The sequence below is a fragment of the Hyphobacterium sp. genome (assembly GCF_043584775.1).
In the GTDB taxonomy this organism is placed as follows: Bacteria; Pseudomonadota; Alphaproteobacteria; order Caulobacterales; family Maricaulaceae; genus Hyphobacterium.
Genome location: NZ_CP121327.1, coordinates 2,106,283 through 2,160,874, shown reverse-complemented (window position 1 = coordinate 2,160,874; position 54,592 = coordinate 2,106,283). Strand labels below are relative to the sequence as shown.

At 61.1% G+C, this 54,592-nt stretch carries 62 protein-coding genes (2 of these 62 running past the window's edge); 34 read left to right on the top strand and 28 right to left on the bottom strand.

Going from position 1 to position 54,592, the window contains the following annotated elements:
* From P0D52_RS10845 to P0D52_RS10835, 3 genes are all read right to left on the bottom strand, one after another.
* Positions 1-462: the 5' portion of an HNH endonuclease gene (locus tag P0D52_RS10845; protein WP_394692672.1), read on the bottom strand. The gene continues 159 nt to the left of window position 1, outside the view; the window shows 462 of its 621 coding nt (coding positions 1-462); the start codon lies at positions 460-462; its stop codon lies off the left edge, out of view.
* Between the two features lie 6 nt (positions 463-468).
* Positions 469-1,470 (bottom strand): cobaltochelatase subunit CobS, encoded by a 1,002-nt coding sequence (gene cobS / locus P0D52_RS10840; RefSeq protein ID WP_394692671.1) that lies wholly within the window; start codon positions 1,468-1,470, stop codon positions 469-471.
* Positions 1,471-1,581: 111 nt separating this feature from the next.
* Positions 1,582-2,199 carry a J domain-containing protein gene (locus P0D52_RS10835; RefSeq protein ID WP_394692670.1) on the bottom strand — a complete coding sequence of 206 codons (618 nt, stop codon included), beginning with the start codon at positions 2,197-2,199 and terminating at the stop codon, positions 1,582-1,584.
* Between the two features lie 55 nt (positions 2,200-2,254).
* Between P0D52_RS10835 and P0D52_RS10830 the strand changes: the two genes are divergently transcribed.
* On the top strand, positions 2,255-2,512 hold the full coding sequence (locus P0D52_RS10830) for a BolA family protein (protein ID WP_394692669.1): 258 nt from the start codon (positions 2,255-2,257) through the stop codon (positions 2,510-2,512).
* Between the two features lie 43 nt (positions 2,513-2,555).
* Here P0D52_RS10830 and P0D52_RS10825 read toward each other — a convergent pair whose 3' ends face one another.
* Positions 2,556-2,930, bottom strand: a complete 375-nt coding sequence (locus P0D52_RS10825) for an endonuclease domain-containing protein (protein WP_394692668.1) — start codon at positions 2,928-2,930, stop codon at positions 2,556-2,558.
* Positions 2,931-3,018: 88 nt separating this feature from the next.
* Here P0D52_RS10825 and P0D52_RS10820 point away from each other — a divergent pair, with 88 nt between their 5' ends.
* Positions 3,019-3,465 (top strand): YaiI/YqxD family protein, encoded by a 447-nt coding sequence (locus P0D52_RS10820; protein WP_394692667.1) that lies wholly within the window; start codon positions 3,019-3,021, stop codon positions 3,463-3,465.
* On the opposite strand, the gene P0D52_RS10815 is transcribed toward P0D52_RS10820, so the two are convergent.
* From P0D52_RS10815 to P0D52_RS10805, 3 genes are read right to left on the bottom strand one after another with little or no spacing between them, the layout of a single operon-like run.
* Positions 3,462-4,733 carry an HlyC/CorC family transporter gene (locus P0D52_RS10815; protein WP_394692666.1) on the bottom strand — a complete coding sequence of 424 codons (1,272 nt, stop codon included), beginning with the start codon at positions 4,731-4,733 and terminating at the stop codon, positions 3,462-3,464. The two genes, P0D52_RS10820 and P0D52_RS10815, sit on opposite strands and share 4 nt — an antisense overlap.
* A complete protein-coding gene (gene aroB / locus P0D52_RS10810) occupies positions 4,730-5,809 on the bottom strand; it encodes a 3-dehydroquinate synthase (protein WP_394692665.1) in 1,080 nt (359 codons plus the stop codon). Before aroB ends, P0D52_RS10815 begins: the two co-directional genes overlap by 4 nt.
* Positions 5,802-6,368 carry a shikimate kinase gene (locus P0D52_RS10805; protein WP_394692664.1) on the bottom strand — a complete coding sequence of 189 codons (567 nt, stop codon included), beginning with the start codon at positions 6,366-6,368 and terminating at the stop codon, positions 5,802-5,804. The genes aroB and P0D52_RS10805 overlap by 8 nt, the downstream gene beginning before the upstream one ends.
* Before the next feature lie 81 nt (positions 6,369-6,449).
* On the opposite strand from P0D52_RS10805, the gene P0D52_RS10800 reads away from it, so the two are divergent.
* From P0D52_RS10800 to P0D52_RS10785, 4 genes are all read left to right on the top strand, one after another.
* Positions 6,450-6,590: a hypothetical protein gene (locus P0D52_RS10800; protein WP_394692663.1), complete on the top strand. Its 141-nt coding sequence runs from the start codon at positions 6,450-6,452 to the stop codon at positions 6,588-6,590.
* The gene (locus tag P0D52_RS10795; protein ID WP_394692662.1) at positions 6,565-8,172 is read left to right on the top strand and encodes a hypothetical protein; all 1,608 of its coding nucleotides are present in this window, start codon (positions 6,565-6,567) and stop codon (positions 8,170-8,172) included. The genes P0D52_RS10800 and P0D52_RS10795 overlap by 26 nt, the downstream gene beginning before the upstream one ends.
* On the top strand, positions 8,169-9,095 hold the full coding sequence (gene xerD, locus P0D52_RS10790) for a site-specific tyrosine recombinase XerD (protein ID WP_394692661.1): 927 nt from the start codon (positions 8,169-8,171) through the stop codon (positions 9,093-9,095). Before P0D52_RS10795 ends, xerD begins: the two co-directional genes overlap by 4 nt.
* A 90-nt stretch (positions 9,096-9,185) precedes the next feature.
* On the top strand, positions 9,186-10,169 hold the full coding sequence (locus P0D52_RS10785; protein ID WP_394692660.1) for an acetyl-CoA carboxylase carboxyltransferase subunit alpha: 984 nt from the start codon (positions 9,186-9,188) through the stop codon (positions 10,167-10,169).
* Here P0D52_RS10785 and P0D52_RS10780 read toward each other — a convergent pair.
* Genes P0D52_RS10780 through secA form a run of 3 tightly spaced genes read right to left on the bottom strand, consistent with a single transcriptional unit; the run spans position 10,166 to position 13,942 of the window.
* A complete protein-coding gene (locus P0D52_RS10780) occupies positions 10,166-10,735 on the bottom strand; it encodes a hypothetical protein (RefSeq protein ID WP_394692659.1) in 570 nt (189 codons plus the stop codon). The two genes, P0D52_RS10785 and P0D52_RS10780, sit on opposite strands and share 4 nt — an antisense overlap.
* The gene (locus P0D52_RS10775) at positions 10,732-11,163 is read right to left on the bottom strand and encodes a GNAT family N-acetyltransferase (RefSeq protein WP_394692658.1); all 432 of its coding nucleotides are present in this window, start codon (positions 11,161-11,163) and stop codon (positions 10,732-10,734) included. Before P0D52_RS10775 ends, P0D52_RS10780 begins: the two co-directional genes overlap by 4 nt.
* Before the next feature lie 25 nt (positions 11,164-11,188).
* Positions 11,189-13,942 (bottom strand): preprotein translocase subunit SecA, encoded by a 2,754-nt coding sequence (gene secA, locus P0D52_RS10770; protein ID WP_394692657.1) that lies wholly within the window; start codon positions 13,940-13,942, stop codon positions 11,189-11,191.
* Between the two features lie 121 nt (positions 13,943-14,063).
* Here secA and P0D52_RS10765 point away from each other — a divergent pair, with 121 nt between their 5' ends.
* The 3 genes from P0D52_RS10765 to P0D52_RS10755 are packed head-to-tail and all read left to right on the top strand — an operon-like array spanning position 14,064 to position 15,637.
* Complete coding sequence (locus P0D52_RS10765; RefSeq protein ID WP_394694789.1) at positions 14,064-15,041, top strand: peptidylprolyl isomerase; 978 nt, start codon at positions 14,064-14,066, stop codon at positions 15,039-15,041.
* A gap of 39 nt (positions 15,042-15,080) precedes the next feature.
* Entirely contained in the window at positions 15,081-15,491 is a 411-nt protein-coding gene (gene mutT / locus P0D52_RS10760; protein ID WP_394692656.1) for an 8-oxo-dGTP diphosphatase MutT, read from the top strand.
* Between the two features lie 11 nt (positions 15,492-15,502).
* A complete protein-coding gene (locus P0D52_RS10755; RefSeq protein WP_394692655.1) occupies positions 15,503-15,637 on the top strand; it encodes a Flp family type IVb pilin in 135 nt (44 codons plus the stop codon).
* On the opposite strand, the gene P0D52_RS10750 is transcribed toward P0D52_RS10755, so the two are convergent.
* The gene (locus P0D52_RS10750; RefSeq protein ID WP_394692654.1) at positions 15,634-16,536 is read right to left on the bottom strand and encodes a methyltransferase domain-containing protein; all 903 of its coding nucleotides are present in this window, start codon (positions 16,534-16,536) and stop codon (positions 15,634-15,636) included. The genes P0D52_RS10755 and P0D52_RS10750 overlap by 4 nt on opposite strands.
* On the opposite strand from P0D52_RS10750, the gene P0D52_RS10745 reads away from it, so the two are divergent.
* From P0D52_RS10745 to P0D52_RS10730, 4 genes are read left to right on the top strand one after another with little or no spacing between them, the layout of a single operon-like run.
* Entirely contained in the window at positions 16,527-17,300 is a 774-nt protein-coding gene (locus P0D52_RS10745) for a ComF family protein (protein ID WP_394692653.1), read from the top strand. The genes P0D52_RS10750 and P0D52_RS10745 overlap by 10 nt on opposite strands.
* A 31-nt stretch (positions 17,301-17,331) precedes the next feature.
* A complete protein-coding gene (grxC, locus tag P0D52_RS10740) occupies positions 17,332-17,589 on the top strand; it encodes a glutaredoxin 3 (RefSeq protein ID WP_394692652.1) in 258 nt (85 codons plus the stop codon).
* 4 nt (positions 17,590-17,593) lie between these two features.
* Complete coding sequence (locus P0D52_RS10735) at positions 17,594-18,409, top strand: carbon-nitrogen hydrolase family protein (RefSeq protein ID WP_394692651.1); 816 nt, start codon at positions 17,594-17,596, stop codon at positions 18,407-18,409.
* Between the two features lie 47 nt (positions 18,410-18,456).
* Positions 18,457-18,882, top strand: a complete 426-nt coding sequence (locus P0D52_RS10730; protein ID WP_394692650.1) for a DUF1178 family protein — start codon at positions 18,457-18,459, stop codon at positions 18,880-18,882.
* Here P0D52_RS10730 and ubiG read toward each other — a convergent pair.
* Complete coding sequence (gene ubiG / locus P0D52_RS10725; RefSeq protein WP_394692649.1) at positions 18,879-19,643, bottom strand: bifunctional 2-polyprenyl-6-hydroxyphenol methylase/3-demethylubiquinol 3-O-methyltransferase UbiG; 765 nt, start codon at positions 19,641-19,643, stop codon at positions 18,879-18,881. The two genes, P0D52_RS10730 and ubiG, sit on opposite strands and share 4 nt — an antisense overlap.
* A gap of 120 nt (positions 19,644-19,763) precedes the next feature.
* Here ubiG and P0D52_RS10720 point away from each other — a divergent pair, with 120 nt between their 5' ends.
* From P0D52_RS10720 to P0D52_RS10690, 7 genes are all read left to right on the top strand, one after another.
* Complete coding sequence (locus P0D52_RS10720; protein ID WP_394692648.1) at positions 19,764-20,984, top strand: aspartate kinase; 1,221 nt, start codon at positions 19,764-19,766, stop codon at positions 20,982-20,984.
* A complete protein-coding gene (gene ptsP, locus P0D52_RS10715) occupies positions 20,981-23,299 on the top strand; it encodes a phosphoenolpyruvate--protein phosphotransferase (protein ID WP_394692647.1) in 2,319 nt (772 codons plus the stop codon). The genes P0D52_RS10720 and ptsP overlap by 4 nt, the downstream gene beginning before the upstream one ends.
* Before the next feature lie 84 nt (positions 23,300-23,383).
* Complete coding sequence (locus P0D52_RS10710) at positions 23,384-24,238, top strand: RodZ domain-containing protein (protein WP_394692646.1); 855 nt, start codon at positions 23,384-23,386, stop codon at positions 24,236-24,238.
* Between the two features lie 70 nt (positions 24,239-24,308).
* Entirely contained in the window at positions 24,309-25,436 is a 1,128-nt protein-coding gene (gene ispG, locus P0D52_RS10705; protein WP_394692645.1) for a flavodoxin-dependent (E)-4-hydroxy-3-methylbut-2-enyl-diphosphate synthase, read from the top strand.
* A 45-nt stretch (positions 25,437-25,481) separates the two neighbouring features.
* Positions 25,482-26,018, top strand: coding sequence for a hypothetical protein (locus tag P0D52_RS10700; protein ID WP_394692644.1), 537 nt, complete (start codon positions 25,482-25,484; stop codon positions 26,016-26,018).
* Positions 26,015-26,353, top strand: a complete 339-nt coding sequence (locus P0D52_RS10695) for an ArsC/Spx/MgsR family protein (protein WP_394692643.1) — start codon at positions 26,015-26,017, stop codon at positions 26,351-26,353. Before P0D52_RS10700 ends, P0D52_RS10695 begins: the two co-directional genes overlap by 4 nt.
* Before the next feature lie 2 nt (positions 26,354-26,355).
* Entirely contained in the window at positions 26,356-27,441 is a 1,086-nt protein-coding gene (locus P0D52_RS10690) for a threonine aldolase family protein (RefSeq protein ID WP_394692642.1), read from the top strand.
* Here the strand turns inward: P0D52_RS10690 and P0D52_RS10685 are convergent.
* Positions 27,438-28,547 (bottom strand): hypothetical protein, encoded by a 1,110-nt coding sequence (locus P0D52_RS10685; protein ID WP_394692641.1) that lies wholly within the window; start codon positions 28,545-28,547, stop codon positions 27,438-27,440. The two genes, P0D52_RS10690 and P0D52_RS10685, sit on opposite strands and share 4 nt — an antisense overlap.
* A 210-nt stretch (positions 28,548-28,757) precedes the next feature.
* Between P0D52_RS10685 and P0D52_RS10680 the strand changes: the two genes are divergently transcribed.
* The 7 genes from P0D52_RS10680 (at position 28,758) to clpB (ending at position 36,173) form a co-directional block, all read left to right on the top strand.
* Positions 28,758-29,348 (top strand): TIGR00730 family Rossman fold protein, encoded by a 591-nt coding sequence (locus tag P0D52_RS10680; protein ID WP_394692640.1) that lies wholly within the window; start codon positions 28,758-28,760, stop codon positions 29,346-29,348.
* Positions 29,349-29,404: 56 nt separating this feature from the next.
* On the top strand, positions 29,405-29,827 hold the full coding sequence (locus P0D52_RS10675; protein WP_394692639.1) for an MAPEG family protein: 423 nt from the start codon (positions 29,405-29,407) through the stop codon (positions 29,825-29,827).
* A gap of 48 nt (positions 29,828-29,875) precedes the next feature.
* Complete coding sequence (prfA, locus tag P0D52_RS10670; RefSeq protein WP_394692638.1) at positions 29,876-30,946, top strand: peptide chain release factor 1; 1,071 nt, start codon at positions 29,876-29,878, stop codon at positions 30,944-30,946.
* Positions 30,943-31,707, top strand: coding sequence for an MOSC domain-containing protein (locus P0D52_RS10665; protein ID WP_394692637.1), 765 nt, complete (start codon positions 30,943-30,945; stop codon positions 31,705-31,707). The genes prfA and P0D52_RS10665 overlap by 4 nt, the downstream gene beginning before the upstream one ends.
* The gene (gene prmC / locus P0D52_RS10660) at positions 31,704-32,498 is read left to right on the top strand and encodes a peptide chain release factor N(5)-glutamine methyltransferase (protein WP_394692636.1); all 795 of its coding nucleotides are present in this window, start codon (positions 31,704-31,706) and stop codon (positions 32,496-32,498) included. The genes P0D52_RS10665 and prmC overlap by 4 nt, the downstream gene beginning before the upstream one ends.
* Positions 32,499-32,689: 191 nt before the next feature.
* Positions 32,690-33,385, top strand: a complete 696-nt coding sequence (locus P0D52_RS10655) for a DUF4167 domain-containing protein (protein WP_394692635.1) — start codon at positions 32,690-32,692, stop codon at positions 33,383-33,385.
* Positions 33,386-33,560: 175 nt separating this feature from the next.
* On the top strand, positions 33,561-36,173 hold the full coding sequence (clpB, locus tag P0D52_RS10650) for an ATP-dependent chaperone ClpB (protein ID WP_394692634.1): 2,613 nt from the start codon (positions 33,561-33,563) through the stop codon (positions 36,171-36,173).
* A gap of 39 nt (positions 36,174-36,212) precedes the next feature.
* On the opposite strand, the gene P0D52_RS10645 is transcribed toward clpB, so the two are convergent.
* The 3 genes from P0D52_RS10645 to P0D52_RS10635 all read right to left on the bottom strand — a co-directional run bounded on the left by P0D52_RS10645 (position 36,213) and on the right by P0D52_RS10635 (position 37,930).
* Entirely contained in the window at positions 36,213-36,662 is a 450-nt protein-coding gene (locus P0D52_RS10645; protein WP_394692633.1) for a glyoxalase superfamily protein, read from the bottom strand.
* Between the two features lie 196 nt (positions 36,663-36,858).
* The gene (locus P0D52_RS10640) at positions 36,859-37,518 is read right to left on the bottom strand and encodes a M23 family metallopeptidase (protein WP_394692632.1); all 660 of its coding nucleotides are present in this window, start codon (positions 37,516-37,518) and stop codon (positions 36,859-36,861) included.
* Positions 37,463-37,930 carry a hypothetical protein gene (locus P0D52_RS10635; protein WP_394692631.1) on the bottom strand — a complete coding sequence of 156 codons (468 nt, stop codon included), beginning with the start codon at positions 37,928-37,930 and terminating at the stop codon, positions 37,463-37,465. Before P0D52_RS10635 ends, P0D52_RS10640 begins: the two co-directional genes overlap by 56 nt.
* Before the next feature lie 192 nt (positions 37,931-38,122).
* Between P0D52_RS10635 and chpT the strand changes: the two genes are divergently transcribed.
* The 3 genes from chpT to P0D52_RS10620 all read left to right on the top strand — a co-directional run bounded on the left by chpT (position 38,123) and on the right by P0D52_RS10620 (position 40,090).
* Positions 38,123-38,797, top strand: coding sequence for a histidine phosphotransferase ChpT (gene chpT, locus P0D52_RS10630; RefSeq protein WP_394692630.1), 675 nt, complete (start codon positions 38,123-38,125; stop codon positions 38,795-38,797).
* 80 nt (positions 38,798-38,877) lie between these two features.
* On the top strand, positions 38,878-39,249 hold the full coding sequence (locus P0D52_RS10625) for a PleD family two-component system response regulator (RefSeq protein ID WP_394692629.1): 372 nt from the start codon (positions 38,878-38,880) through the stop codon (positions 39,247-39,249).
* A gap of 4 nt (positions 39,250-39,253) precedes the next feature.
* Positions 39,254-40,090 carry a CheR family methyltransferase gene (locus tag P0D52_RS10620; RefSeq protein ID WP_394692628.1) on the top strand — a complete coding sequence of 279 codons (837 nt, stop codon included), beginning with the start codon at positions 39,254-39,256 and terminating at the stop codon, positions 40,088-40,090.
* A gap of 30 nt (positions 40,091-40,120) precedes the next feature.
* On the opposite strand, the gene P0D52_RS10615 is transcribed toward P0D52_RS10620, so the two are convergent.
* Positions 40,121-40,846 (bottom strand): hypothetical protein, encoded by a 726-nt coding sequence (locus tag P0D52_RS10615; RefSeq protein WP_394692627.1) that lies wholly within the window; start codon positions 40,844-40,846, stop codon positions 40,121-40,123.
* A 113-nt stretch (positions 40,847-40,959) separates the two neighbouring features.
* Entirely contained in the window at positions 40,960-41,655 is a 696-nt protein-coding gene (gene ctrA / locus P0D52_RS10610; RefSeq protein ID WP_394692626.1) for a response regulator transcription factor, read from the bottom strand.
* A gap of 219 nt (positions 41,656-41,874) precedes the next feature.
* Between ctrA and P0D52_RS10605 the strand changes: the two genes are divergently transcribed.
* From P0D52_RS10605 to P0D52_RS10590, 4 genes are all read left to right on the top strand, one after another.
* The gene (locus tag P0D52_RS10605) at positions 41,875-43,680 is read left to right on the top strand and encodes a hypothetical protein (RefSeq protein ID WP_394692625.1); all 1,806 of its coding nucleotides are present in this window, start codon (positions 41,875-41,877) and stop codon (positions 43,678-43,680) included.
* Between the two features lie 86 nt (positions 43,681-43,766).
* Positions 43,767-44,030, top strand: coding sequence for a zf-TFIIB domain-containing protein (locus tag P0D52_RS10600; protein ID WP_394692624.1), 264 nt, complete (start codon positions 43,767-43,769; stop codon positions 44,028-44,030).
* A gap of 82 nt (positions 44,031-44,112) precedes the next feature.
* The gene (gene fliI / locus P0D52_RS10595) at positions 44,113-45,438 is read left to right on the top strand and encodes a flagellar protein export ATPase FliI (protein ID WP_394692623.1); all 1,326 of its coding nucleotides are present in this window, start codon (positions 44,113-44,115) and stop codon (positions 45,436-45,438) included.
* Positions 45,435-45,851 (top strand): flagellar FliJ family protein, encoded by a 417-nt coding sequence (locus P0D52_RS10590; protein ID WP_394692622.1) that lies wholly within the window; start codon positions 45,435-45,437, stop codon positions 45,849-45,851. The genes fliI and P0D52_RS10590 overlap by 4 nt, the downstream gene beginning before the upstream one ends.
* 6 nt (positions 45,852-45,857) lie before the next feature.
* Here P0D52_RS10590 and P0D52_RS10585 read toward each other — a convergent pair whose 3' ends face one another.
* The 10 genes from P0D52_RS10585 to fliG form a co-directional block, all read right to left on the bottom strand.
* Positions 45,858-46,313, bottom strand: a complete 456-nt coding sequence (locus tag P0D52_RS10585; protein ID WP_394692621.1) for a hypothetical protein — start codon at positions 46,311-46,313, stop codon at positions 45,858-45,860.
* A gap of 60 nt (positions 46,314-46,373) precedes the next feature.
* The gene (locus P0D52_RS10580) at positions 46,374-47,255 is read right to left on the bottom strand and encodes a hypothetical protein (protein WP_394692620.1); all 882 of its coding nucleotides are present in this window, start codon (positions 47,253-47,255) and stop codon (positions 46,374-46,376) included.
* The gene (locus P0D52_RS10575) at positions 47,255-47,575 is read right to left on the bottom strand and encodes a hypothetical protein (RefSeq protein ID WP_187166747.1); all 321 of its coding nucleotides are present in this window, start codon (positions 47,573-47,575) and stop codon (positions 47,255-47,257) included. The genes P0D52_RS10580 and P0D52_RS10575 overlap by 1 nt, the downstream gene beginning before the upstream one ends.
* Before the next feature lie 9 nt (positions 47,576-47,584).
* Entirely contained in the window at positions 47,585-48,382 is a 798-nt protein-coding gene (locus P0D52_RS10570; protein WP_394692619.1) for a cellulose synthase operon protein YhjQ/BcsQ, read from the bottom strand.
* Complete coding sequence (locus P0D52_RS10565; RefSeq protein ID WP_394692618.1) at positions 48,379-49,386, bottom strand: flagellar biosynthesis-like protein (FlhF); 1,008 nt, start codon at positions 49,384-49,386, stop codon at positions 48,379-48,381. The genes P0D52_RS10570 and P0D52_RS10565 overlap by 4 nt, the downstream gene beginning before the upstream one ends.
* 3 nt (positions 49,387-49,389) lie before the next feature.
* Positions 49,390-51,396, bottom strand: coding sequence for a flagellar biosynthesis protein FlhA (flhA, locus tag P0D52_RS10560; RefSeq protein WP_394694788.1), 2,007 nt, complete (start codon positions 51,394-51,396; stop codon positions 49,390-49,392).
* 110 nt (positions 51,397-51,506) lie between these two features.
* A complete protein-coding gene (locus P0D52_RS10555; protein WP_394692617.1) occupies positions 51,507-52,871 on the bottom strand; it encodes a sigma-54 interaction domain-containing protein in 1,365 nt (454 codons plus the stop codon).
* 38 nt (positions 52,872-52,909) lie between these two features.
* On the bottom strand, positions 52,910-53,293 hold the full coding sequence (gene fliN / locus P0D52_RS10550) for a flagellar motor switch protein FliN (protein ID WP_394692616.1): 384 nt from the start codon (positions 53,291-53,293) through the stop codon (positions 52,910-52,912).
* A gap of 11 nt (positions 53,294-53,304) precedes the next feature.
* Positions 53,305-53,973 (bottom strand): hypothetical protein, encoded by a 669-nt coding sequence (locus tag P0D52_RS10545; RefSeq protein WP_394692615.1) that lies wholly within the window; start codon positions 53,971-53,973, stop codon positions 53,305-53,307.
* Positions 53,974-53,985: 12 nt separating this feature from the next.
* A protein-coding gene (fliG, locus tag P0D52_RS10540; protein ID WP_394692614.1) for a flagellar motor switch protein FliG crosses the window boundary here: on the bottom strand, positions 53,986-54,592 show its 3' portion. Its footprint extends 428 nt past the window's final position; 607 of the gene's 1,035 nt are visible here — the last part of the coding sequence; its start codon lies beyond the right edge, outside the window — the gene reads right to left on this strand; its stop codon occupies positions 53,986-53,988.

The following is a 54,592-nucleotide window of genomic DNA, read 5'->3' as shown; positions in this document are numbered from 1 at the left end:
TGCGAGCACGGTGTTTGTCAATGCATTGGTGCCTCCGTCAAAAAGGGGAGTCACGTGATCGCGATGATAGCCGTGATCGATACCGATGCCGCAATAATAGCAACGCGACTGCTGTATCGCCAGCAATTCCAGAATTGCTGATCTCGGAGGTGGCTTCCCTGCCGTTTTCAAGCGCTCTTGCCGCTTCAACCGCCTCCGATAATCATACTCTCTCCGGCGACGATCAATTTTCCAAGCAGGCTCAACTATTTCATCAAAAACTCGCTCTGAACAAACCAAATGCCGGAAACCACCGTCTACTCCGCACGGGCATTCTGTTAAACTCTGGCTGCATTTCTGGCATTTTGCGTGCGTTGAAACAGCATCGAATAGCTCAGTTTCCCAATAGTCTTCATCACCGGCCGAGAAGCCGATATCTACCACCGTTTCGCCCGCATCATTTGCTTTGGTTAGAAACCACATCGCGGCTTACGCCGCGCTGGCGGGTTTCGCAGGCGAGGGTTTCAGCGGCGCCTCGGGCAGATCCTCGCCAAAGACCCGCTGATAGAATTCCGACACGATCGGGCGTTCCAGCTCGTCGCATTTGTTCAGGAAGGTCAGGCGGAAGGCATGGCCGACATCGCCGAAAATATCCGCATTCTCGGCCCATGTGAGCACGGTGCGCGGGCTCATCACGGTGGAGATATCGCCATTCATGAAGGCATCACGGCTCATATCCGCCACCTTCACCATATCGGCGATGGTCTTCCTGCCTTCATCGGTCGCGGCCATGTCCGGCAGGCGCGAACGGATGATCTTTTCTTCGGTTTCTGCCGGCAGATAATTCAGCGTGGCCACGATCGACCAACGGTCCATCTGGCCCTGATTGATCTGTTGGGTGCCATGATACAGCCCGGATGTATCGCCAAGGCCAATGGTATTGGTTGTAGAGAACAGGCGGAAACAGGGATGCGGGCGGATCACCTTGGTCTGGTCCAGCAGGGTGAGCGAGCCGGAGGCCTCCAGCACGCGCTGGATCACGAACATCACATCCGGACGTCCGGCGTCATATTCGTCAAAGAGCAGAGCGACAGGACGTTGCAGCGCCCACGGCAGAATGCCTTCCTGGAATTCGGTGACCTGCTTGCCATCGCGCAACACGATGGCGTCCTTGCCGACCATATCGATCCGCGAGACGTGGCTGTCGAGATTGATCCGGATCATCGGCCAATTCAGGCGCGCAGCGACCTGTTCCACATGGGTGGATTTGCCGGTGCCGTGATAGCCCTGGATCATTACCCGGCGATTGCGCGCAAAGCCCGCGAGGATGGCCCGCGTGGTGGCCGGATCGAACACATAGGCCGGGTCGACGGGCGGTGAATGCTCGTCAGCTTGCGAAAAGGCCATGACCTCGAAGCCGGGATCAAAGCCGAACAGGGCTTCGCAATCGGCGACGATATCGGGTTCATTCAGGGGAAAATTATCGCTCATGGCACTCATATATCGGGTGAATCGCGCCGGTATCCAGCACGGCTTTCATGTGGAGTGTCTGACTAGCACGCGGCTGGCGGGCGCGGAAAGACCACGCCTGCTCACAACGTGTTACGCCATTCCCGCATTTTTGAGGATCTGATAGGCGTGAATCACGCGGCCCAGCTGTTCTTCGGAAGACCGGTCGCCGCCATTCGCGTCCGGGTGAAAGCGTTTCACCATCTCCGCATAGCGCTTCTTGATGACGCTCTTGCTCTCGCTGCCATCCAGATTCAGCGTTTCAAGCGCCATGGATTGCAGCTTGCCATAGCGTTTGCGGCGCTCTTCGGGCGGCACATCGTTTTCCGGACGCTTGCCGAACAGATTGTAGGGATCGGTGAAGCCGTCCCGGAAATCCTTCGATGCCTTGCCCGCTTTCGCGCGCTTGCCGGTATTGGAGCGGAAATTCCAGGTCGGACGATGGCCATAATGCGCCGAGGCGTTGAAGGCGGCGACGGCGTCCTCGTCCATATCCTCGAAGAAATTCCAAGACTTGTTGTACTGCGCCGCATGTGTCTTGCAGAACCAGTGCACATCATTCAGATCCGCAGTGCCCTTGGGCGCACGGCAATCACCATGCGCGCGGCAGCCCGGCCATTCACACACCCGCTCTTCAGGCGCCGCCTGATCGCTTGGCGGCTTGATGCGGATGTCTTTAAAGCGCGGCTTGTAGTTAAAATCGCCTTCCATATGCCTAAGTATGGGGCGACAGGGATTAAGCGGCAACTAAGCGGAGGTGTAATTGGTGGGTGAAGTTCAGCAAACAATCGAAAAAAAACTGCGGGAAGCCTTCTCTCCGGAGGCGCTCATCGTCACCGATGAGAGCGCCCTTCATGCCGGCCATGCCGGTGCGCCGGACGGCGGGCAGAGCCATTTTCATGTCGAGATATCCGCGGCGGCTCTGGCGGGATTGTCTCGCGTGGAACGGCAACGCGCCATCAACAAGGCCCTGGCCGAGGAACTCGCCGGCCCGGTGCATGCTCTGCGCATGACGGTGCGGTGATTACCCCTCGCCCCGCTTGTGGGGAGAGGGAAGAGAAACCGGATTATGAATCCGGTTTCGAGGGTGAGGGGTTCTTTTCCAGATACCGGACAGCTGCGAGAATTGTTTCGGAGACACCTTCGATATTGGTCAGTATGTCATGGTTCCAGAATCGAACGACCCGCCAGTCGTTGGCTTCCAGCCATTCAGTACGTTTTTCATCATACGTGATTTGGTCGGCATGTTGCCCGCCATCTGCTTCGATGATGAGTTTCAGTTCAAGACACGCAAAATCCGCGATAAACGGGCCAATCGGGAATTGCCGTTTGAATTTGTATCCGGCCAGCCGGCGGGCGCGCAGAAGGTACCAAAGCTTGCTCTCTGCATCGGTCTGCTCGCGCCTGAGTTTACGGGCTCTATCGCGGTTCGGATGTCGCACCCCCTCACCCTACCCTCTCCCCCTGAAGGGGGCGAGGGGAAATTCGTGCGGCGCTTGAATCCTCAGCAGGACGCAATAAGAAAACGCCATGACCCTTTATATTGATGCCGATGCCTGTCCGGTGAAGGACGAAGCGATTCGCGTCGCCGAGCGTCACGAGACCGAGGTGAAACTCGTCTGTGATGGCGGCCTGCGCCGCCCGCAAAGCCAATGGGCGGAGCTGGTGATCGTGCCGGAAGGCGCGGACGCGGCGGATGACTGGATCGCGGAGCGGATCGGTCCGGGCGATATCTGCGTGACCAGCGACATTCCCTTGGCCGACCGCTGCCTGAAGGCGGGCGGGCTCGCCATTGATCACAAGGGCAAGGCCTTTGATGCCGACAATATCGGGTCCGTTCTGGCAACGCGAAATCTGATGACGGATCTGCGTTCCGCGGGCGCAATGGAGGGCGGGGGCGGCCGGCCCTATACCCCGCGCGACCGCTCCGCTTTCCTCAACGGGCTCGAAATCCTGTTTCAGAAGCTGAAGCGCTAGGCTTCTTCCGGCAATTCCTGGACCCGCATCAGAACGATCTGATTACGCACGCGTTCGATAATCTCGAAACGCGCGCCATGAAAGCTGAAGACCTGTCCCGGTTCTGGAATGGTCTGGCTTTCATGAATGACAAGCCCGGCCATGGTGACCGCTTCCTCATCCGGCAAATCCCAGTCCAGAGCGCGGTTGACGTCACGAATGGGCGTATGCCCGTCGACCATCCAGACGCCCTCGGATTCCATGCGCACACCATCGACGACAATGTCGTGCTCGTCCTCGATCTCGCCGACAATCTCCTCGAGGATGTCCTCCAGCGTCACCAGCCCCATAAGCGCGCCATACTCATCGACGACCAAGGCAAAGTGCTCGCGCTTTTCGCGGAAGGCGTTGAGCTGATCGAGCAGTTCGGTTGTTTCCGGCACAAACCAGGGCTCGCGCATGACCTTGTCGAGGGCGATGGCGGTGGCGTCCCCACCCGCATTGAGCAGGGCGCGCGCCAGATCCCGCGCATGCAGAACGCCGACGATATTCTCGGCATCGTCTTCATAAAGCGGCAGGCGCGTATGCGGACTGTTCAGCGCCGCGGCGACAATCTCCTCGACCGGCAGTTTGGCGTCGATCATGGTGATATTCTTGCGGTGGACCATGACATCATCGACGGTCAGCTCGCGCAGATCGAGCACGCCGCCGAGCATGTCGCGGTCATCCTTGACCACGCCGCCTTCCTGGTGGTGCAGATCGATATGGCCGCGCAACTCATCGTGCGAGGACAGGACCGGGCCTTCCACGCGCGCGCCCATCATGCGCAAGGCAAAGCGGACAATCGCCTGAACTGTGCCCACGATCGGCGCAAAAATGCGCACGAAGAGCAGGATGGGCAACGAAACCGCTTGCGCAAACCGGTCCGGGTTGGACAGGGCATAGGTCTTGGGCAGCACTTCCGCGAAAATCAGCACCAATGCCGTCATCACCAGCGTCGCATAGACGACGCCGTGCTCGCCAAAGAGCTCCAGAAAGACCGCTGTGGCCATGGCGGAGGCCAGAATATTGACGAGGTTATTGCCCAGCAGAATGCCGCCAATCAGCCGCTCCCGGTCTTCGGTCAGCAAGGTCACCCGGCGGGCTGCGTGTTGGCCCTCCTTTTCCAGCTGCAGCATCCGCGCCCGCGACACGGCGGTGAGGGACGTCTCCGAGCCCGAGAAAAAAGCGGACATCAGGAGCAGGAGCACAATTCCGCCAAGCGAAATCAGGATCCATGTCTCGGTCATTGTATCTGGTCTTTCAGAAAGTTGAGGAGATCGGCCGGATCGGCCTGATCGTGGATAAAGGCATTGCCAATGCCGCGCGCAAGGACAAGGCGGATGGCGCCGCCGGAATTCTTCTTATCATGACGCATGCGGTCCAGCATAGACTCCGCTGAAAAGGGCGCGCCGGGCAGGGCGGACAGCCGTGTTTCCAGGCCTGTGCGCTGCAGATGGCCGCGGACCCGCTTTGCATCCGCTGCCGGACAAAAGCCCAGCCGCACCGAATAGTCGAAGGCCAGCCCCAGACCCGCTGCGACCGCTTCACCATGCAAAAGCGCGCCTCCGGCCTCGCTTTCCAGCGCATGCCCGAATGTATGGCCGAGATTGAGCAGCGCCCGCTGTCCGGCTTCGCGCTCGTCGGCGGCCACGATTTTCGCCTTGAAAGCGATGGCGGTCGTGAGGTGCGCTTGAAGATCATCCATGCCGGTTGAGTTTTCCAGCCGCGCGAAAAAGTCGGCATCGCCTATCAGCGCTGCCTTGATGATCTCCGCCAGGCCCGCCCGCATCTGCCGCTCGGGCAGGGTCGGCAGAAAAGCGAGATCGGCAATCACAAGGCTGGGCTGGTGAAACACACCAACCAGATTCTTGCCTTGCGGCATGTTGATCGCTGTTTTGCCGCCGACCGATGAATCCGCCATGGCCAGCAGGGTTGTCGGGATCTGGATGACATCCATGCCGCGTTTGTAGAGCGCTGCGGCCAGCCCGGCGAGATCGCCGGTCACACCCCCGCCAATCGCCAGAATGGCATCACCGCGCTCCAGCCCCTGATCCAGCATTTGGCCCAGAACGGATTCAAGCCGTGCAAAGGATTTGGCACTTTCGCCAACCGGAATTTCAATCGCCTCGCCGGCCAGAGAAAGCCCTTCTACCGCCGCGCTGATTCTCGCAGCATGAAGCTGCGCCACTTGCGCATCCACCAGAACGGCAAAGCGGCGTCCGGGGCGAAAGACCTGGTGGAGCCGCGCTGTTTCCAGCGCGCCTTCGCCGACGATCACATCATAGCTGCGCCCGCCCAGATCAATGCCAATGGTCTCAGTCATTTACGGCCTTCGCCTCGAAGCCGTAATCAACCAGAGCCTCCAGAATGCGATTGACGGCGGTCGCATGCGGTCCGGTATCGCCCTGGATCTGGAGATTGGCCTCGGAATAGGCCGCTTCGCGTTTCGCCATCAGATCAGCCATCACCGCGCGCGGGTCTTCGGTCTGCAGGAGCGGCCGCGTATCCCGGCGCGACACTCGTTCCATCAGCGTATCCAGATCGGCCTTCAGCCAGACGGAGATCGCCTTCTCGCGCACCAGCCGGCGCGTCTCGTCATTCACGAAAGCGCCGCCCCCCAGGGCAATCACCGCCTGCGGTTCCTCCAGCAGCCGGGCAATGACGCGCCGTTCACCATCGCGAAAAGCGGTTTCACCGAAATCCGAGAAGATTTCCGCGACCGGGCGGTCTGCGGCCTTTTCGATTTCCTCATCGGCGTCGACGAATGGCAGATTCAGCGCTGCCGCGAGGCGTCGCCCGACCGTGGTCTTGCCCGCACCCATCAGCCCGACCAGCACGATCGAACGTTCAGAGGGCGGCAGTTCAGCAGAATCTTCACTCATTCGAACATCATATAGCCGTCAGCCTTGGTCTGGAAATTGCCGCATTCACCCGTAATGTGACGATAAGCACTGGAGCATGCAATGCGTAACACACTGATTGCCCTGATTGTCGGCGTCGTCGTTCTGGTTGGAGGGTTATTTGTCCTCGCCATGATTGGCGGCGGTCTGGAGCCGCAAACCGAAGAGGTCCGCGTTGATGTCACCGACCAATTGTCTCGCTAGTCTCGCCCTTCTTTTGACGGCGGGCAGCCCCGCTATTCATGCCCAGCAGGATATCGAGGTCCGGCAACTGGGCGCGCTCGATCCGCTGGAAGTCGGGGTCGCGCAAAATGGCCTTGGCGATAATCTCTGGGCAGGCTCGACCGTGCAGACCGCGCTCAATGCGCTGGAAGCCCTGCCGTCGGCCAGCAGCGAGGGATATTCATCGCCTTCCCGGGCCAATCTTGTTGCGCTGGCACTCCTTTCCGGCGGCACCCCGCCGCAAGGCGGTCGCGGCAATGAGGCGCTAGCGACACTCCGCGCAGACCGCCTGCTCGCAGCCTCCGGCGCCGAAGCCGTTTATAGCCTGCTGGAGCGGACGCCCGGCCTTGATCGCGCGCCGAACCTGGCCCGCTTGCATGCCGAGACCGCTTTTGCGCTGGCCGCAGGCGATTCCGGTTGCCGCACAACCAATGGCCTGATTACCGGCCGCGACCAGCCCTACTGGCTGCGGGCGCGCGCCTTTTGTCATGCGCTCAATGGCGAGGACGCCGCAGCGGAATTGTCTGCCGATCTGGCACGCGCCAGCGAGCCGGACGCGAATTATGACGGCCTGCTCTATGCCATCACCATCGGCAGCTGGACGGTGGACAGCGTCTCGGCCGATACGGGCCTCGATTGGGCGCTCGCTGCCGTCTCCCCCGCAGAAGGCCGCCCCGTTGTCGATCTGGCCGGTGCGCCGCAATGGCTCGTCGATGTCGCCGAGGCCAATTCGAGCCGCCCCGAGCTGGAAGTTGAACCCGCCCTCGCGCTCGAAGGCCTTTCCATGCAGGAAGGCGTGGCGCGCGAAGAACGCCTCGATCAGCTCATCCGCCAGGATTATGACCGGCTTGTCGCCGCTCAGGCGCTGGGCATTGCGCTTCAGGAAGCGGACCGGGACAATGATTTCATGCGGGTCGCGCGCCGCTATGGCCGCGAGGTCGCGACGCTGCCGGTCGCTTATGAAACCATCGAGTTTGGCGGACGGTTTGCGCTGGCCGCGCTCGCTGTCGGTGATCTGGCGACCGCACGCAGCTGGCGCGAAGCGCTCGAAAACGGACCACCCGCCCGGCGCCTGTCTCCGCAATATGATCCGACAAAACCGGATATGATCATGGACACACCTTCAGATGATCGTCCGCAATGGAACCCGCCATCACCGGCCTATCTGGTTGGTCTCGATCTGGCCTTCAGCGTTGCGCAGGACCACATTCGCCGCTCGACCTCCGCCGCCCTGATACAGGCGCGTCTGGAAGCCGGCACTCAAGGCCTGGGCGATGTGGCAGGACTGGCTGGTCTGGGCGCTGGCGCTCCGGCAGATCTTCGTCTCGCACTGTTCAATGCACCGGCCGTGAATGTATCTCCGGCGCTGGCTGCCATGGATGCCGCCGCGCTGTCAGGGGCCCGAGCGGAAACGGCCTTGCTGGCCGCACAGGTGCTGGATGAAGGGCCTGCCGGTGCCACGCCTCTGGAGCTGATGCGGATTACCGCAGCACTCGACCGGGTTGGCCTGCGCGATATCGCCCTCTCTATCATGCTGGAACGCCTGATCGTGGAGCTGGCGTGAACGACGGTCAGCTGATCGATCTGTTTCTGGACATGATGGCGGCCGAGCGCGGGGCGGCAAAAAATACGCTGGATGCCTATCGCCGCGATCTGGAGGATATGTCGATGCGCCTGTCCGCGCACGGCACCGAGATGATCGAGGCCGACACGCGCCATCTGGAGGCCTGCCTCGCTGAAATGGCGCGCGAAGGCCTTGCGGCCTCGACTTCGGCCCGGCGATTGTCGGCGACGCGGCGCTTTTATCGCTTTTTATTGTCCGAAGGCACGCGCAGCGATGATCCGGCGCGGTCCATGTCCGGTCCCAAGCAGGGGCGGCCCCTGCCCAAAGTCCTGTCAGAAAAAGATGTCGATGCGCTGTTTGATGCCGCGGAGACGCTGGACGGGGCGCGCGGTCTGCGCGCCCGGGCCTTGCTGGAAATTCTCTATGCCGGCGGTTTGCGGGTCAGCGAACTCGTATCGCTGCCGCTCAATGCCATCGCCCGTTCCGAGAGCGCCATCTATGTGACCGGAAAGGGCGGCAAGGAAAGGCTGGTTCCGCTCACCCCGCCTGCGCTGGACGCGGTCAGCGCCTGGCTCGCCGTACGCGAAACCCATCTGCCCAAAGGCAAACCGTCCCAAAAAGCCCGGGCACAGCGATTCCTTTTTCCATCCTCCAGCGCGGCTGAAGGTCATCTGACGCGGGAACAATTTGCGCGGATCCTGAAAGAGATTGCGATCGCCGCCGGGCTCGACCCAAAGAAAATCTCGCCGCACGTTCTGCGGCATGCCTTTGCGACACACCTTCTGGCGAATGGCGCGGACCTGCGCAGTGTGCAGGCCTTGCTGGGCCATGCCGACATTTCCACCACCCAGATTTACACCCATGTTCTGGAAGAACGATTGCGGACGCTCGTCGAAACGGCCCACCCCCTGGCGAAGCGCTGACAACAACCGCAGACACGGCTTGTTCCTTGCATTGGGGATAGCTAGGTTGCCCACCGCTTCCGCAATCGGATGAATAACAAGACAGGCCAGATGTCAGACCCGACCCGGACCTACCTCGATTTTGAACGCCCCGTTGCCGAACTCGATGCCAAGATCGAGGAGCTCGAAACGCTGGCAGCGTCCAATACGACCGATGTGCCCGATGTGGCCGACGAGATCGCCAAGCTGCGCCAGAAATCGGCGGATCAGCTGGCGAGCCTTTATGAAAAGCTCGATCCCTGGCGCAAGACGCAGGTCGCCCGCCATCCCGAGCGTCCGCATTTCCGCGATTATCGCCGCCTGCTGATTGAGGATTTTGAAGAACTCTGCGGGGATCGCCGTTTCTCCGAAGACCCGGCGATCGTTGGCGGCATTGGACGATTCCATGGCCGCTCGGTCGTGGTGATGGGCCATGAGAAGGGCCGCGATACGCAGTCGCGGCTGAAGCACAATTTCGGCATGGCCCGGCCCGAAGGCTATCGCAAGGCCATTCGCCTGATGGACATGGCCGAGAAATTCAACATGCCGGTCCTGACCTTCGTCGATACGGCCGGGGCCTATCCCGGTGTCGGCGCGGAAGAACGCGGCCAGGCGGAGGCCATTGCCCGCTCCACCGAGCGCTGCCTGTCGCTGGGCGTCCCGCTGATTTCGGTCATTGCCGGCGAGGGCGGATCCGGCGGTGCTGTGGCGCTGGCCAGTGCCAACTCCATCATCATGCTCCAGCATTCGATCTATTCGGTGATTTCACCGGAGGGTTGCGCGTCCATCCTGTGGAAGGATTCCGCGCGCGCCCGCGATGCCGCGATTGCCATGAAGATCACGGCGCAGGACCTCAAGGAGCTGAAAATCATCGACCATATCGTCAAGGAACCGATCGGCGGCGCCCATCGCGCGCCCGACGACACGGTGCGCAAGGTCGGCGAGAAGATCGATTCGGTTCTGTCCGGTCTTGAAGGCTTACGCGCCAGTGACCTGCGCGCCCGCCGCCGCGAGCGTTTCCTCGCCATTGGCCGCCTTGAGGCGGGCGAAGGCTAGTACGGCGTTTCGAACAATTCCGGTCGTTTGCTGCGTAGGAGCGCCTGCATCCTCTGAATGTCGCTGTTGGCGGCCTTTATCGCGGCGGCCACCTTTTCGGACGTTCGGTCACTTAAGAGGTGCAGATCGAAAAAGTCCTCGGAATGAAGATAGAGCTGCCAGTAACCTTCCAGGATGTCTGCCAGATCATTTGGCGCTACCGCCTTGTCGCGCATTCTGAAGAAGGTTGGACCGTGTTCGGCCAGCTCTCCGCTCAGATCGCGCAGCCCTTCCGCACTGCCATGGGCCCAACGTAGCACGCAATCGAGGCGAATAAGCTCGGCATCGCTATCGGACAGCGGTGGCACATTCAGCGCTTTCTTTGCCGAAACAAAATCGCGATTGAACTCGTCAAGGTCCTCGTAGCACGTCGTCGCAAGGACAGCGACATCGACATGACTTTCACCCTGTTCCAGCAGCTTCATGGCAAACTGGACGGCTTTCTCCACCGGTAGTCGCCGGTTCTGATGAAAAGCCTGCGCCTCAATCGGCGACAGATTGTCGAATAACGTGTCCCGATGGCTCACAGCTGATACTCCAACCAGGGCAATGTCCGCCCCTCGAATACATCCGAGGGCCGGTCTTCAATAAAGTCCGCCCCCATGGCTTCGTAGAAGCCGCGCGCATCCGGGTCGGACAGAATGGTCATCACCGTTTCGCCCGCTTCGCGCAGACGCTGGGCGGCCTCCTGAAAAAGGACGCGTCCAGCGCCCGTTCCGATCTGGTCGGGTTCTATGAAGAGAAGGTCAAGATTACCCGCGGAATGGCCGGGATCGATCTGGCAGACGCCGACAATCCGGTCCTCATGGTCCAGCGCCACAAAGGCATGGTGCGCGTCCACGCAGTGCGGCTCGATCCGCAGATAGGGACGGCACGCCTCGACAAAGCTGGCGTCATATCCCCAATGAGCCTTGGACCGCAGGCAGAGCGCTGACAGCGCGTCGCACTCATCCATGCGCGCATCGCGCAGGCGGAGTGGCTCAGGTCGAGACGGTGGGGCCGCCGATGGCGCCATGACACTGCTTGAATTTCTTGCCGGAGCCACATGGGCAGGGCGCATTACGCGGCACCTTGCCCCAGCTGGCCGGATCGTTCGGATTACCCGCAGACGAAGTGCGTCGCTGGGTGGGCGCGACGCGCGGCGCAACAGGGGCGGCGTCCGGGCCATCCATCTCGTTTCGGCCCGTGCGCGGATCGATATGAGTGGTTTTCATGTCCGGCAAAGGAGCCGGTTTCGGCGGGGCTGCCGTCACGCGGACCTTCATCATCACCTTGGTGACATCTTCGCGAAGACTGCTGAGCAAGTGGTCGAACAGCGAGAAGGCCTCGGTCTTGTACTCGTCCAGCGGATTGCGCTGGCCATAGCCGCGCAGACCGATGATCGAGCGCAGCGATTCCAGACGCTGAAGGTGTTCGCGCCAACCCTTGTCGATGGTTTCCAGCAGGATTTGCTTCTCGACGCGGCGCATCAGTTCCGGGCCGGTTTCCGAGGCCTTGACGGCATAGGCGTTGTTCGCGGCCTCGACCAGTCGCTCGACGATTTCCTCGTCCGCAATGCCTTCTTCTTCCGCCCAGTCTTTCACCGGCAGATCGAGATTGAACGTCTCGATGATGGCGGCGTGCAAGCCTTCGACATCCCATTGATCGGGAAGGGCTTTCGGCGGAATGAAGCGCGAGACAATGTCTTCGGCGGTTTCCTGGCGCATATCACCGATCACATCCGACACATCCTCGTCGGTCATGAATTCGATGCGCTGTTCGAAGATCGCCTTGCGCTGATCATTCATCACGTCATCGTATTTCAGCACGTCCTTGCGGATCTCGAAATTGCGCTGCTCGACCTTCTTCTGGGAGGTCTCGATGGCTTTCGACATCCACGGGTGCTGGATGGATTCGCCTTCTTTCAGGCCCAGCGTCCGCATGATGGTATCGAGGCGCTCCGGTGCAAAAATCCGCAACAGATCATCCTCAACCGAAATGTAGAATTTGGTTCGGCCCGGATCGCCCTGGCGGCCCGAGCGGCCCCGCAACTGGTTATCGATCCGGCGGCTTTCATGGCGTTCGGTGGCCAGCACATACAGCCCGCCAGCGGCCAGCGCCTGTTCTTTCAGCTTTTTGACTTCCGCGGCGATTTCGGTCCGCTTGGCCTCAATGGCGGCCTCGTCGGGCGCCTTGCCTTTTTCGGTTTGCTCGTCGATCCAGTCATTCAGGCGGTATTCGACGTTCCCGCCCAGCTGAATGTCGGTTCCGCGGCCCGCCATATTGGTGGCGATGGTCACCGCGCCCGGCACGCCGGCCTGCGCGATGATCCGCGCTTCCTGCTCGTGATAGCGGGCGTTCAGCACCTGATGCTTGATCTTCTTCTTTTTCAGGAATTCGGCCAGCGCCTCGGACTTTTCAATCGAGACCGTGCCGACCAGAACCGGCTGACCCTTCTCGATGGACTGCTTGATGTCGGTGACGATGGCTTCATTCTTCTCCCGCGCCGTGCGGTAGACTTCGTCATCATCGTCAATCCGGGCAATCGGGCGATTGGTCGGAATTTCCGCCAGCCCCAGACCATAGATCGAATGAAACTCGTCCGCTTCGGTCGAGGCCGTACCGGTCATACCGCCCAGCTTTTCATACAGACGGAAATAGTTCTGGAAGGTGATGGAGGCCAGCGTCTGGTTCTCCGGCTGGATATCCGCGCCTTCCTTGGCTTCGATCGCCTGATGCAGCCCGTTGGACAGGCGGCGGCCCGGCATCATGCGGCCGGTAAATTCATCGATCAGCACGACCTTGCGGTCCTTGACGATATAGTCCTTGTCGATCTGGTGGACCTTGTGGGCGCGCAGGGCCTGATTGAGGTGGTGCACCACCATCACATTCTCGGCGTCGTAAAGATCACCCTCGTCGAGAAGGCCACGCTCGCGCAGCAAGTCCTCGATCTTGTCATTGCCCTCCTCGGTGATGAGGATGGACCGCGACTTCTCGTCGATTTCGTAATCTTCCTCGCTCAGGAGCGGGATGATGCTGTCCATCGTCTTGTAGAAGTCGGTTTTGTCTTCCGTCCGGCCGGAAATGATCAACGGCGTACGCGCTTCATCGATCAGGATGGAGTCGACCTCATCGACGATGGCGTAATGGTGACCGCGCTGAACCATCTCTTTCAGCGAGTATTTCATATTGTCGCGCAGATAATCGAAGCCGAGCTCGTTATTCGTCGCGTAGGTGATGTCGCAGGCATAGGCCTGACGGCGTTGTTCGTCCTGCAAGCCATTGAGAATGACGCCGGTCGTCATGCCTAGCTTGGCATAGACCTGACCCATCCATTCGGCATCGCGGCTGGCGAGATAGTCATTCACCGTCACGACGTGAACGCCCTTGCCCAGCAGCGCATTGAGATAGACCGGCGCAGTCGCGACGAGGGTCTTACCTTCGCCGGTTTTCATCTCGGCAATGTCACCCTCATGCAGGATGATGCCGCCGACCAGCTGCACATCATAATGGCGCTGGCCCAGGGACCGCTTCGCCGCCTCGCGGACGGCGGCAAAGGCTTCCGGCAAGAGCTTGTCCAGCGTTTCGCCATTTGCCACCCGCTGTTTGAACTCGGCCGTTTTGCCGAGCAGTTGTTCATCCGTCAGCGCCTCGAATTCCGGCTCCAGCGCATTGATGGCCTCCACACGCGGTTGAAGCTTCTTGATACGGCGATCATTGGGAGAGCCGAACAGTTTACGGGCAATGGAGAGCATGAAAAAACCTGTGCAAACGGGCGGGGCGAGACCGGAAAGACGGGGTCAACGGCTTGACGCGGCCCCGAAACCGGCTTCATTGAAACCGGATTTGACTTAAGGACGCGCGGTATAGGTGTCAATGAAACGCGGCTGCAATATCCCCACTTCGGCAAGGACTTTGGCAAGCCTGATGGTTTTGCTGGTGGCCGCGGCTTGCGGCAGTCCCGAGACTGTTGAAACCGGCACCGCCCCTTTGCCCCCGCCCGATAACGCCGTCGCGCAGGTCGATCAGACCATCATTTACAATGCCGGCGTTCAACGCGAAGCCCTTGCTCAGGGGCTGATCGAGGAGGGCGGGCACCTTGCCGCCGATGACTCGGAATATGAGCGCATCGTCGAGGAGTTGATTGATCAGCGCCTGCTGGCGATCGAGGCCCGGCGCCGCGGCCTGCAGAATTCGCCTGAAGCGCGCAGACGAATTGCCGCAGCTGAAGAACGCATCCTAGGCAACATCCTGCTGGAGACGGTCATCGCCGAACAGGTCACGGAAGAAGCCGCGCACCGTCTTTACAGCGAGCAGACCGGCCTGGCGCGTCCCGGCGAGCAGATTCGCGCTCGGCATATTCTGGTCGATACGCGCGAAACCGCCGACGCCATTATCGGTCTGGCCAATGATGGCCGGGACTTTGCCGAGCTGGCCGTTCAGTATTCCACCGACATCGCCACGCGCGTCCAGGGCGGGGATCTGGGATATTTCTCCCGGGACGGCGTTCTGCCGGATATCGCGGCTCTGGCCTTTTCCTCCGAGGAGGGCGAGGTCGTCGGACCTGTAGAGACCGCGTCGGGATGGCACGTACTCTATATCGTGGATCGCCGGTCGCCTGAAGGCCCCGCCTTTGAAGAAATGCGCGGATCTATAGTCCGCTTTCTGACATTCGAGACAATTTCCAACCTTGTGGATCATTTGCGGGAAAGCGCCCGCATCGAACTGATCGAACCCGAAACAGGGACGGTCACGGAGGCCGCGGCGAGCGATGACGCGGGAGCACCGGATATTGAGCTCGACGCGCCAGCCGCTGAGAGCGAAACGGACGCACAAGAGACGAACGAAGATTAACCCTGTTTGCTCACGCGATTTTAAGGACAGTTTGTCAATATGACTGATGTGAAGCCGGTTTTGCTGGTAGCAGCCTGTGCCCTGCGTGATGCGGATGGACGGGTTCTTATTGCGCAAAGGCCGGTGGGCAAGGCCTTGGCCGGGAAGTGGGAATTTCCGGGTGGCAAGGTCGAAACCGGGGAAACACCCGAACAGACCATCGTTCGGGAATTGCGCGAGGAGCTAGGGATCGAACCATGCGAAAGCTGTCTACAGCCCTTCGCCTTTGCCTCTCATCCCTACGAGGCCTTCCATCTCGTGATGCCGCTATTCATATGTCGCCGATGGGATGGGTTTATCTCCCCCCAGGAAGGTCAGGCGATAGCCTGGGTGAGACCCGGCAAGCTGCTGGATTTCGATCTGGCGCCCGCCGATCAGCCGCTCGCCGCCGAAATTCGCGATCGCTTGTAAAGCGCTTTGCGATGGATTCAGGCGGCGCAACCGCCATCGAATATTCGATTATTATCGCCCTGATCGCGTTTCTGACCGTTGCGGCTCTGACCCTGATCGGACCGCAAGTCCTGCAAATGCTGACAAATGCCGGCTCCGCTTTCTAGCGACCGGCTTTCTCGCCTGCTGATCTTTCAGTGACACCGAGCGCATCGGCCAGCCGCACCGTGGCCGATCCTGGCCGTTTGGGTCGCGGCTGATCGGGATGAGGCGCCCATCCGCCAGCATGAATGATCTCGAAACTCGCGCCGATTTTCCGATCCGGATCGGCAAAGCGTTCTGAATAGATTTCCGCCATGCGCACGAAGAAATGCTTGCCCCGGGGCGTGCGGGGACGATCCGCCAGAATGCTGGTCTCGCCCATTTTGCGCAGATCCCGCATCAGAACGAAGGCATTGCCATAGCGCACCGTCACCCGGTCGACATCCGTCACCGGCATGGCAAATCCCGCGCGTTGAAGCAGCCCGGCCATGTCCGTCGTATCGGCGAACGGCGAAACCCGCGCCGCAGCGCCGCCATACAGCTCGGTTTCTGCGGCCATCAGCGACTGGCGCAATTCCTTCAGGCTGGCCCCGCCAATAACGGCGCCGGCAAAGAAGCCATCGCTTTTCAGCGCCCGGTTGATCTGGACCAGCGCGCCCGGCAAATCATTGGCCCAGTGCAGCGATAGCGGCGCGAGAACGAGGTCGAAACTCTCATCGGCAAAGGGCAGGGCTTCTTCATCGACGCAGGCATCCACGGCGAGCCGCTCGGCAAGATCGGTTTCGATCAGTGCGCCAATTTTGGCCGCGGCGCCGGGCCGGTCTTTCAGGGCACGGCCCGCAGCACCGCCTCCGCCCAGCACCAGCGCGCGCGGAAAGTCGCGGCTGATACTCTCCACCCGGTCCAGCAAATCGTCGATCGCCCGTTGCAACAGGAAGTCATATTCGTGCAGGCTGTGCGCGGCACGGTTGCGGCGCTGTCTCAACAGGCGGCGATCAAACAGGGCAGGGGGCGATGAAGTCATGGGTCCGATATGGCGCGTTAGGCGCCGTAAGAAAAGCCGGGACTGCGGTCGGCAATCTGATCTGGCCGCCCATATCTCCGCTCACCGGCGGTCCTGTCAGCGCGACCGGACAGCTGGAAGCCGCCAGCTGGGCGGATATCCATTTCCTCGATGCCCCCTGGTGTGACACTTGTGGTCTGCCCTTTTCCTACTGGGTTGGCACAGGTGCCGAATGCGGGGCGTGCGCCGCCCGCGCCCCGGCGGTGCACAAGGCGAGAGCGGCCTTTGCCTATGAGGACAAATCCCGGCAATTGGTTCTGGATTTCAAGCATGGCGGGCGGCTGGATGCACTCGACCAGCTGGCGCGCTGGATGGTGCGCGCCGGCCCCGATGTGCTAGCGGGCGCTCAGGCCCTGATCCCCGTGCCGCTGCATCCGACGCGGCTTTTCACGCGGCGCTATAATCAGTCTGCCTTGCTGGCAAAAGCGGTATCGAAGCGCACCGGCATTCCGGTCGCGAGCGAATGGCTGGTGCGCAAACGCCGGACTCCGACGCAAGCCGGGCAATCGGGCAAGGCGCGCCGCCGCAATGTAGCGGGCGCCTTTGCGGTCACCGCCGCAGGCCGGACGGAACTGCCGGGCAAGACCGTCGTTCTGATCGATGATGTGATGACCACCGGGGCGACTTTTGAAGCCTGCGCAAAGCCGCTTTTGAATTCCGGGGCGACATTTGTGAATGCTCTGGCGTTGTCCCGCGTTGTGAAACCGACAGATCCCACTACATAAGGAAAAAGAAGTCTCACCGGAGAGAGATGGTATGGCCAAAGTCACGATCTACACCCGTCCGATGTGCGGCTATTGCAGCCGCGCTGTCAGCCTGCTGAAGAAGAAGGGTGTCGAATTTGAAGAAATCGACGCCGGCTTTGACGCGGACAAGCGCGCGGAAATGGTGCAGCGGTCCAATGGCGGACGCACTTTCCCGCAAATCTTTATCGGGGACGATCATATTGGCGGCTCGGACGACATGATGCGTCTGGAGCGTGCCGGGAAGCTGGATGCGCTTTTGAGCGCCTGATCCGATGCGGATTGCCCTCATCCAGATGCGGTCCGGCGTTGATGTCGCCGCCAACCTTGCCGACGCAGACCGCCTGATCCGCGAGGCAGCGGCCAAGGGCGCGCGTTTTGTCGCGACGCCGGAAACGACACATCTGGTTCAAAAAGACGCCGAAAAACTCTTCGCGGTGCTGAAGCATCCCGATGATGATCCGGCTCTGCCATTTTTCGCAAAGCTCGCCAAGGAATTGGGCATCACCCTGCTGATCGGCTCGATGGCGTTGCGTGGGCCGGGAAACCGCGCTGTCAATCGCTCGCACCTTTTCGGCACGGATGGCCAGCTGATCGCGACCTATGACAAGGCGCATATGTTCGATGTCGGGCTCGGGCAGGGCGAAACCTATTCGGAATCCACCCATTATGACGCGGGGGACCGCGCCGTACTGGCCGAAATTCCCGGCGCGAAACTCGGCCTGACGATCTGCTATGATGTGCGCTTTGCCTATCTCTATCGCCGCCTGGCTCAGGCGGGCGCCCAGATCATTACCGTGCCCTCGGCCTTCACACGGCCGACCGGCAAGGCGCATTGGGAAATTCTCCTGCGCGCCCGCGCCATCGAGACCGGCAGCTATATTCTGGCACCGGCTCAGGGCGGGCTGCATGAGGACGGGCGAAAGACCTGGGGACATTCCCTCGTCATCAGCCCCTGGGGAGAAATCATCGCCGAACTGGACCATGACGATCCGGCTGTTCTCATCGCCGATCTCGATATGACGAAGGTTGAAACCGCCCGGACGCGTATCCCGTCGCTACGGCATGATCGTGAGATATCCGGCGCTTAAGCGGCGGACATCTTGGCGTTTCGCGCCAAATTGCCCATATAAAGACCATGATCCGATACGCGCTCATCTGTGATGCCTCGCATGAGTTCGAGGCCTGGTTCCGGAATTCGGACGATTTCGACGTCCAGTCCGATGCCGGTCTTGTCGAATGCCCGCATTGCGCTTCGACGGAGGTCCGAAAGGCGATCATGGCACCGTCGATCGCCCGCAGCAGCGGGAAATCCGCTGCTGACCCGCAGAAAATGATGATGGAAATGGCGGGAGAGATCCGCAGCCATATTGCCGAGAATTTCGACTATGTCGGGGACAAATTCGCGACCGAGGCGCGCGCCATGCATGATGGTGAAAAGCCGGAACGCGCGATTTATGGCGAAACCACGCCGGAAGAGGCCATTGCGCTTAAAGATGAGGGCGTGCCCTGCGCGCCCTTGCCGGATCCACTGGTCCCGGCTCAGGCGAAGAAGCTGAACTAGCCCGCTTTCACCGCCGGCATCATGTAATTCACCGAGGCATCGCCGGTGATCTCGAACTCGTCCCTCAGGGGATTGTAGCTGACACCGACGGGCGCTTGCACATCCAGCCCTTCGGCGGATAGCGCCGAGCGGATTTCCTCCGGCTTCACCAGCTTTTCGAAGCGGTGCGTGCCGTGCGGCAGCCAGCGCATCACCCATTCCGCGCCGAAAATGGCAAAAACAAAGGCTTTGGATGTGCGGTTGATCGTGCCGACCACCATCAGCCCTCCCGGTTTCAGCAGTTTCGCGCAGTCGCGCAGGAACTGGTCCGGATTGGCCACATGCTCGACCACTTCCAGATTGAGCACGACGTCAAACTGCGCCTCGCCCTCCTCCAGCAATTGCTCGGCCGTGCCATGGCGGTAGTCGATGGTCAGGCCCTGTTCCTCGGCATGGATCTTGGCGGTCTTGATATTGGGTTCAGCCGCATCCACGGCGGTCACGCTTGCCCCCAGCCGCGCCATCGGTTCGGCGATCAGCCCGCCGCCACAACCGATATCCAGCAGCTTCAGCCCTTTGAGTGGCTCTGCTCCGCTCTTCAGATTGAAGTGGCTGATCAGTGCATCCCGGATATAGCCGATCCGGGCCGGATTGAATTTGTGCAGCGGTTTGAACTTGGACTCAGGGTCCCACCATTCGGCCGCCATGCGTGAGAATTTCTCGACCTCTTCCGGGTCGATGGAGGGGCTGGAAAGTTTTTCCGGGGCTTCGGCATGGGCCATGTCGAATTCTCTTTTTCCGCTTTGAATTTCTGTTCTGCCATAATATGGCCTCGCAGAGGCGCACTTTCGAGCCCGGTGTGAAGCGGTTATACGCCGCAGCACAGTATGCGAGGGTCAGTTTTGACCACAAGGGTAATGAAATTCGGGGGCACATCGGTCGGTTCGCTGGAGCGAATCCGTGCCTGTGCGGCCATTGTCGCGGCCGAATGTACGCGCGGTGAACGCGTGGCTGTCGTTGTGTCGGCCATGGCGGGAGAGACGGATCGCCTGCTGTCGCTGGCCGGTAATCTCGGATTCGGCCTCGGCGATGAAGAAACCGATGTCGTCCTCAGCGCCGGCGAGCAGATCAGCGCCGCGCTCATGTCCATGGCGCTCAGCCAGAATGGCCTGACGGCGCGCTCCTTCCTCGGCTGGCAGGCGCGAATCCGCACGGATGGCCCGCCGGGCTCAGCCCGCATCAGCGGCCTGGATGCCTCGCCCATACGCGGTGCGATGGATGAAGGCTGTATTCCGGTGATGGCGGGCTTTCAGGGGGCCTCCATCAATGAGCGCGTCAGAACGCTGGGCCGGGGCGGAACCGACCTGTCCGCCGTCGCCCTTGCTGCCGCGCTGGAAGCGCATTGTGATATCTATACCGATGTTGATGGTGTGTTCACCACAGACCCGCGAATCGAGCCCAAAGCCCGCCGCATTGATAAGATCAGTTATGATGAGATGCTCGAACTCGCCGCACAGGGCGCAAAAGTGCTACAGACCCGCTCGGCAGAGTTTGCCAAGGCACGCAGCGTCCCCTTGCGGGTCTTGTCCAGCTTTGCCGAACCGGGCCAGTCAGAAGGCACAATGATCATGCAGGCCGAAGACATCGCCGAACGCCGAATCGTTTCCGGAATCGCCTATGCGCGGGATCAAGCCCGCATCGCGCTGCGCGGCCTGTCGTCCGCGCCGGGTGCGGCGGCCGCCATTTTTGGCGGACTGGCCGATGCCGATATCGGCATTGATATGATCGTGCAGTCGCCATCCAGCGAAAGCGGGCGGGCCAATCTCGAATTCACCGTGGATCGTCGTGATCTGGACAAGGCGCTGGTCTGTATCGGCGAAAGCGACGCGCATGACGTGCTCAGCGAGACCGGGCTGGCGAAAGTGTCGGTGGTCGGCCTTGGCCTCAATCGCCGCGCGGATGTTGCGCGCATTCTCTATGGCGCGCTGGCCAGACAGAAAATCGCCATCCGCACGGTATCGACCTCCGAAATCAAGATCAGCGTCCTGATCGAGAATGACGCAGTAGAGAATGCCGTGCGCGCGCTCCACGCGGCCTATGGCCTGGATGACGCGGCAGCATGATGGATGAAGCGATCGATACGACCGACCTGAAAAATCTCGCGCCGGGTCCGCGCCGCCTGCTGAAGCGGCTGCGGGCGCTGATGGCGGATCAGGACAATGCGCAAAAGCGGCTGGACAATCTCACCGGCATGATCGCCGAGGAAACCGGTTCGGACGTGTCGTCCATCTATCTGGCGCGGCGCAGTGGCTCGCTCGAACTGTGCGCCACCCACGGCCTGCGTCAGGATGCGGTTCATAATACCCGCCTCCAGCATGGCGAAGGCCTGGTCGGGCAGGTCGCCCTGACCGCCAAGCCGCTGGCCGTGGCTGACGCGCCCAAACATCCCTCCTTTTCCTACCGGCCCGAAACCGGCGAGGAACCCTTCACCTCCTTCATCGGCGTACCCATCCTGCGCGGCGGCCGTCTCGTCGGTGTACTGACCAGCCAGACCACACATGAGCGCAAGCTCGCCGATGGCGAGATCGAGACTCTCCAGACCGTGGCCATGATCCTCGCGGAAATCATCGCGTCCGGTGAGATCATCGCGCCCGAGGAGCTGGCCGGACTCGATGTACGGCCGACCCGGCCAGACCGCTTTCAGGGCGGCGCCTTCTCGCCCGGTCTGGCCATTGGCGTAGCCGTGGTGCATGAGCCACATGTTTCGCCGGTCCGTCTGATTGCCGATGATCCGGAAGACGAGGAAGCCCGGCTCGACATCGCCATCAATGAACTTCGCAAGGCGATAGACAGCATGCTGGATGGCAACCGCCTTCCCTTCGGTGGGCCGACCCGCGACGTGCTGGAAGCCTATCGCATGTTTGCCCATGACCGCGGCTGGCTGGCCCAGTTGCGCGATGCGGTGCGTCAGGGCCTGACAGCGGAAGCAGCCGTTGAACGCGTCCGCAACGAGCACCGCGCGCGCCTGATGCAGGCCAAGGATCAGAATTTCCGCGAGCGGCTGCATGATCTCGAAGATCTGGCCAATCGCCTGCTGCGCCATCTCGATGAAAACAATACCGATGCCGGCGCGCCCTTGCCGGACAATACCATTCTGATCGCCCGCTCCATCGGGCCGGCCGAACTGCTGGACTATGACCGGTCCAAGCTGAAAGGTCTCGCGCTGGAAGAAGGTTCGGCCTCCAGCCATGCCGTGATTGTCGCCAAGGCGCTCGGCATCCCGCTGGTCGGTCAGGTCGAAGGCGCGCTCGACCGGGTGGAAAATGGCGATACGGTCATCCTCGATGGCGAGTTCGGTCTGCTCCATATTCGCCCGACCGAAGAAGTGCGCGAAGCTTATGCGGACCGCGCCAAAGCGATTTCCCGGCAAGCCGCCGCCTTCGCCCGGTTGAAGGATGCACCCTCCATCTCCGCAGATGGTCAGCCTTTCGAGCTGCATCTCAATGCGGGTTTGCTGGTGGAATTGAAGCGCCTCGAAGAAACCGGTGCGGCGGGTATCGGCCTGTTCCGGACCGAATTCCAGTTCATGGTGTCCGATACGCTGCCCTCCGTTGTCGAGCAGGCCAAGCTTTACAAGGCAGTGGTGGATGCCTGCGGCGATCGTCCGGCGGTCTTTCGCACCCTCGATCTCGGCGGCGACAAGGTGACCGCCAGCGCCCCGGCCATGCGCGAACCCAATCCGGCACTGGGGTGGCGGGCTATCCGCATGGGACTCGACCGGCCCGGCCTGTTGCGGCTGCAATTGCGCGCCCTGATCGAAGCCGCCGGCGGCAAGGAGCTGGATGTTCTTTTCCCGATGATTGCCGCCCCTTGGGAATTCTTTGCCGCCCGCGACATGCTGGAGGCGGAAATCGCGCGGGCTGAGAAATACGGTCACAAGCTGCCGAAAAAATGGCGGGCCGGCCTGATGCTGGAAACGCCGGGCATGGCCTTTGCCATTGATGAGGCCCTGCCGCGCGTTGATTTCGTGGCCGTCGGGGCCAACGATCTGATGCAGTATTTCTTCGCCGCGGACCGCCTGAATGCGCGGGTCTCAAACCGCTATGATATCCTGTCTCCAGCGGCTTTGCGGCTGTTCCGGTCCATCCAGGCCTCCTGTGCCGTGCACAACGTGCCCGTCTCGGTTTGCGGTGAAACCGCCAGCCGACCGCTGGAGGCTGCTGTGCTTCTCGCGCTGGGATACAAGAAACTGTCCATGGCCGCCTCCAGCATCGCGCCCGTGCGCACCTTGCTGAACGGTCTGGACGTTGAAAAACTTGGCGCATGGCTTGCATGCCGGCTGGATAATCCGGGGCGCACTTTGCGCGACGAATTGATGAAAGCAGGCTCTGATGCAGGTTTACCGCCTGAAGCTGTTGATAACTCGCCTCTCATCTGAAACTATCAGTGCTTACGTGCCTGACGGGCGAAGTCAGCGCGTTTCAAGAGAATCTGGCCTCAAGAGCCACAGAAAGCAGGGTGGATGATGTCCCAAGGGACGTCCAATACAGGGTTTGTGCCCGTTGACGCCGTTTATTCCGGCTCCGGCAATGCCTATACGCGCCTGACAGCCGGAGAACGTCTGCGTGAAGCCCGCACCAAGTTGGGCCTGACACTCGACAGTGCAGCGGCCCGCACACGCATTCGCCGCGATTATCTGGAAGCGCTGGAGACGATGGATCCGCGCGGCCTGCCGGCGCAGGCCTATGCGATCGGCTATCTGCGCACCTATGCCCGCTTTCTGTCCCTGGACGATGCCGCTCTGGTCGAGCAGTTCAAAAGCGAAGCCGATACCCAGACCGGCCGCGCCACGCCAACCGCTCCGCAGCAGCAACGCGAAATCAAGCTGCCGCGCGGCCTGATCGGCGTGATCGTCATCCTTGTCCTCGTGGCACTGGTGGCGTGGTGGTATTCCAACGCGATTTCCGGCGAGACCGTTTTCGACGATATTCCGCCACCGCCCGATGATGTGATGAGCCAGAATGGTGGTAATGACGTCTTTGCCGCGGATCTGCCGCAGGTCGCGGCCGCCGACATCTGGTCGGGTCTGCCGTCGCTCAATCCGACAGACGACGAGATTCCCGATATTACCCTGCGCGCCAGCGCGCCGGTCTTCCTGGAAGTCCGCGACAGTGCGGGCCGTATCCTGTTTTCCCGCGAGCTGGGTGTGAACGAGACCTATCGCCCGATTTCCGAGCCCGGCCTGACCATTACCGCAGAAGACGGCGGGCGGATCATGGTCGAGATCGAAGGCGAAGAGGCGCGTCCCCTGGGCGATCCGGGCCAGTCGGTCACCGATGCCCCGCTCATCGCGACTGAAAGCGTCGACCCGGCATAGGGACGCACCCCCTCGCAAGGCAGATCAAACGCGTCTATATCCGGTTGAACCAACCTGATTGAGTCAGCTCATGCACGAACAGCATCGCGAAGTCCGCCCCTGGCGCATGATCGAGCGCCGTAACAGCCGCAAGATTCATGTCGGCAAGGTCGCCGTGGGCGGCGATGCGCCGATCAGCGTGCAGTCCATGACCAATACGCCGACACCGGATGCTTCGGCCACGATCGGACAGATCCGCCGGCTGGAAGAGGCGGGCGCGGATATCGTCCGTGTCTCCTGCCCGGATGAAGACTCAACCGCGGCGCTATCCACCATCGTGAAATCGGTTTCCGTGCCGATCGTTGCGGACATTCATTTCCACTACAAGCGCGGCATTGAGGCGGCCAAAGCGGGCGCGGCCTGTTTGCGCATCAATCCCGGTAACATTGGAAAAATGGACCGCGTGAAAGAGGTCGTGCAGGCCGCCAAGGATCATGGCTGTTCCATTCGCATTGGCGTCAATGGCGGCTCGCTGGAACGGCATCTGCTCGAAAAATACGGCGAGCCCTGTCCCGAAGCCATGGTGGAAAGCGCGCTCGATCACGCCAAAATTCTCGATGATCTGGACTTCCACGAATACAAGATTTCGGTGAAGGCCTCCGACCTTTTCCTGACCGTGGCCGCCTATCAGATGCTGGCCGAAGCCACCGATGCGCCCCTCCATCTCGGCGTCACCGAAGCCGGCGGCGCGCGCATCGGCTCGGTCAAATCCGCCATCGGTATGGGCAATCTCCTCTGGTCGGGCATTGGCGACACCATTCGCGTCTCCCTGTCCGCCGATCCGGTCGAAGAGATCAAGGTCGGCTATGACATCCTCAAATCTCTGGGTTTGCGCACCCGCGGCGTGAACATCATCGCCTGCCCAAGCTGTGCGCGGCAGGGCTTTGACGTCATCAAGACGGTGGAAGCGCTTGAAGCGCGCCTGTCTCACATTTCAGAGCCGATCTCGCTGTCCATCATCGGCTGTGTCGTCAACGGGCCGGGCGAGGCCATGTTCACCGATCTCGGCTTTACCGGCGGCGGCAAGGGCTCGGGCAAGATGTATGTCTCCGGCAAGCCGGATCACAACGTCACCAATGAAGAAATGGTCGAACACATTGCCAGCCTCGTTGAAGCCCGCGCCGAGCAGATGCGCGCGGCCAGGGATGCGGCGGAATAGGAAATTCTAGCTGAAGTTGGTTTTGCAACCTGCTAGACCGACGGCATGACATCAAAGCCGAAGCCATCCGTGACATCTAACCCCCGCGTCCGGCAGATATTGTTGGGGTGGGGCATTACCGTCATTTTGGCTGTGCTTTTTGCGGGCTATTTTGCCGTTTTGGACTGGTTGCCACACGACTGGATCGGTTCGATCGGGTTTGTCTTGGCCTTGTTCTCCATCGCGAATGGGATTGGATGGGCCTACCGGCGGTTTCGCGGAGAAGCTGACACCATCGGCGGCGAATCCCGGATATCAAGCCAGCCGCCGCGCCGCGCACAAACCGCCTATCCCGCACGCTTGATGAACTCCATGACGGTGCCGGTGCTGGGATACTCGCTGCCCTTGGCGTTTATTATCGGCGGAATAACATTGTTCACTGACGGAAGTCTCTCGGGATTTATTATCACGATACTAGCTGTGTTTTTGGTGACGTTGCCTTTTGCCGCGTTTGCGGGGCTAACCATATTTGAGGCCGGTCGACCCGGTCAGTTCGGTCCGGAAAGTTTCAAAATGCCAACAAAGGACGATCAGAACCCATGAAACTCTACGGCCTTAAAAACTGCGATACCTGCAAGAAAGCCATGAAGGCGCTCGATGCTTCTGGGCAGGCTTACACCTTCATCGATATCCGCGCCGAAGCAGATGTGGCCAGCCTCGCTCCTGAATGGTTGCAGCAGGTCGACGCCGCCAAGCTGATTAATACCCGCTCCACCACATGGCGGCAGCTGGACGAGGCAGAGCGCGCCAGAGCCGAAACCAATCCGGCGGGCCTGCTGGCAGCCCACCCGACCCTGGTCAAACGTCCGGTGATCGAGCGCGGCGATGAGGTTTTCGTCGGCTGGACGAAGGATGTTCAGGCCGCATTGGGCGTCTGATCGTGTCCAACCTGCGTGATCAATGCGATATCCGGATCGGTTTTCCCCGCGGCGATGAGGGCTCGCCGGCCCAATGGCTGCGGACGCTCGCCGATTATCTCGAACAGGAAGACGCCACCGACGAAATATACCTCACCGGCAAGCTCGCGGAAAAGCTGGAGGCGTATTGCGCCGACCTGCTCGGCAAGCCCGCCGCGCTCTGGTTTCCCACCGGCACGATGGCGCAGGCTGCCGCCGCACTGATCCATGCCGAGGCGACAGGCCGCAAAACCATCGCCCTGCATCCCACCTCTCACCTTGTCCTGCATGAAGATGATGGCGCTAAGGAACTCCTGAAGCTGGATGTGGCGATCCTGGGCGACTGGCCGCGCGTCATCGAGGCGCGCGACGTTGAGGCGCTCGAAAATGATCCCGCCTGTGCCTTCATCGAATTGCCGCAGCGCCATAATGGGGGGCTCTGCCCGGACTGGCAGACGCTGACCGGCGCGGTCGACGCCATCCATGCCCGTGGCGCAAAGGCGCATATGGACGGCGCTCGCCTGTGGAGCACGCGCAATGCGCTCGGCGGGCGGAGCTATGCGGACATCTGCGCGCCGTTCGACAGCATCTATGCGTCTTTCTACAAGGAGATCGGCGCGCTCGGCGGCGCGATCCTCGCGGGCGATGAGGCCTTTATCGAGCAGGCGAAAATCTGGCGGCACCGGCAGGGCGGCTTGCTGATCCGCGGCTGGCCGATGATCGCCGATACACTGCGCCGCCTGCCCGTCGTGATCGACGCGATGCCCGGCTGGATATCGGCCGCCAAAGAGATTGCCGGGCGCATTCGGGACGCGGGCTTTGAAATCGAGCCCTGGCCGGTTCAGACCAGCATGTTCCATGTCCGCCTGCCGCTGACCAAAGCCGAATTTGCGGCGCATCGCGACGCCATTGCGCGCGAAACTCAGGTCTGGATCGGTGGCTCGGGCTGGGAGCTGGATGGCCGCCCCGGCATGTCGCTGGAAATCGCGGTCGATACACAATTGGCCGCATCCAGCCGCGAAAGACTGTCGGAGGCCTTTGCCCTTTTGAAACGCCGGATTGCCGCCTAATCCACCAAAGTCACGAGCGGCAGGATGATATCTGCCGCATCGCCTTCGCGGCGAACCGAAATCGACTCCGGCATGGGCGCATCGCGGCCTGGCCCGCACCCGCGCTCGGCAACCGGCAGGCCATCGAAATGGGTCAGCACATCGCCCACGGCCAGACCAGCCTCTGTGGCACGGCTGCCGGGTACAATGGCGTCTATGACAACATTCCGGCCCTGCGGCCGGAGCGCCAGTCCATGCGTGATTTCAGCGTCCATGGGGATGGGGCCGTCGCCCTCGATCCGCTCGAGCTGCACGCGTTCGTTTTCGATGTCGAAGGTCCAGTTGAAATGGCGCATCATCATGCCGCCCATGATCTGGGTCTCGGGCACGTCTTCCAGCAGGGGCTGTTCGAAGACGAAATCCCCCAGCCGCACATCCCCGTCCACCCGGCTGCCATCGCGGTATTCGATCCGCGAAAACCGGATGGAGGCCCCGATCGGTTGCGGGTCGCGGATCAGCGGATAGCGTTCGATCCGGTTGAGGGCGAGCGGCGTTCCGGCCGCACCGGAATCAATCAGAACGCGCGGGTCCCGCCGTCCGGGAAAATCAAGCTCGATAAAGGGGCGCACACCGGGCCCCCGCGTTGAAAAGATGGTGGCATTATCTGGCCGGGGCAGTTCGCCTTCATTCAGTCGGATCACGCCATTCTCATAGTCCAGCGTCATCAGGAAATCGCGAAAGAAAGTGTAGCCGAGAATGCCGTCGATCTCGCGGCCCAGCCCGACGGTGAGATGGTCCAGCGGACTCAGCCTGACCGGCAGGCGATTGATATTGAGCGGCCCCATTGTGGCATTGGTGATGTTCACACCATCCAGGTCGCTGACATCCATATTCGCCACACGCGCAATGGAGTCCGGATCGATATGGGTGCGCTCGGCGCCGGTATCATAGATCAGCCAGAGCGTCCGCTCCGCATCGCTTTCGGGCCGCCCCGGCTGGGCGCTGACGACGATCGGCACGAAGAAATAATCCCGGCACATTTCCGTCGGGATGATGAGTTCCTCCTGGGCCAGGGCGGCGACTGGCGTGAACAGAAGGGCGAGGGCAGTCGGGATGATTTTCAGCATGCGGGAATTATTGCCGGACAAATCGCACCGGGGAAGGGGGAAAGCTGCGCTTGTCATCCTCCCCCTCACCCTCGAATACTCGCCTTCACAAGGCTCGCATTCTTTCCCTCTCCCTTGAGGGAGAGGGAGGAGCGCGAAGTCGCGTAGCGATGAGCGGTCAGGGTGAGAGGGTATCTTTCCAACAGCGCTAGAATCCCGCCTAATACGCTCATGACAAACATCACCTCCATCTGCGTCTATTGCGGCTCCAATGCCGGCACCAATCCGGAATACACAGCCGCAGCGAAAGCCATGGGCGAGGCCATCGCCGCGCGCGGACTCACACTCGTTTATGGCGGTGGCAAGGTCGGCCTGATGGGGACGGTTGCGGATGCGGCCCTGGCCGCCGGGGGCAAGGTCGTCGGGATCATCCCGGAATTTCTGGCCCTGAAAGAAGTCGCCCATGCCGGCCTGTCAGAGCTGGTCGTGGTGGACTCCATGCACACCCGCAAAGCGGAAATGGAACGCCGGTCCGATGGCTTCATTGCCATGCCCGGCGGGATCGGGACGATGGAAGAACTCTTCGAAATCTGGACCTGGAGCCAGCTCGGCCAACACCGCAAACCCTGCGGCCTGCTGGATGCAGCGGGCTATTTCGCCGACCTCAATGCCTTTCTGGACCGCATGGCCACGGACGGTTTCGTTAACCCCGAACACCGCGCCATGTTGCATTGCAGTGAAGACCCGGCGGCTTTGCTGGACGCCTTTGCGGCCTATGACGCCCCGCCCGCGGATATCCGTATCAAGGTCATGCAAACCTGACGACTTTCCATTCGCCGCGAATTCCGGTCTAAATCCGGGTCAAAGGGAGATGCTGCATGGACAATCCGATTCTCACCCCCGCGCTTATTCTCATTTGCTGGACGCTGGTCATGTGGATGTGGATGTATGCCACCCGCATTCCGGCGATGCAAAAGGCCAAAATCGATCCGACGAAAATGCAGGAAAAATCCGAAATGGATGTCCTGCCAAAGGAAGTCCGGCGTATTGCGGACAATTACAACCACCTGCACGAACAGCCGGTCATTTTCTACGCGCTGGTCTTCTATGCCGCACTGGCCGGATCCGACACAATGGTGACGGTCTATGCGGCGTGGACCTATGTCGCCCTGCGTATCGCGCACAGCCTCATTCAGGCCTTGTGGAATTTCATTCCCGTGCGCTTTGCGGTGTTCATGCTGTCATCGCTCGTTCTCGTCCTGATGGCCGGGATCAATGTCGGGGCGCTGCTGGGAGGGTAACAGCAAAGGAGCGTTTTCAGACTCTGCGGTCGGTGATAACCAATCGCCATGCACGCACCAGAAGCCCGTCTGGAACAGGTCATTGACCGGTTCGAACATGTCGAAGCCCGCCTCGGCGCCGCCAGCAATGGCGACGAGATCGTGCGCCTGTCCAAGGAACATTCCGAGCTGCAGCCCGTGGCCGAGAAGGCGCGCGAGCTGAAAGCCGCCCGCGCCGAACTCGCCGATCTCGAAGAGATGATGGAGGGCGGCGACAGGGAAATGGCGGATATGGCGCGCGAGGAATTCTACGCGCTGAAGGAAAAACTGCCCGAGATGGAGCGCGAGGTGAGCCTGCTCCTTCTGCCGAAGGACAAGGATGACGCGGCCAACGCCATGCTGGAAATCCGCGCCGGCACCGGCGGAGATGAGGCGGCGCTTTTTGCCGGTGATCTCTACGAGATGTATCGCCGTTATTGCGAGTTGCAGGGCTGGAAATTCGAGCTCGAATCCGCCAGCGAAGGCGAGGTGGGCGGCTATAAGGAAGTCATCGCATCAATCTCCGGCAATGGCGTTTTCGGCCGTCTGAAATTTGAATCCGGCGTGCATCGGGTCCAGCGCGTCCCCGCAACGGAAAGCCAGGGCCGGGTTCACACCTCCGCCGCGACCGTTGCCATTCTGCCGGAACCGGAAGAGATCGATATCGAGCTGAAGGACGAGGACATACGCGTCGACACGATGCGCGCCTCGGGAGCGGGCGGTCAGCACGTCAACAAGACCGATTCCGCTGTTCGCATGACCCACATTCCAACGGGAATTGTGGTCCTGTGTCAGGAAAAATCACAGCACCAGAACCGCGCCCGCGCCATCCAGCTTCTAAAGACGCGCCTCTACGACATGGAACGCGCCGCCGCCGATGCAGAGCGCGCCGATGCCCGCAAATCGCAGGTCGGTTCCGGCGACCGGTCGGAGAAAATCCGCACCTATAATTTCCCGGAAAACCGGGTCTCGGATCACCGCATCAAGCTGACGCTCTACAAGCTGCAGGACATTCTCTCCGGCAATGCGCTGGATGAAGTGATCTCGGCGCTCGTGGCCGAGGATGAAGCTGCGCGCCTCGCCGCCATGGAAGACGCATGACGGGACGCGTTGCCGCGCTGGCCCGCCATCCGGTCAAGGGCTTCACGCCGGAACCGCTTGAACATGTCCATCTGACGGCCGGTGCCCATTTCCCCGGCGACCGCCTTTATGCCGTCGAGGATGGTCCCTCCGGCTTCGATGCGAATGCCCCGCAGCACATCGGCAAGATGGCCTTCACCGTGCTGGCAAAATTGCCGGACGTGGCGGCAGTCCGCACGAAATGGAATGACGATGACGGCACGCTGACCGCCTGGCATCCTGATTTCGGCGAGATCACGATTGATCTGGACGATGAGGGCGGGCGCACGGTGTTTGCCACCTGGCTGTCCGGCATTCTGGCGGGACAAACGCGGGGGCCGCTGAACGTGCTGACCGCGCCGGATGGCCATCGCTTCATGGACAGCCGCACGGGTTTTGTCTCGATCATCAATCTGGAAAGCGTGCGCGATTTCGAGGCAAAGATCGGCCGCAAGGTGGATCCGGCGCGTTTCCGGGGAAATATCATGGTCGAGGGCTGGCCGGCCTGGTCGGAGCTCGACATGGCGGATCAGGACATCATCATCGGCGAAACCCGTCTGAAAGGCCTCAAACCCATCCAGCGCTGCACGGCAACCCATGTCGATCCGCACTCGGCAAAGCGCGACATCGACGTCGTCGTCTTATTGCGCGAGCATTACGGCCATTTCGATTGCGGGCTGTATGCCGAAGTCATGGAGGGCGGTGCCATTCGCCCCGGGGATACGGCGCGAGCGGAACAATGACAGACGCGACCCGCAAGGCGCGCTGGATCGAGCAACTCAAGTCCGCCGGAATCGAGGAGGCGGCCATCGACCTGCGCCATATTCTGCTGGCGGCAGCCGACGAGGCACAGATCGATGACATGGTCAGCCGCCGCGCCAATCGCGAACCCTTGTCTCATATCCTCGGCGACAAGCCATTCTGGACGCTGGATCTGAAAGTCACGCGAGACGTGCTGACCCCGCGCGCGGATACCGAAACACTGGTCGAGACCGTTTTGAAGCAGGTCACGGACAGGAGCCGCGCGCTGTATATCGCCGATTTCGGAACCGGCTCTGGCGCGATCCTGCTCGCGCTTCTGTCCGAACTTCCCGATGCGGCGGGGCTCGGCGTCGATATCAGCGAATCGGCCCTGGAGATTGCGCGCGAGAATGCTGTGCGGAATGCGCTCCAGGATCGCGCGACGTTTCGCACAGGCAACTGGGCAGAAACGATTCCGGACAACAGCCTTGATATCGCAGTGTCGAATCCGCCCTATATCGCCAGTGCGGTCATCGACACGCTGGAGCCGGAAGTGCGCGATCATGAACCGCGCCTCGCGCTCGATGGCGGGGATGACGGTCTGGGTGTCTATCATATTCTAATCCCGGAGCTTTTCCGTGTCCTGAAGCCCGGCGGACTGATGGCGGTCGAGATCGGGTATGATCAGGCTGCACCGGTCAGGGCGCTGGCGGAAGCGGCGGGATTTGATGATGTCGGGTTGACGCAGGATCTCGGCGGTCAACCGCGTGTCATCTCCGGGCGAAAACCATAAACCCCAACCGACAAAGGCGCTTGGAAAATGCGCCGAGCCGCGCTAGCGTGCATTCAAGTTGAGGGAAGGCGCACCGGGCAGGGCTGTCGGGCGCATATATTTCCCCTCCAGCTTATCGTCTGTTTTCGTTATCGGTATTGATCTTCAACGGATGATGCGCGCCGCGAGTACACGGGGGAAAGCGGTATGACTTGCAGCCTGACAATGACGAGGAATTGACGACGATGAAGCGTCAGCGCGGACGAGGCCGGGGGAAACCCAGCGGCAATCAGGGTAATCGTTCTTTTGAAAGCAATGGACCGGACGTCAAAATCCGGGGCAATGCGGCCACCATTCATGAAAAATACATGCAGCTCGCCCGGGACGCCTCATCGTCCGGCGATCGCGTCATGGCGGAAAACTACTACCAGCACGCGGACCATTATTTCCGCGTTGTCGGCGAGCAGCAGGCCGCTCTCATAGAGCAGCAACAGCGCCGGAACCGCCAGCAGGAACAGCAAAACAACAATAATAATCAGGGCGATGGCGGCAATGATCGCCGGCGGAATTACCGCAATCGCAATGAGTCCGACAATCAATCCGACGGTCAGGCCAATGCCAATGGCGGCGACCAGCCGCAAAACAATCAGCAAACCGACAGCGACAACTCGCCGCCGGAAAACGAGACGCCCCGCCGGGGCCGCCGTCCGCGTCGCCAACCGGCCGAGGACAAGCGGGATCCGCTGGAAGTCGTCGATCCCGAAGCCGGTCAGAAAGCCGATATCGGCAAATCCGGTGACGAGGATGAGCAGCCCAAGCCGCGCCGTGGCCGCCGCCCGCGCAAGACGGCCGAGGCCGATGGTTCGGATGGGAAGTCCGGCGATGGCTCCGAAACCGAAGCCGCGTGATTGCGGCGCGAAAATCGAGACTGACAAGCCCCGGCCATCGTGCCGGGGTTTTTGTTGTCGCACCCATCTTGTGTGGTGAATAGGCAACACCTATCTCCATCACAGACGTTGGGCCGCGCCTTATCCAGGGCGGCCCTGAAATTGCAATCTCGCCTCATTGGGGGATGGAAAAGACATGAACTTTGAAACCTACACGGATCGCGCGCGATCCATTATCCAGAACGCCCAGCAATCCGCACTGGCCGCGCGCCATCAGCAATTCACGCCCGAGCATGTGCTCAAAGCCCTGCTGGAGGATGAGGGCGGCTTGTCGGTCAATCTGATCAAGGCCGCTGGTGGCAATCCTGCTTCTGTGCAGGACCAGACCAATCTGGCGCTGGATCGCCTGCCGAAAGTCGAAGGTGCAGGCGCGGGCCAGATCTACATGGCGCCGCAAACCGCCGATGTATTCAAGACCGCCGAAGAGGCGGCGAAGAAAGCCGGGGACCAATACGTATCCGCCGAGCGGATGCTGCAGGCGCTCTCCATCGTCAAAGGCGCCCATTCGGTCGACATTCTGAAGAATGCCGGTCTGACGCCGCAATCACTGAACAATGCGATCAATGACATGCGCGCCGGCCGCACCGCTGACAGCCAGTCGGCAGAAGACACCTATGACGCGCTGAAGAAATATGCGCGCGACCTCACCGAAGCCGCCCGCGCGGGCAAGCTTGATCCGGTGATTGGCCGGGATGAGGAAATCCGCCGCGCCATTCAGGTGCTCTCGCGCCGGACGAAGAATAACCCCGTCCTGATCGGTGAACCGGGTGTGGGTAAAACCGCCATCGCCGAAGGTCTGGCCTTGCGCATCGTCAATGGCGATGTTCCGGAAAGCATTCGCGAAAAGAAACTGCTCGCGCTCGATATGGGCGCGTTGATTGCTGGCGCAAAATATCGCGGCGAGTTCGAGGAACGTCTGAAATCCGTGCTCGGCGAAGTCGAGTCTGCGGGCGGGAATATCATCCTGTTCATCGACGAGATGCACACGCTGGTCGGCGCGGGCAAGACCGATGGCGCGATGGATGCGGCCAACCTGATCAAGCCGGCGCTGGCGCGGGGCGAATTGCACTGCATCGGCGCCACCACGCTGGATGAATACCGCAAGCATGTGGAGAAGGACGCGGCCCTGGCGCGCCGTTTCCAACCCGTCTTTGTCGGCGAACCCAGCGTGGAGGATACGATCTCCATCCTCCGGGGCCTCAAGGAAAAATACGAAGTCCACCATGGCGTTCGGATATCCGATAGCGCCATCGTTGCGGCGGCCACCCTGTCGAACCGCTACATCACGGATCGGTTTTTGCCTGACAAGGCAATTGATCTTATGGACGAAGCGTCTGCTCGTCTGCGCATGCAGATTGACAGCAAGCCGGAAGCACTGGACGAGCTGGACCGCCGCATCATGCAGCTGAAAATCGAAGCTGAAGCCCTGAAGAAGGAAAAGGACGACGCCTCGAAGACGCGCCTTGAAAAACTGGGCAAGGAAATCGCCGATCTCCAGTCGCGCTCTGACGAAATCACCGCCGCCTGGCGTGCGGAGAAGGACAAGCTGGCCTCGGCCACCGAGGTCAAGGACCGTCTGGACCGCGCCCGCGCAGAACTTGCCGATGCCGAACGGCGCGGCGATCTCGGCAAGGCGTCCGAGCTGAAATACGGCGTCATTCCCGAATTGGAAGCAAAGAACACCCGGTCTGACGAGGCCGAAGATGGCGCGTTGGTGAAAGAAGTCGTCGATGACGAGCAGATCGCTTCCGTCGTCTCTCGCTGGACCGGCGTGCCGGTCGACAAGATGCTGGAAGGTGAGCGCGAGAAACTCCTTTCCATGGAGGACGCCTTGCGTGCCCGCGTGGTCGGTCAGGATGAAGCGCTGAGAGCGGTGTCAGATGCCGTCCGCCGCGCACGTGCCGGATTGCAGGATCCGAGCCGCCCGATCGGCTCCTTCCTCTTCCTCGGCCCGACCGGTGTCGGCAAGACCGAGCTGACCAAGACGCTGGCCAATTTCCTGTTCGATGACGAACACGCGGTCACCCGCATGGACATGTCCGAATACATGGAAAAGCATTCCGTCGCCCGGCTGATCGGGGCCCCGCCCGGCTATGTCGGGTATGATGAAGGCGGCGCGCTGACGGAAGCCGTCCGCCGTCGCCCCTATCAGGTCATCCTCTTTGACGAGATCGAGAAGGCCCACCCGGACGTGTTCAACGTGCTCTTGCAGGTGCTCGATGATGGCCGCCTGACCGATGGTCAGGGCCGCACCGTCGACTTCCGCAACACGCTGATCATCATGACCTCCAACCTCGGGGCTGAATTCCTGATGCAGGCTGAAAATGTCGATGAGGCACGGGATGCCGTCATGGGCGCTGTCCGCGCACACTTCCGCCCGGAATTCCTCAACCGCGTGGATGAGATCATTCTCTTCCGCCGGCTGGCCGAAGAGCATATGGGGGCCATCGTCGATATCCAGATGAAGCGCCTGACGAAATTGCTCGCAGATCGCCGGATGACGATTGAACTGGACGATGCCGCACGAAGCTGGCTGGCCGATCAGGGCTATGATCCGGTCTATGGGGCGCGGCCGCTCAAGCGGGTGATCCAGAAGGCGTTGCAGGATCCGCTGGCGCGGCTTCTGCTGGAAGGTCAGCTCAAGGACGGCGACAATATCAAGGTCTCGTCCGAAGGCGGTCATCTGGTCATCAATGGCCAGGTTATCGCCCGGGAAGCCGCCGCGCCGCCCGACGTGATGGTCAACTAGACAGACAAACCCCTCTCCATTCGCGGAGAGGGGTTTTTCCTATGCGGCACCAGCCAGCGACAACCGCAAATGCGGCTCGCCATCCGATGTTTTCGATACCGTCGCGCCATCCGGCCGGATCGTCGCCTGGATCCGCTTTCGATAGGCGGAGAAGCTGTCGAATTTCACGACATCCACGGCCTCGTCGAGATCGAGTGAAATCCGCAGATAGCCATCATCTGCCAACGTCTGCAGGCTCAGAATCCGGGCCTTGAACGGCTGGCCCAGATAAAAGCCCGACACGTCCTGACCGACTGCCAAAGGCAGCGGTGGACGGTTTCCGGCGGCAGCATGGAGCGTGTTCCAGTCACGATAGCCGATTTGCCGGGCGACCAGTTCCAGCGCTTCGCCATGCTTGATGAAATCACCGTCTTCGGCGAGCGCACTTCGCAAGCGTTTTGCTTGCGCTTTCAGCGCCTCGATAGAGGGCAGGGATTGGGTAGGGGACATGATTTCGATCCTTGTCAGGATCCCGAACATATTGAAGGGGCTCGCATTGCCTTCATTCCGGGATCTTTCAAGACACCGAAAATCAAAATAGAGAGGCTTTCACCAGAGACATTCGTCTTGCGAACGGCAGGCAGCCTTGGCCGGTCGCGGTGGATAGGCCCACCGGGACAAAAGGTCAAGTGAGCGTTGAATGCGCTTATTGCGCGCCCGGCGTGCCCTCGGCGGCAATGATGCGGGAAGCGGCGGCATCGCCGCTCTCGGCGGCATTGCGCGCACTGTCACGAATGGCAATGATGCGATCACGTTCGGCCACAAAGAGCGGAATTTCATCGTCTTCCAGCGTGCGGCCAGTGGGCAAGTCCAGCGCCATCGGATTTACCGACTGGCCATTGTGATGGACTTCATAATGCAGGTGCGGCCCGGTCGAGCGACCGGTCGTGCCGACATATCCGATAATCTGCCCCTGCTGCACCCGAGCGCCGGCCGTAACGCCGCGCGCGAAGCCCTGCATGTGGGCATAGGCGGTCTGGAATCCGTTGGAATGGCGGATGCGCACATAATTCCCGAATGAGCCAAAACGGTCGGCGCGTTCCACCACGCCATAACCGGCAGCAAAAATCGGCGTGCCGCGTGGCGCGGCAAAGTCCGTGCCCCGGTGCATGCGATTATACCCCAGCACAGGATGGTGGCGCATGCCGTAATGCGAGGACAGCCGCGCACCATTGATGGGCGTCATCATCAAAAGGCGCTGGGCGCTTTCACCCTCACCATTGAAATAGGCGATCTGGCCGTCTGCCGATTCATAGCGGAAATATTCCAGCGGATCGCCGCGCCCGTCGCAGGCGGCGGACTTCAAACACGGGCGCGAGCGAGCTCACGGCGCGGGCAACATCGCCGCCCGGCGCACCCGCATCATTCAGAACACCTGCCAGCGTGCCGCCACTCGGGACCGTGGCCACCAGCGTCTGGGTATCCAGCGGGCAGGCGACGCAATCGGTATAAAAGGCGGCATGTTCCAGATCGCGCAGATTTTCGACGGGCGTAATGGCGTATTCCGGCTCGCTTCGGGACAAGGCAATCGCTGTGTCGCTGGCAGAGGCTTCAATGACAGGGGCTGTTTGCGGCTCGCTGGCATTCGCAGGAGCATCACCGCCAAACCTACTGAAGATCAATGAAATCAACAGGATAACGGAGAGCGCAATGCTCGCGATGATCGCCGCCGAACGGCGACGAACTTCATCGAGGGAACGTACATCAAAACCGGACATCACTGGCCTTTAATGGATAGCTAACTTGCTTCGTTCAACGATTAGCAAGAACCGCGCCCGCTGCGGTCCATATCGTCAGTTTCCAACGCGGGCATGACAATGACGTGACGTAAGGAAGTTGCCAAGAGCTTACTGACAGTGCGAAATCGTAAGGTCAGGACATCGCGGCAGAATCATGTATCAGGATAACACATGACCCAGATCAAACCCGCCGAACTCGCTCCCGAACAAATGGCTGCACTTCTGTGCGCCCGTCTCTGCCACGATCTTGTCAGCCCGGTTTCGGCCATGGGCATGGCCTTTTCCGTGCTGGATGATGATGACTCCGAAGACATGCGCGAGAATGCGATCGATCTGGTACGCGAAAATGCGCGTCAGGCCGAAGCCAAGCTGGAATTCGCACGGATCGCCTTTGGCGCGGCCGGTTCCGCTCCGGGCACGATGGAATCCTCTGAATTGAAGCGCCTCGCCGAAAACTATTTTTCGACGCTGCGCCCGGAACTCGTCTGGAAGGTCGCCGCACCGGGATTGGAGAAAACCGCCGCCCGCCTGCTGCTCAATCTGTGCATGACGGCGGCCACGTCCGCCGCCCGCGGCGGCACGGTCACGGTGGAAGCCAATGATGACGGCGCCGGCGGTGTGCGTCTGCATCTGGTCGCCGAAGGGCCAAAAGCCGACCTCAAGCCGGACTTTGAAGGCGCTCTGGAAGGTCAGGAACCGGAAGATGGATTCAACGGCCGCTCGATCCAGCCCTACTATACCGGCTTGATTGCCCGTTCGACGGGCGGGCGTGTGACCGCTAGCAAGGGCGAGGACCGCGTGGAGTTTGTGGCGCTTGTTGCGCCGAAAGCCTCACTCGCGGCCTGATTTCTCAAACCCCTGTTAACCAAAGCGCGCGACGATTCTCATTCAGACGCTGATCCCTGCGTCACGGAGAGTTGAGCGCCATGAAAACCTGCCTTGTCGTCGACGATAGCCGCGTGATCCGCAAGGTCGCCCGCCGCATCATCGAGGGGTTCAAACTTCAGTGCGAGGAAGCCGCAGACGGTGCCGAAGCGCTGGCCTACTGCCGCAAGACCATGCCCGATGCCATCCTGCTGGACCGCAACATGCCGGTGATGAACGGCATCGATTTCGTCAAGGCACTGCGTCAGGAGCCCAATGGCGACAGTCCGGTCGTGGTCTTCTGCACCACCGAGAATGATGTGCCGTCCATTACCGAAGCGCTGCGCGCCGGGGTCGACGAATACATCATGAAGCCGTTCGACACGGACATCGTGCAATCCAAATTCCAGCAAGTCGGCCTGATCGGGGAATAAATCCATGTTGGACGCCGCCGCTATCAAGACCATTTCGGAAGAAGCCCGCCGCCGCGCCGGCATCGCCATTCCGCAAGCCCAGACCTATCTGGTCGAGGCGCGGCTGGCACCGGTCGCCCGGTCAGAAGGCTATGACAGTCAGGCGGATCTGGTGCGGGCGTTGGAAAGCTCGAAGGATGACCGCCTTTGGCGGCGCGTTGTCGAAAGTCTCGCCGACCATGAAACTTGGTTCTTCCGCGATCCGGCACCGCTGGATCATTTCATGGCCGACATTCTGCCGGTGCTCGCGCGGGTGAAAGCGCGCAAGGCGCCGATCCGGATTCTGTGCGCCGGGTGTGGCACCGGGCAGGAAGCCTGGTCGCTCGCCATCCTGCTCGAAGAGCAAAAGGCCCGTCTCGGGGCGATGGATATTGAAATTATCGGCACCGACATTTCGCGGCGCGCCATTGAGCGGGCGCAGTCCGCCGCCTATTCGCAATTCGAGGTCCAGCGGGGCCTCTCCATTCATCGCTTGATCGAGCATTTTGAACCGCATGGTCAGCAATGGGTGCTGAAGGATTCCATCAAGCGCTGGGTGCGTTTTGAACGCGGCAATCTTCTCAAACCTGCCGAAGCACTCGGCACATTCGACATCATCTTCTGCCGCAATGTGTTGTCAGGCATGACGCCGGATGCGCGCCGCCACGCCCTGCGCATGATTGCGGACCTGTCCGGCCCGGCCGGATATCTGGTGCTGGGGCAGGGAGAAACCATTGCCGGCGCCGGCGAGCTCTATCGTGCCATGTCGGGCGCGCGCAGTGTTTATGCCCGCACGATGGAAACCGCCCGGCAGGCCGCCTGAAAGGGTTTGCCTGCGGGCGAAGTCAGCTGATCATTCCACGGCCCCGACCAGTTCCGGCCGCAGCAATATTTGATTTGCTATGGCTTCAGCCAGATCGCGTGTCGCCAGCTGCATGGAATTCAGCCCGCGCTCATCGCTCATCGAGGCGGCCGCATGGATGTCGTAATACCCGTTCCCGTGACCATTCGGTAGCGTATAGACATAGCGGTGGATGATCTGTGCTTCGGCGAAGTAGTATCCATCGCCTTCCGGGTCCGGACCATAGGCAAGGCAAAGGTCCAGCCTCCGGCCATAAGGCGCGTCCGCTTCGGCAATGACGGTGAGTTCGCCCGTTTCGCAGAAATACTCCGGCAGTGGCGGCAGCCCGGCTTCCCCGGATGACGCGCCATCGTCCGATGTGGTCTCATGCCGGGACATATCGAAATCGAGGCCGAGCGCCCATTCATACTCACCGCCCGTGCCGGGCATGGCCTCTTCCGCATCATCATAGATCCGGGTCAGTTCTGCCGTCAGCGCATAGGGATCCCGGACCCGGTAATGCGAAGTCAGTTCGGCGACCTCGGTAATAAAGCGGCTCCAGTTCGCACCGAAGGAGTCGACATCATCAATCTGCTGCAGCGATGACTGCAGAAAGCCCAGATAAGTGTCGATCTGTTCCTGTGTAGCGGTGTCGATATCGGGCATGTCGGGCAAGGTCAGCGCTTCGTCCTGAGCGGCAGAAAGGCTGGCGGCCAGAAGGGCGGCGGAAATCAGCATGTAAACTCCCCTGAGTGTCGGGTGAAGATTGCCATATTCCCGAGATCAGGCAAAGAAAAAGCCCGGTGCGGGGGCGCCGGGCTTGTCCTTGGGATATTTGAAAGGAGAGGCGGCTACGCCACGTCCTTTTGCTCGACCGGGTCGCGCAGCACATAGCCCCGTCCCCAGACGGTTTCGATGTGATGCTGTCCGCCTGTTGCGGCCGCGAGTTTCTTGCGCAGCTTGCAGATGAAGACGTCGATAATTTTCAGTTCCGGTTCGTCCATGCCGCCATAGAGGTGGTTCAGAAACATCTCCTTGGTCAGCGTATTGCCCTTGCGCAGCGAGAGCAGCTCCAGCATCTGGTATTCCTTGCCGGTCAGGTGAACGCGGTGTCCGTCCACTTCCACCGTCTTGGCATCCAGATTCACGCCGATATCGCCGGTTTTGATGATGGACTGGGCATGGCCTTTCGAGCGGCGGACGATGGCATGGATCCGCGCGACCATTTCGTCCTTGTGGAACGGCTTGGTCATGTAATCGTCGGCGCCGCAGCCCAGGCCGCGCACCTTGTTATCAATATCCGCATTGCCGGTGAGGATCAGGATCGGCGTATCGATCTTGGCCAGACGCAACGTCTTCAGCACGTCAAAGCCGGGCATGTCCGGCAGATTCAGGTCCAGAAGGATGATATCGTAATCATAGAGCTTGCCGAGATCGACACCCTCTTCCCCCAGATCGGTGGTATAGACGTTGAAGCCTTCTGACTTGAGCATCAGGTCAATGGATTGCGCTGTCGCGCGATCATCTTCAATCAGCAAAACCCGCATGGATATTCTCCGCCCCGCTCGTCTGGCGAATCACTTCGCCGTTGGTTCCATGGTTAACGTGCTTCGGACGGTAGATGCAAAGCGTTAACGAAAGTTAACTGCGAATTGACTCGTATGGCAGAATCGAGTCCGTCCGCGATTCGTTCCGATTTTGGGTTTGACCCCGAATTTATCCAATTGATACATAAGGTTGAGTCAGATCGGCAGAGGCAACTCGCCATGCAAGTCAGGCTCGGCACGCTCATCGCATTAATATTTTCTGCAGCTGTTTTTGCGCAGGGCAGCGTTAATTGGTCGATCCTCCCCAATGTGCGGACCGGCGCACCGAATGAAGACCTCACCTTCTTTGCGACCATTGTGAACGGCTCCGATGTCGAGATGGACTGCCAGCCGCGATTTGGTGGAAACTTCACGCGGCCCGGCGGGGTGAGCGGACAAGCGCGATTTTTTACCTATGACGGTACGAATGTCGGCGCATCCTTCAATCAGGTGGTCACGATCGCCCCCGGCGGCCGCCAGGACTACGTCGTCTCGCTGAGCGTCAACCGGGCCTATACCGGTAACATTGTGACCCCGGTGGGCTGTACCAATCCGGACGAAATTCTCATCGATCTGCCGCGCATTCCGGACGTGAATGATTTCAATGTATTCGTTGAAGCCGGAAATCCGCCCGATATCGTCATGGTCAGCGATACGATCTCGCGCGATGGCGTGTCCCGCGTCGGCGAAACAGGTCCGCGTGCCGCCCTGATGACGGTCGCAGCAGTCAATATTGGCGGAGATGCCACCGACCTGATCGTATTTCCGAACATCACGGGCTTTTCCACCCTCAATGATGGCTTGCAACCGACGATTTGCGAGACGGATCTGGCCGGCATCTGTACCGGTCCAGAGGGCCGGTTTGTCCGGATCACGAACTGGAACACCGATGATGTCAGGACATTCGCGGTACGCGCACGGGTCGCGCCGCCCATCAGTGTGCCCTTCTATCCGGATCGCCTGCGATTGCAGGCGGTGGCCAGCCCTGAAGTCGAACCGATTGCCGACTGGTATGAGATTAGGCCTGCGGAATTCATCGCCCAGGCGCAGGGCAATACCGGCGTGGCGATCGATGTGGAGCGCCAGCCTCAATATCAGACCGGCCCCGCGCCCGTTCAGCAATGCGTCTATGACCGGACGGGCGATGTGGGCCGCGGCTTCAGCCGCGAAGATGGCATCATCATCTTTGATGAGCGTATCAATCCGGAGGGAAATCTGTCCGGCTTGGGCTATTTGCGCCAATCCTCGAACCAGTTCGACTCCCGGTTCGAGGACATCATACCGATTGAAATTCTCCTGCCCGATGAAAATTCCGGCGACACCCAGCTCACAATTTTCGGCATGGGGGCGGGTGCGCCACAAGCCAGCGACACGACAGCAAATGTGAATGTTCAGACCCGCAGCGATGGCAGCGTGGAAATCGTCTGGAACGCGCAGGTATTGCCAACCGAAGGCCTGGACGGCCCGCAAGCCAATGATGTCGAGAGGGCCAGGCGCGCCAGATGTACCGGCGCACCGTATCAGAATCGCCAATCGGTACTGTTTACGAACGAACAGCTGGCAGAAATCTACGGCATCGACCCGTCAATTCGCGGGCTGTCGCTTGTAGAGGAGATCGAGTTGCGGCAGGGAACGTCCGAAGCCGAAATGGGCGAGTTGACGAAGCTCCACGCAGATCCGGCGGAGAACGTGGCCAATGCCATCATGGGTGCCCTGGTCATTTTTTCGGGTGGCCGGCCGGGCGTGACACCGCCCGGCGGTCTCGACGGCGGCCAGATAATCGAGGACGGTGAAGCAATCGGAATACTGGTCCCGTCACGATATTCTGATCCCCAGGGCGGAACGGCCCTCATCGATTGCGCGACAATGATGTTGACCGGTGTTCAGGAGAACGAAGAAACCGCCTCGGCCGAAAATGCCAGCATCGTCCGACTGACGCGGTCAGGCGTTACATTTGAAAACGCCGAACGCGACTGTGTCCGATAGAGCAGGGGACAGGCCGGTTGCCAATCCCCGCTGACGCGGCGGCACTCCCGACTAAATCGCTCCACAAACAACAATGGAGCTTCCCCATGAAATGCCCGCTTGATGGTGAAACCCTCGTGATTGCCGACCGGCAAGGCGTCGAGATCGATTATTGCCCGAAATGCCGCGGCGTCTGGCTGGACCGGGGTGAGCTCGACAAGATCATCGAGCGCTCGGAAGCGCCGCGCGTTGCTGCAACGCAGTCCGGACCGTGGGACGGCGATCGCCCGCGCGACGCCCAGCGCCAGGACGAGCGCCGGCCCAAGCGCCGCGAGAGCTTTCTGTCAGAACTGTTCGATTTCGAACTTTAGGCTGCGCCGTTTACGTGGTCCTAACCGCAATTTGCTAGCGTGATCCTTCAATGCGCCCAGAACGGGCGTTCGAGGATCAAGAATGCAGGCCTTGCTCGATCGAATCGAATCACTGGACCCGCGCGTCATGACCGGACGCGTGACGGGTATCAATGGTTTGCTGGTCGAGGTTGAAGGCCCGGCCTCCGGCCTGGCCCTCGGCTCCCGCGCCCATATTGATACCGCTCAGGGTGAAGCCGTTTGCGAAGTTGTCGGCTTCAAGGGGCAATCCGCGATCATGATGCCGTTCGAGCCGGTCGACGGGGTTCGTCCCGGCGCGCCGGCGCGTCTGGATCCGGATGTCGCCACCGTCCGACCGTCCACGGGATGGCTTGGCCGCGTCATCGACAGCTTTGCCAATCCGCTGGATGGCGGCGCGCCATTGCCGAAAGGACCGGTCTCCTATCCTTTGCGCGGCCGCCCGCCTTGCGCCCATGGCCGTGGCCGGCTTGGCCCGAGGATGGATCTGGGCGTGCGGGTCTTGAACGTTTTCACGCCCATGCGGCGCGGGCAGCGGCTAGGCGTCTTTGCCGGGTCTGGTGTCGGCAAGTCGGTGATGATGTCCATGCTGGCGCGCAATGCGGATGCCGATGTCATCGTCATCGGCCTGGTCGGCGAACGGGGCCGGGAAGCGCGTGAATTTGTCGAGGATGTTCTGGGGCCAGAAGGCCGCCGCAAATCGGTGGTCATCACCGAAACATCGGATGCGCCGGCGCTGGCCCGCCGGCAGGCGGCGCAGCTGACCCTGACGGTGGCGGAATATTTCCGCGACAAGGGCAAGAATGTCCTTTGCCTGATGGACAGCGTCACCCGCGTCGCCCTGGCACAACGCGAAATCGGCCTGGCCGCCGGCGAGCCGCCGACCACGCGCGGTTATACGCCCTCCGTCTTTGCCGAGCTGCCGCGTCTTCTGGAACGCGCCGGGCCGGGCCCGGATGGCACCGGCTCGATCACCGGCATTTTTACCGTGCTGGTCGATGGCGATGATCATAACGAACCGGTCGCCGATGCAGTTCGCGGTATTCTGGACGGGCATATCGTGATGAGCCGCGAGATCGCCGAACGCGGCCGCTATCCCGCGATCGATGTTCTCCGCTCGGTCAGCCGGGTCGCACCGGAAGTCTATGAAAATAACGAAGCCGAACTGGTGCGCGAAGCCCGCCGCAGCCTGTCGGTCTATGCAGACATGGAAGAATTGATCCGTCTTGGCGCCTATGCCGCCGGATCGAACAAAGAGACGGACCACGCCATTGCGCTCAACGGTCCGCTCGAAGCATTCCTCGGTCAGGGGAAAGATGAAGCCACATCGATTGATGAGAGCTTTGCAACCCTGGCCGGGATTTTGGGTGGTGATGGAGGTACCTCATGACACGATCTCATGAGCCATTGATCCGGCTGGCCCGGTTCAAGGTCGAAGAATTACAAAAGCAACTGGCCGATATTGATCGCGTGCGCACCTCGCTCAACGATCAGATCGAACGTCTGGAAGCGTCCGTGCCGGAAGAACAGGCCGCCGCAACCGACAACAAGGACGGCTATATCGCCTATGGCAGCTATGCCCAGGCCGTGATCAAGCGAAAGCTGAATATTCGCGCATCGCTGGATGAAGTCGACCAGCAGGCGGACGGCATCCGCGAACGGCTGGAAGCGGCCTTCCGCGAGCTCAAGAAGTATGAGCTTCTGGAAGAACGCCGCGTCGCCCGCATCGAGGATGCCTTGCGCGCCGAGGAACAGGCCGAGCTCGACGAGATCGCCCAGACCCGCCGCCGTCAGGCGCACTGAATCTGCTTACTGTGAGAAGAAGCCTTCAAACAGCGGCGCGGCCGCTTCGCCGTAGTAGAGGGCTTCGGGTACATCCCGGCGCACGGCGGCACGATCGTTGAAGAAGGCCGCGAAGACGGGGGCTTCTGCGTCTGGGGCTCCGAATGCGTCTTCGAACGCGGATTGAAGCGGATCGAGATCGCTTTCCTCGACGAGCACCCAGACATGGGTCAGGGCACCATCAGCAAACACAAATTCGGCCAGGCGGCCCGAACCGAAATAGTGATAGCCTTCGCAATCGACCTGGACATGGCTTGTCGTGGCCAGCGGCATTTCCGCCGGATCCAGTTCACGGACGGTATGAGAGGCGCACACGGCAGAAAAGTCATGCGTCTCAATGGCTTGGCCAAACCGGAAGTCGGCAGGCGCGGCAGGGATGAAATTCGCGGTGTTGAGCGCCGCAGCTACAAATAATTCTAACATGATGAGTTCCTTTGGGTGTAACTGCCCGAAGGATGCAGATCATACGCAATCTGGATGCAATCAATTACCGTCTGTCAGCATAACCGGGCCCGAGCGGCGGCGCGGTGGTGTCTCGGCCTCGGCGTCTTCCGATTCTACAGCCGGGTCCGGGTCGATCACGGGGGCGGACTCAGCGTCTGCTGCGCCGGTCTCTGTGTCGGTTTCGGGACCGGCTTCCGGTGGAACTGTTTCCGTCTCCGACGGCAGCGGTGCCCGGTAAACCTCCACAATCGTTTCCATGCCGGAGCGTTGAATCTCGGCTTCCGTCACTGGCCTGACCGGCTCGGCAGATGGGGCGGTATCTGCTGGGACAGTAGCATCACTATCAGCGATCGCCTCTGCCGGGGCGCTCACCTCCGGTTCGGCAGGCGCGATCTCGGCGATCGGTTCGGTTTGGAGCGCTTCCATGGGGGTCTCATCGCGCTCGATCTCCTCCGAATCCTCAGCCACGACAGGCGATGCAACCGGCCCCAGGGGCGGACACATGCGCGGATCGCAGGACCGAAGCGTCAGGATCAATTCCTCCGCGCCTGAAATCTCGCCGGTCTCCGACGCTTCGACCCAGGCATGAAGAAAGCGCGGAATGCCGGCCGACTCGGCCCAGACCCGCTCGATGTAATAGTCGATCCGGCCATCACCATTGGCCTGCCAGCGTACGGTCTCCAGCCCCTGACGCCTCTCCGACCACTGGCCGCCATAAACCACCTCGGTCGACTCCCCGACCGCCACGAATGCGTTCGAGCCGTCTGCCATCTCGAACCGGTAAATGACCGGATCCGTCTGGTCCTGCGCCACTTCCATGCGGGCATCGGCGGGCATCCGCACGCAGAAGCTCCAGCCCGGCATGGAACATCCCGTCGGCAAAAACAGGCTGGCCAGCAGGGAGGAGGTGAGCGCGATCATCAGCGCCGCCCGAACCGTCCCCGGGCCGCAAAGAGGAGGCCGATCAGAACAAAATAGATGAAGAGCCGCGCCAGAAGGACGAGACCGCCGCGTTCATCCAGCCGCGCCAGCATCAGATCGAACGCAAAGTCGGGCGTTACGCCGGTCGCAATCCGCAGAAAATAGGGGGTGATCGTGTCGGCGACAAAAGCGAGGCCCACAACGACGGGCAATTGTGAGGCCCGGCGCATGATCAAGGCGCCGAACAGGGACCAGACCAGTATCAGCCACCAGTCCGTCGCGGTGAATCCACCCGAAAGCCTGTCGAGAATAGCGTCCATGGGGCTACCTTACGCCGCTTCTCGTCCCGCGGCGAGGGCCGAGGCGAGATTCGCAATGTCGCACATGGCGGCACAATCGGGCGATCTTTGCCCCAGAGGCATTTGCGCCCTTATGGTCAGTGGCACATGCTCGTCGCGGGTCACGATCCCGGCGAGGGCGGGGGCGAACCCCAGAAAGCTCTGACACGTCTTGCGGAAGGCGGCATAGGCTTCCCGGGCCTTGTCGGCGGTGGGCGCATTATTCACGACGACCAGCGGCGCTGCGGTTTCATCGCGGATACGCAGGCGTTTTACGAATGCGTAGGCATCCGTCAGCGAGGTCGGCTCGTCATTGATCACGATCAGCACGTCATCTGCTGCCATCGCCATCCGCATGGTGGAATCATCGGCACCGGCAGCAAGATCGAGAATGGCGCGTTCATAGGACAGGGCGATGGTCGCACAGGCCGCAGCCAGCCGGTTGACGGCGTCCGGCCGCATTCCGGCCAGTCCGCCGGACCCCGATCGACCGGCAATCACATCAAATCCGCCGCGCTGGCGCGCGCCGCCCATGACGGGCTGGCAGGCATCTTCCAGCAGGATTTGTCCGGACATGACGGCGGCCAGATCGGCATCGGGCGAGAGGCCGAGTTGAACGTCGATATTGGCCATGCCGAGATCGCCATCAATCAGCAGCATCCGCTCGCCCTGCGCTGAAAAGGCCTGCGCCAGTCCGGCGGCAATCACGGTTTTCCCGACGCCGCCCTTTCCCGAAGCGATGGCGAGGATGCGGCCTGCGGGGGCATTATTGTCGGGAAGGAAACTCATGCCTCATCTCCCTGAAGGCTGACATCATCGGGCAGGTCGTGAAGATCGAGCAGTGTCCGCGCGAGGCGCAGCGGCGTCGCGGGGGCCAGCCCCGATCCGATATACGGGCTGGCGGACACATGCGCGAAAGCCAGACCGGCCTCTCCGGCAGCGAGGATCGCGCCCTTGCGCCGGGCACAATCCGCCTTGCCGATTATCGTGCGCCGCGCGCCAATGGAGGCGTAGAGCGACGCTGATTCCGTGACATCTTCCGGTGCCTGTCCGGCATCAATCACGGCAATGATCTCGGCTTCTGTCGCGGCGGCAAAGGCCGCGGTCATGTCCAGATCGTCCAGATCAAAGGGATTGCCCGCGGGCGCGTCCACCAGCAGCAGCTGATCCCCGGCATTCAGGGCATAGCTCTCCGCTTCGCGTGGATCATCCGCCATGGCGTAGGCAAAGCCGAGCTTGTCCGCGAGCTCGGAAATCCGGGCTTCGGCTCCGGCGCGTTCGCAATCGGTGGCGAGAATGAGAACCGGCACATTCGACGCCGCGGCACGCGCCGCAATCCGGGCCAGGGTGGCAGTTTTCCCGGCCCCGGGCGCACCGGCAAACAACAGGGTTTGTCCCGCCTCGACTTCCAGCGGTGCGAAGCGATACCGGCTTTCGAGCGCCTGCGCGAGCGAATGCGCGGCTGGTGCCTCTTCCTGCATGTCGCAGAACCGGGCGAGCGCTTCGATCGCGGCATCCGGAACCCGGTGAAAGCCCAGAGCACGGATGATCCGGTCGACGCCGTCGCTGTCATCGCCGCGCTGGTGCCGTATCTCCCGATGGATGCGTTCGGCCCGTTCGCGCGGCGCTTCGATCACATCGCCGCCACGCGGCTTGTCGGAGGCGGCCCGCACTTCCACACCGCCGCCCGGCGCATCGCCGGTCGCAACAATGATGGCGTCCTCACCCAGATCGCGGCGGACATTAGCCATCGCTTCGGCGAGAGAGGGCGCGGAGAAGGTTTTCAACCGCATGGCCTAGATATGCCCCATGGTCTTCAGACGAGCCGTCGGGTGAATTTCATTCTGGCCCATGACAATCGTATTGGCCCGGAAGCGTTCCACCAGCGAGCGCACATAGGGCCGTGTGGCCGGGCTGGTCAGCAGGACCGGCGTTTCGCCCTGCGCCGCCGCCCGCTCGAAAGCATCCCGGACGGCTGCAACAAATTCATGTAGCTTCGACGGTGCCAGCGCCAATTGCTTGCGATCGCCTTCACCGATCATGGCCTCAGCAAAGGCCTGTTCCCATTGCGGTGACATGGCCAGAACCGGCAATTGACCGTCCGCGCCGGAATTCGCATGGCAGATCTGGCGCGCAAGACGGCCGCGCACATGTTCGGTGATCGCATCGATATGCTGCGAGAAGGCGCTGGCTTCGGCGATGCCTTCCAGAATGGTCGGCAGATCGCGAATGGAAATCCGCTCCTTCAGGAGGTTTTGCAGAACGCGCTGGATACCGGCCCGCGTGATTTGCGATGGCGCAATATCGTCGACCAGCTTCTTGTGTTCCTTCGACAGGCCGGCAATCAGCTTCTCGACCTCGGCATAGGACAGAAGTTCGGCCATGTGTTCGCGCAGGATTTCGGTCAGATGGGTCACGAGCACCGCTGACGGATCGACAATCGTATAGCCGCGGAAAGTGGCTTCCTCGCGCAGATTTTCGTCAATCCATGTCGCCGGCAGACCAAAGGCCGGCTCCTTTACATGATCGCCGGGCAGATCAATCTGCTGGCCGTGCGGATCCATGACGAGGAGATGCTTCAGCTTCACCTGTCCGGACCCGGCCTGCATTTCCTTGACCCGGATCGTGTAGTCATTGGAGCCGAGCCGCATATTGTCGATGATGCGCACAGACGGCGTCACGAAGCCCGTTTCTTCCGCCATCGTCCGGCGCAGCGCGCGGATCTGGTCGGTCAGCTTGCGGCCTTCGACATCATTGATGAGGGGCAGCAGGCCATAGCCCAATTCGATCTTCAATTCGTCCAGAGCCAGCGTCTCGCCAATGGGCGGTTCGGCGGCTTCGGTTTCCGCACTTGCCTGAACAGTCTTGGCCGTGATCGCGGCTTCGGCCTCATTGGATTTTCGATTGGCCGTCAGACCCAGACCGACCGCGCCCGCCGCCATCAGCGCGAAGGGAATAAGCGGCATGCCGGGCAGCAGGCCGATAACGCCGGCCGTGGCGGCGACCATGTAGAGGCCTTGCGGATTGCCCGCGAGCTGCTTGTAGAGGGCTTCGTCGGCCTGACCCTCGACACCGGCCTTGGAGACCAGAAGGCCGGCCGCGACGGAGATGATCAGTGCCGGAATCTGGGACACCAGACCATCGCCGATGGTCAGCGTGGAATAGGTCGAGGCCGCGGTGCCGAAATCCATGCCGGACTGGGCAATGCCGATCACCATGCCGGCGATCAGATTGATGGCGGTGATCATGAGGCCCGCCATGGCATCGCCGCGGACGAATTTCGAGGCACCATCCATGGCACCGAAGAAATTGCTTTCGCCTTCCAGATCGCTGCGCCGCTTCCGCGCCTCATCCTCATTGATCAGGCCAGCTGACAAATCCGCGTCAATGGCCATCTGCTTGCCGGGCATCGCATCCAGGTTAAAGCGGGCGGCCACTTCAGCAATACGGCCAGACCCCTTGGTGATGACGACAAAATTCACGATCACCAGAATGCCAAAGACAATAATCCCGATGACGAAATTGCCCTGCATGACAAAGTTGCCGAAGGCTTCAATCACCTTACCGGCGGCATCCGTGCCCTCTGCCCCGTTGGACAGGATCAGCCGCGTGGAAGCGATATTCAGCCCCAATCGCAAGAGTGTCGCGATCAGGAGCACCGCCGGGAAGGCGGAAAACTCCAGCGGCCGCTTGATAAACAATGCCGTCATCAGGACCAGCACGGACAGCGAGATGGAAATCGCCAGAGCAATATCCATCAGGACCCGCGGCATGGGCAGGATCAGCATGACCAGAATGGCCATGATGCCGATGCCCAGCGCGACATCGCCGCGCAGACCCTTTTTCAGGAATCCGAGAACATCAAACCCGCCGGAGCCGGTTTGAGAGGAGGCCGTCGTGTCAGCCATTCAGATCAGGCCGCTCCTGCGCGTGTATCACCGGGCGCGGCAACGCTGATGCCTTGCTCGGTGTAGAGTTTGAGTTTGTTGCGCAACGTCCGGATGGAAATGCCGAGAATATTGGCGGCATGGGTCCGGTTGCCGAGACAATGATCCAGCGTTTCCAGGATCAGATCCTGTTCGACTTCGGCGACCGTGCGGCCGACCTGATGACGCTGGGCGACATCGGCGGCTTCTGCGGCGCGCGAGGCCGGATTAGTGGCACTGCCGGTAAACAGGGAGCCATCCGGCATGCGGATCGCTTCCGGGCCGATTTCCTGACCCGAGGCGAGCAGCACGGCGCGGTGCATGGTGTTTTCCAGTTCGCGCACATTGCCCGGCCATTGCCGCGCCAGAAGCGCATTCTTGGCGCTCTCTGAGATCGGCCGGTCGCCAATGCCGTTGGCCGCCGCATATTTGCGGGCAAAGTGCTCGGACAGGGCAACAATATCAGCCGGGCGTTCGCGCAGGGGCGGAAGCGCCAGATTGACGACATTCAGGCGGAAAAGCAGGTCTTCGCGGAAACTGCCATCAGCGACGGCCTTGGTCAGATCGCGGTTGGAGGTCGCCAGCACCCGGATATTGATCTTGACCGGACCGGAGCCCCCGACGCGGTCAATTTCGCGCTCCTGCAGGGCGCGCAGAAGCTTGGCCTGAAGGCGGGCATCCATTTCCGAGATTTCGTCCAGCAGCAGAGTGCCGCCATTGGCTTCTTCAAATTTGCCGACCCGCCGGGCCACCGCGCCGGTAAAGGCACCTTTCTCGTGACCGAATAATTCCGATTCAAGCAGGTTTTCCGGGATTGCGGCGCAATTGACCGAGATAAACGGCGCGGCCGCGCGCTTGGACTTGTTGTGGACATAGCGCGCCATGACCTCCTTGCCGGACCCGCTTTCGCCGGTGATCAGAACGCTGGCGTCGGAACCGGCGATCTGATTGGCAAATTCAATCACGGTCTGCATGGACGGGTCACGGGCAATCATCGGCTGTTCGTCATCCGCAACAGCGGCCAGAACGGCGGCAATGAGGTCGGCTTCCGGCGGCAGCGGAATGAATTCCTTCGCCCCGGCACGGATCGCCATGGCCGCGATATCCGGCTTGACGTTGACGCCGCAGGCGACCACCGGAACGGTGATCCGCTCAGCTTCATTGGCAGCGATCAGCGCCGCAATATCCAGCGCGGCATCGACCATGAGCAGATCGGCCCCGCGCCCGGCGCGCAAATGGCTGGTCGCCTGATTGATGGTATCGACCTGGGCGACTTTCGCCCCGCGATCGATCGCGATCTTGGCGGCGGTATGGAGTTGGCCTCCGAGGCTTCCGACGATGAGCAAACGCATGGGTTAGCCCTCCTTGCCAATACGGGATGAAGTCACGGTCATGCAGCGTCTCCATCCTTGATGATTTCAGTCATGGTCACGCCCAGCCGGTCGTCCACGACGACGATTTCGCCGCGGGCGACCAACCGGTCATTGACGTAGATGTCGATCGCTTCGCCGACTTTGCGTTCCAGCTCGACAACCGATCCGGCCTTCAATTTGAGAAGCGAATTCAATTCGATATGGGTTTTGCCAAGCACGGCAGAGACATTGACGGGAACGTCAAAGACCGGCGACAGATCGGTCGCCGTCTTTTCGTCCTCGTCTGCGAGCGTCTGTACGATCTGGGCGGCATCACCGTCGGCCAGCGTCGCCGGCACGTCTCCGCCGGAAGATGCTTCGGAGGCAAACTCCGGCAGGTCGAGATCACTGTCTTGGGACATTTCGGTCTCCTTTATCCTGTCGCCGCCTGCCCGCCGTCCGAATCGGAGGCATCGTCAGGTGCGGCATTGTCTTCGGGGGCAGCCAGCCAGTCGGTAATCAGCGCTTCAATCCGGGCTTCGATATCGGCTTGCGAGCGCTCCACGCTGCCCGTTCCCCACTCCAGGCGGCAATCCGCGCCGGTGATGTCCGGGTTGGCGCGCACAATGACGGCGCCCTCAAAGCCGGCCTCTGTCGCCGTTTTCTCGAGGATTTCCGCGACCAGCCCGGCAATCGCTTCCGCGCAATGCACGTTGAAACGGGGTTCCCCGCGCAAATCCTTCATGACGCTGGCACAGAAATCGGCGATCGCGTCGCTGGCATTGCTGGCGATGGCGGCTCCGGCCAGCTTTTTCGCGGTAATCAGCGCCAGCTGCGCCGATTGTGCGCGCAGCGTTTCGGACTCATTTTCAAGCCGCGCCAGAATGAGCTGCATTTGCGACGCTACGGCCCGCACGGCATCGGCCTGTATGGCGGCCGCTTTTGCGGTTTCGGACGTCTCGCCTTCGGCAAACGCCTGTTGGCGAACGTCCTCGACCTCTGCCGCCGTCAGCATCTGTTTGACCCGCTGACCATCGCGCAGCACTTCGCCATCGGCCGAGAAGACCCTGTCGAAGTCGAATTTTGGCAATGGCTGGGTCATTCAATCCTTGTCCTAGTAGATCAGCTCGTCTTCGCCGCCGCCTTCGGCGAGCAGAATTTCGCCCTTCGCGGCGAGGTCCTTGGCGGTGGCAACCATGGCCGTCTGCGCCTGGTCCACATCTTTCAGGCGGACCGGGCCCATGGCGGCCATATCGTCCTTGAGAATTTTCGCGGCCCGTTCCGACATGTTCGAGAAGAAGAGATCGCGCAGACTGTCGGAAGCGCCCTTGAGCGCCAGACCGAGTTGCGCCTTGTCGACGGCCCGCAGCAAGGTCTGGATGCCACCGGGGTCCAGCTTCGAGAGATCCTCGAATACGAACATGAGGGCGCGGATTTTCTCGGCACTGTCGCGATTGCGCTCTTCCAGCGCCGCCAGAAAGCGGTTTTCCGTCTGGCGGTCGAAATTGTTGAAGATGTCGGCCATCATCTCGTGACTGTCGCGCTTGGAGGTACGCGCCAGATTGGACATGAATTCAGTCCGCAGCGTTTCTTCAATCTTGTCGAGGATTTCGCGCTGCACGGGCTCCATGCGCAGCATCCGCATCACCACTTCCAGAGCAAAATCCTCGGGCAGGGCGCCCAGCACGCGGGAGGCATGCTCGCCCTTGATCTTGGACAGA

What these genes read in the sequence shown, in the direction of transcription:
- flhA (WP_394694788.1), bottom strand. Translation starts at nt 51,396, where the DNA reads ATGGCCATTCTGGTCATGCTGATCCTGCCCATGCCGCGGGTCCTGATG.
- P0D52_RS10800 (WP_394692663.1), top strand. Translation starts at nt 6,450, where the DNA reads ATGCGTAACACACTGATTGCCCTGATTGTCGGCGTCGTCGTTCTGGTT.
- P0D52_RS10695 (WP_394692643.1), top strand. Translation starts at nt 26,015, where the DNA reads ATGAAACTCTACGGCCTTAAAAACTGCGATACCTGCAAGAAAGCCATG.
- P0D52_RS10735 (WP_394692651.1), top strand. Translation starts at nt 17,594, where the DNA reads ATGCGGATTGCCCTCATCCAGATGCGGTCCGGCGTTGATGTCGCCGCC.
- grxC (WP_394692652.1), top strand. Translation starts at nt 17,332, where the DNA reads ATGGCCAAAGTCACGATCTACACCCGTCCGATGTGCGGCTATTGCAGC.
- P0D52_RS10565 (WP_394692618.1), bottom strand. Translation starts at nt 49,386, where the DNA reads ATGCGGTTGAAAACCTTCTCCGCGCCCTCTCTCGCCGAAGCGATGGCT.
- ispG (WP_394692645.1), top strand. Translation starts at nt 24,309, where the DNA reads ATGCACGAACAGCATCGCGAAGTCCGCCCCTGGCGCATGATCGAGCGC.
- ctrA (WP_394692626.1), bottom strand. Translation starts at nt 41,655, where the DNA reads ATGCGGGTTTTGCTGATTGAAGATGATCGCGCGACAGCGCAATCCATT.
- P0D52_RS10730 (WP_394692650.1), top strand. Translation starts at nt 18,457, where the DNA reads ATGATCCGATACGCGCTCATCTGTGATGCCTCGCATGAGTTCGAGGCC.
- P0D52_RS10835 (WP_394692670.1), bottom strand. Translation starts at nt 2,199, where the DNA reads ATGGAAGGCGATTTTAACTACAAGCCGCGCTTTAAAGACATCCGCATC.
- P0D52_RS10570 (WP_394692619.1), bottom strand. Translation starts at nt 48,382, where the DNA reads ATGAGTTTCCTTCCCGACAATAATGCCCCCGCAGGCCGCATCCTCGCC.
- P0D52_RS10645 (WP_394692633.1), bottom strand. Translation starts at nt 36,662, where the DNA reads ATGTCCCCTACCCAATCCCTGCCCTCTATCGAGGCGCTGAAAGCGCAA.
- P0D52_RS10750 (WP_394692654.1), bottom strand. Translation starts at nt 16,536, where the DNA reads ATGACTTCATCGCCCCCTGCCCTGTTTGATCGCCGCCTGTTGAGACAG.
- ubiG (WP_394692649.1), bottom strand. Translation starts at nt 19,643, where the DNA reads ATGGCCCATGCCGAAGCCCCGGAAAAACTTTCCAGCCCCTCCATCGAC.
- P0D52_RS10815 (WP_394692666.1), bottom strand. Translation starts at nt 4,733, where the DNA reads ATGACCGAGACATGGATCCTGATTTCGCTTGGCGGAATTGTGCTCCTG.
- chpT (WP_394692630.1), top strand. Translation starts at nt 38,123, where the DNA reads ATGACCCAGATCAAACCCGCCGAACTCGCTCCCGAACAAATGGCTGCA.
- P0D52_RS10805 (WP_394692664.1), bottom strand. Translation starts at nt 6,368, where the DNA reads ATGAGTGAAGATTCTGCTGAACTGCCGCCCTCTGAACGTTCGATCGTG.
- P0D52_RS10785 (WP_394692660.1), top strand. Translation starts at nt 9,186, where the DNA reads ATGTCAGACCCGACCCGGACCTACCTCGATTTTGAACGCCCCGTTGCC.
- secA (WP_394692657.1), bottom strand. Translation starts at nt 13,942, where the DNA reads ATGCTCTCCATTGCCCGTAAACTGTTCGGCTCTCCCAATGATCGCCGT.
- P0D52_RS10745 (WP_394692653.1), top strand. Translation starts at nt 16,527, where the DNA reads ATGAAGTCATGGGTCCGATATGGCGCGTTAGGCGCCGTAAGAAAAGCC.
- P0D52_RS10625 (WP_394692629.1), top strand. Translation starts at nt 38,878, where the DNA reads ATGAAAACCTGCCTTGTCGTCGACGATAGCCGCGTGATCCGCAAGGTC.
- P0D52_RS10795 (WP_394692662.1), top strand. Translation starts at nt 6,565, where the DNA reads ATGTCACCGACCAATTGTCTCGCTAGTCTCGCCCTTCTTTTGACGGCG.
- fliI (WP_394692623.1), top strand. Translation starts at nt 44,113, where the DNA reads ATGCAGGCCTTGCTCGATCGAATCGAATCACTGGACCCGCGCGTCATG.
- ptsP (WP_394692647.1), top strand. Translation starts at nt 20,981, where the DNA reads ATGATGGATGAAGCGATCGATACGACCGACCTGAAAAATCTCGCGCCG.
- P0D52_RS10820 (WP_394692667.1), top strand. Translation starts at nt 3,019, where the DNA reads ATGACCCTTTATATTGATGCCGATGCCTGTCCGGTGAAGGACGAAGCG.
- mutT (WP_394692656.1), top strand. Translation starts at nt 15,081, where the DNA reads ATGACTGATGTGAAGCCGGTTTTGCTGGTAGCAGCCTGTGCCCTGCGT.
- P0D52_RS10685 (WP_394692641.1), bottom strand. Translation starts at nt 28,547, where the DNA reads ATGCTGAAAATCATCCCGACTGCCCTCGCCCTTCTGTTCACGCCAGTC.
- fliN (WP_394692616.1), bottom strand. Translation starts at nt 53,293, where the DNA reads ATGTCCCAAGACAGTGATCTCGACCTGCCGGAGTTTGCCTCCGAAGCA.
- P0D52_RS10615 (WP_394692627.1), bottom strand. Translation starts at nt 40,846, where the DNA reads ATGCTGATTTCCGCCGCCCTTCTGGCCGCCAGCCTTTCTGCCGCTCAG.
- P0D52_RS10700 (WP_394692644.1), top strand. Translation starts at nt 25,482, where the DNA reads ATGACATCAAAGCCGAAGCCATCCGTGACATCTAACCCCCGCGTCCGG.
- P0D52_RS10555 (WP_394692617.1), bottom strand. Translation starts at nt 52,871, where the DNA reads ATGCGTTTGCTCATCGTCGGAAGCCTCGGAGGCCAACTCCATACCGCC.
- P0D52_RS10665 (WP_394692637.1), top strand. Translation starts at nt 30,943, where the DNA reads ATGACGGGACGCGTTGCCGCGCTGGCCCGCCATCCGGTCAAGGGCTTC.
- P0D52_RS10585 (WP_394692621.1), bottom strand. Translation starts at nt 46,313, where the DNA reads ATGTTAGAATTATTTGTAGCTGCGGCGCTCAACACCGCGAATTTCATC.
- prmC (WP_394692636.1), top strand. Translation starts at nt 31,704, where the DNA reads ATGACAGACGCGACCCGCAAGGCGCGCTGGATCGAGCAACTCAAGTCC.
- prfA (WP_394692638.1), top strand. Translation starts at nt 29,876, where the DNA reads ATGCACGCACCAGAAGCCCGTCTGGAACAGGTCATTGACCGGTTCGAA.
- P0D52_RS10605 (WP_394692625.1), top strand. Translation starts at nt 41,875, where the DNA reads ATGCAAGTCAGGCTCGGCACGCTCATCGCATTAATATTTTCTGCAGCT.
- P0D52_RS10710 (WP_394692646.1), top strand. Translation starts at nt 23,384, where the DNA reads ATGATGTCCCAAGGGACGTCCAATACAGGGTTTGTGCCCGTTGACGCC.
- aroB (WP_394692665.1), bottom strand. Translation starts at nt 5,809, where the DNA reads ATGACTGAGACCATTGGCATTGATCTGGGCGGGCGCAGCTATGATGTG.
- P0D52_RS10765 (WP_394694789.1), top strand. Translation starts at nt 14,064, where the DNA reads ATGAAACGCGGCTGCAATATCCCCACTTCGGCAAGGACTTTGGCAAGC.
- P0D52_RS10755 (WP_394692655.1), top strand. Translation starts at nt 15,503, where the DNA reads ATGGATTCAGGCGGCGCAACCGCCATCGAATATTCGATTATTATCGCC.
- P0D52_RS10620 (WP_394692628.1), top strand. Translation starts at nt 39,254, where the DNA reads ATGTTGGACGCCGCCGCTATCAAGACCATTTCGGAAGAAGCCCGCCGC.
- P0D52_RS10575 (WP_187166747.1), bottom strand. Translation starts at nt 47,575, where the DNA reads ATGGACGCTATTCTCGACAGGCTTTCGGGTGGATTCACCGCGACGGAC.
- clpB (WP_394692634.1), top strand. Translation starts at nt 33,561, where the DNA reads ATGAACTTTGAAACCTACACGGATCGCGCGCGATCCATTATCCAGAAC.
- P0D52_RS10680 (WP_394692640.1), top strand. Translation starts at nt 28,758, where the DNA reads ATGACAAACATCACCTCCATCTGCGTCTATTGCGGCTCCAATGCCGGC.
- P0D52_RS10545 (WP_394692615.1), bottom strand. Translation starts at nt 53,973, where the DNA reads ATGACCCAGCCATTGCCAAAATTCGACTTCGACAGGGTCTTCTCGGCC.
- cobS (WP_394692671.1), bottom strand. Translation starts at nt 1,470, where the DNA reads ATGAGCGATAATTTTCCCCTGAATGAACCCGATATCGTCGCCGATTGC.
- P0D52_RS10775 (WP_394692658.1), bottom strand. Translation starts at nt 11,163, where the DNA reads ATGGATGAGTGCGACGCGCTGTCAGCGCTCTGCCTGCGGTCCAAGGCT.
- P0D52_RS10635 (WP_394692631.1), bottom strand. Translation starts at nt 37,930, where the DNA reads ATGTCCGGTTTTGATGTACGTTCCCTCGATGAAGTTCGTCGCCGTTCG.
- P0D52_RS10590 (WP_394692622.1), top strand. Translation starts at nt 45,435, where the DNA reads ATGACACGATCTCATGAGCCATTGATCCGGCTGGCCCGGTTCAAGGTC.
- P0D52_RS10675 (WP_394692639.1), top strand. Translation starts at nt 29,405, where the DNA reads ATGGACAATCCGATTCTCACCCCCGCGCTTATTCTCATTTGCTGGACG.
- P0D52_RS10600 (WP_394692624.1), top strand. Translation starts at nt 43,767, where the DNA reads ATGAAATGCCCGCTTGATGGTGAAACCCTCGTGATTGCCGACCGGCAA.
- P0D52_RS10580 (WP_394692620.1), bottom strand. Translation starts at nt 47,255, where the DNA reads ATGATCGCGCTCACCTCCTCCCTGCTGGCCAGCCTGTTTTTGCCGACG.